Raw genomic sequence first — 56,845 nt, forward strand, 5'->3', positions numbered from 1 at the left:
GCGTATCGAGAACGCTGCCCTGGAAGACAAGAGCCAGGCCTACAACACGGCGCGTATCGAGGCACTGGAACTGCACAACCTGTTCGAAGTGGCCGAGGCAACTGCCATTGCCGCCGAGGAGCGCAAGGAGTCACGCGGCGCCCACGCCCGCGACGACTACCAGGATCGCGACGACGAGAACTGGCTGTGTCACTCCATGTACTTCCCCGGCGAGAAGCGCGTCGGCAAGCGCGCGGTGAACTTCGAGCCGAAGACAGTGGACACCTTCCAGCCCAAGACGCGGACTTACTAAGAGGCCTGAGTAATGTTGAAAGTCAGTATTTACCGCTACAATCCCGAAACCGACGACAAGCCCCGGATGCAGGACTTCGATTTCGACACCCAGGGCAAGGACCTGATGGTGCTGGACGTGCTGGAGCAGCTCAAGGCCGAAGACACCACCATCACCTACCGCCGCTCCTGCCGCGAGGGTGTATGTGGCTCCGACGGCCTGAACATGAACGGCAAGAATGGCCTCGCCTGCATCACGCCCCTGTCGGAAACCGTCAAGGGCAACAAGCTGGTGATTCGCCCGCTGCCCGGCCTGCCGGTGGTGCGTGACCTGGTTGTGGACATGAGCATGTTCTACGCCCAGTATGAAAAGGTGCAGCCCTACCTGCAGAACAACACGCCGGCGCCGGCTATCGAGCGTCTGCAGTCTCCGGAAGATCGCGCCAAGCTGGACGGCCTGTACGAGTGCATCCTGTGCGCCTGCTGTTCCACCAGCTGCCCGTCGTTCTGGTGGAACCCCGACCGCTTCATCGGTCCCGCCGGCCTGCTGCAGTCCTACCGCTTCCTGGCGGACAGCCGCGACACCGCAACCGACGAGCGCCTGGCCAAGCTGGACGATCCCTTCAGCGTGTTCCGTTGTCACGGTATTCAGAACTGTGTCAATGTGTGCCCCAAGGGCCTGAACCCAACGAAGGCGATTGGCCACATCCGCAACATGCTCCTGTCGCGCGCGACTTGACATTAAACAGGCCCCGCAAGGGCCTGTTTTTAAAGAAGTTTTACTGCGCCTTCGCCCTCCCGATGCTAAGGCGCAGCATTGAAAATCTGGGACCGGGGCCACGGCGGCCCCCCTGCGGCGTGTACCTCATGCGCCGCAGGTCGCCGGGCGCCGGCCGTTTTATCCTGCCGGAAAGGTCACGATGCAAGAAAGCTCAATGGAACTCCTTTGGCGGAGTTCGCATATCGCAGGTGGTAACGCCACCTACGTGGAAGACCTGTACGAATCCTACCTGACTGATCCCAATTCAGTACCGGAGCAGTGGCGCAGCTATTTCGATACGCTGCCGCGGGTGGAGTCGAAGTCTGCCATCATCCAGGACATCCCGCACTCCACGATTCGCGACCAGTTTGCGCGGATCTCAAAGATGCGCGTGCGCACCGAGGCCACCGTAGCCCACGATTCCCAGGCCACGGACCACGAGCGCAAACAGGTCAAGGTGGTACAGCTGATCTCCGCCTACCGCCAGCGCGGGCACCAGAAGGCCTCGCTGGATCCCCTGAACCTGCACGTGCGCGAACCCGTGCCGGACCTGGACCTGGGGTTCCACCAGTTGTCCGCGGCCGACCTGGATACGGTGTTCCAGACCGGCAGCCTGTACATCGGCAAGGAAGATGCCAGCCTCGGCGAGATCGTCGACGCCCTGGAAAAGACCTACTGCCACACCATCGGCGCCGAGTTCATGCACATCGTCAATACCGACGAGCGCCACTGGGTGATGCACCGGATGGAGTCCGTGCGCTCGGCACCCGACTGGGGCAACGAAGTCCGTACCGTCCTGCTGCGCCGCCTGATCAAGGCCGAGGGCCTGGAAAAGTCCCTCGGCTCCAAGTATCCCGGCACCAAGCGTTTCGGCCTGGAGGGTGGCGAGAGCCTGATCCCCATGCTCAGCGAGATGATCCAGCGCACCGGCGCCTATGGTGCCCAGGAAATGGTCATCGGCATGGCCCACCGCGGCCGGCTCAACGTGCTGGTGAATATTTTCGGCAAGAAGCCGGACGAGCTGTTCGCCGAATTTGAAGGGCGCGCTACCTACCAGAGCTCCGGTGACGTGAAGTACCACCAGGGCTTTTCCTCCAACATCATGACGCCCGGTGGCGAGATGCACATGGCGCTGGCCTTCAACCCTTCTCACCTGGAGATCGTGTCTCCGGTGGTCGAGGGCTCGGTGCGCGCACGCCAGGATCGCCGCGAAGACACCATCGGCGACAAGGTGGTGCCGATTGTGATCCACGGCGACGCCGCCTTCGCCGGGCAGGGTGTGGTCATGGAAACCTTCCAGATGTCCCAGACCCGCGCCTACAAGACCGGTGGGACCCTGCACATCGTGCTCAACAACCAGGTGGGCTTCACCACCTCCGCCCGGGAGGACTCGCGCTCTACCGAGTACTGCACCGATGTGGCCAAGATGGTCCAGGCGCCGATTTTCCACGTCAATGCAGACGACCCGGAAGCGGTGCTGTTCGTCACCCAGATGGCGGTGGACTTCCGTAACGAGTTCAAGAAAGACGTGGTGATCGACCTGGTCTGTTACCGCCGTCGCGGCCACAACGAGGCCGACGAACCCTCGGTCACCCAGCCGCTGATGTACCACCAGATTCGTAAGCAGAAGACCACCCGGGACCTGTATGCCGAGCGCCTGATCGCCCAGGGCGTCATTACCGCCGAGGAAGACCAGCGCCTGATGGACGGCTACCGGGCTTCCCTCGACCGCGGCGAGCCGCTGGTGAGCAGCCTGGTCTCCGAACCCGACAAGAACAGCTTTGTCGACTGGAGCCCCTACCTGGGTCACGAGTGGACCCTGCCCGCCGACACCGGCATGGACCTGCATGAACTGCAGGCCCTGGCCCACGACACCAACGTGGTGCCCGACGGCTTCCCGGTGCAGCGCCAGGTCAACAAGATTCTCGAGGACCGCCGCAAGATGGGCGCCGGCGCCATGCCCCTCAACTGGGGTGCGGCGGAAACCCTGGCCTACGCCTCGCTGCTGAAGGCGGGCTACCCGGTGCGCCTCACCGGCCAGGACGTGGGCCGCGGTACCTTCTCCCACCGCCACGTGGTACTGCACAACCAGAAGGACGAGGGGCTGTATATCCCGCTGCAGCACGTCAGCGAGGGCCAGGCCGACTTCACCATCCACGACTCCCTGCTGTCGGAAGAGGCTGTGCTGGCTTTCGAGTACGGCTATGCCACCACCTCGCCCAAGGGCCTGGTAATCTGGGAGGCCCAGTTCGGCGACTTCGCCAACGGCGCCCAGGTGGTGATCGACCAGTTCATCACCTCTGGTGAGCACAAGTGGTCGCGCCTGTGTGGCCTGACCATGCTGCTGCCCCACGGCTACGAAGGGCAGGGCCCGGAGCATTCCTCGGCCCGTCTCGAGCGCTTCATGCAGCTGTGTGCGGAGCACAATATCCAGGTCTGCGTGCCCACCACGCCGGCCCAGGTGTTCCACATGCTGCGCCGCCAGGCGATCCGCCCCCTGCGCAAGCCGCTGGTGGTGATGTCGCCGAAGAGCCTGCTGCGCCACAAGGAGGCCATCTCCAGCCTGGAAGATCTCGCCAACGGCCGCTTCTTCAATGTGATGGATGAGACGGACGACCTGGACAAGTCCAAAGTCACCCGGTTCATCATGTGCTCCGGCAAGGTGTTCTACGACCTGCGCGCGGCGCGCCGCGAGCGGGGGATCGAGGACATCGCCATCATCCGCCTCGAGCAGCTCTATCCCTTCCCGGAAGCGGAACTGCTGGAGGTACTGGGTGCTTACCCCAACGTGAAAGAGGCGATCTGGTGTCAGGAAGAACCCATGAACCAGGGCGCCTGGTACGCCAGCCAGCACCACATGCGGCGCGTCATTCACGCCCATAACCCCGACGTCTACCTGCGCTACGTGGGCCGTGATGCCTCTGCTGCACCCGCAGCGGGCTACATGGCGCTCCACCTGGAGCAACAGGAACGGTTTATCAATGAAGCGCTGGGGCCCGAGCCCCAGGCCTAGCGATCGCATTTAAAGGAAGCGAAATGGCACACAAAATCAAGGCACCCACGTTCCCGGAATCTGTAGCCGATGGCGAAATCGCCGTGTGGCACAAGCAGGAAGGGGAGGCCGTTGCTCGCGACGAGCTGCTGGTGGAAATCGAGACCGACAAGGTGGTGATGGAAGTGGTCGCCCCCGAAGATGGCGTCATTACCAAGATCTACGCCGCCGAGGGTGACACCATCGAAAGCGAACAGTTGCTGGCGGACCTCGAAGTCGGCGCCAGCGCCAGCGCCGGAGCAGCGCCCGCCGCCGCCGCGGAAGCGGCACCGGCTGCAGCGGACGAGTCCGCGGCCGAGCCGCTGCTGGGCCCCGCTGCCCGCCAGCTGGTGGAAGAGCACAAGCTCGATCCCGCCCAGATCACCGGCACCGGCAAGGGCGGTCGCGTCACCAAGGAAGATGTCCTGAATCACCTGAAAGCGGCGCCCAAGGCCGAGGCCAAGCCAGCGCCGGCTCCTGCTCCGGCGCCTACACCCGCCGCTGCGGCGCCTGCCGCCCAGCCCTCAGGCGAGCGCGTCGAGAAGCGTGTGCCGATGACCCGGATGCGCGCCCGTATCGCCCAGCGTCTGCTGCAGGCGTCCCAGGAAACGGCCATGCTCACCACCTTCAACGAGGTGAACATGGCGCCGGTGATGGAACTGCGCCGCAAGTACAAGGACCAGTTCGAGAAAACCCACAACGGCACCCGTCTTGGCTTTATGGGCCTGTTCGTCAAAGCCTGCTGCGAGGCGCTCAAGCGTTTCCCGGAAGTGAATGCCTCCATCGACGGCAACGACGTGGTATACCACGGCTACCAGGACATCGGTGTTGCCGTGTCCACCGAAGGCGGCCTGGTGGTACCCGTGATTCGCGACGCCGACTTCATGAGCGTTGCCGATGTAGAAGCGGCGATTCGCGACCTCGGCCTGAAAGCCCGCGACAACAAGCTGTCCATCGACGAGATGACCGGTGGCACGTTTACCGTGACCAACGGCGGTGTGTTCGGCTCGCTGATGTCCACCCCTATCCTCAACCCGCCGCAGACCGGTATTCTGGGTATGCACAAGATCCAGGAACGCCCGATGGCGGTGAATGGCGAGGTGGTCATCCTGCCGATGATGTACCTGGCCCTGTCTTACGATCACCGCCTGATCGATGGCAAGACCGCCGTGCAGTTCCTGGTAGCCGTCAAGGACCTGATCGAAGACCCGGCGCGGATTCTGCTGCAGCTCTGAGGGCTGCAGGACGAATCCCCGGCTAACCCGTTTACCTTCTGGAATGAATGATGTCTGACAAGTTTGATGTTGTAGTAATTGGCTCCGGCCCCGCCGGCTACGTGGCCGCTATCAAGGCAGCCCAACTCGGCCTGAACACCGCCTGCGTGGAGCAGTGGATGGATGACAAGGGCGTAGTGAAGCTCGGCGGCACCTGCCTCAATGTGGGTTGTATCCCCTCCAAGGCGCTGCTGGACTCCAGCCACAAGTACGTGGAGGCCCGCGATTACTTCAAGGGCCACGGCATCACGGTCAGCAAGCCCGAGATCGATGTTCCGGCCATGATCAAGCGCAAGGACAAGATCGTCGGCCAGCTCACCGGCGGCATTGCCGGCCTGTTCAAGCACAACGGCGTGACCCCGATCCAGGGCCGCGGCAAGGTACTGGCGGGCGCCAAGGTCGAAGTCACCAATGCCAAGGGCGAGGTCAGCGTGCTGGAGGCGGGCAACGTCATTATCGCCGCCGGCTCCGTGCCGGTCGCTATTCCGCCGGCTCCGGTCGACGGCGAGTTCATCGTCGACTCAACCGGTGCCCTGGAGTTCACCGAAGTGCCCAAGCGCCTCGGTGTGATCGGCGCCGGTGTGATCGGCCTGGAACTGGGTAGCGTCTGGGGCCGCCTGGGTGCGGAAGTCGTGGTGCTGGAAGCACTGGAAGACTTCCTGCCCATGATGGACGTACAGATCGCCAAGGAAACCGCCAAGATCCTCAAGAAGCAGGGCCTGGATATCCGTCTCGGCACCCGCGTCACCAAGGCGGAAGTGAAGAAGAAGGAAGTCGAGGTTTCCTACAGCACCGCCGAAGGTGAGTTCACCGAAACCTTCGACAAACTGATCGTGGCCGTTGGCCGCCGCCCGCGTTCCGAGGAACTGCTGGCCTCCGACAGCGGCGTGTCCCTGGATGAGCGCGGTTTCATCTACGTCGACGACTACTGCGCCACCGAGGCCCCCCACGTCTACGCAGTTGGCGACGTCGTACGCGGCCCGATGCTGGCCCACAAGGGCTCCGAAGAGGGCGTGATGGTCGCCGAGCGCATTGCCGGCAAGCCGGTGCAGATGAACTACGACTGCATCCCCTCGGTGATCTACACCCACCCGGAAGTGGCTGCTGTGGGCAAGACCGAGCAGGAATTGAAGGCCGATGGCATCGCCTACAAGACCGGCGTATTCCCCTTTGTGGCCAGCGGGCGCGCCCTGGCGGCGGACGATGCCGACGGCATGGTGAAAATGCTGGCGGACGCCGAGACCGACCGCATCCTGGGTTGCCACATCGTGGGCCCCTCTGCGGCGGACCTGGTACAGCAGGTGGTGATTGCGATGGAATTTGGCTCCAGCGCCGAAGACCTGGCCCTGACCGTGTTCGGTCACCCGACCCTGTCCGAGGCGGTGCACGAGGCCGCCCTGGCGGTGGATGGGCACGCGATCCACATTGCCAACCGCAAGAAGCGCAAATAGGGCTCTGCGGGCAAAAAAGCAAACTGTGAAGACAGGCAGTTTGCGCCACAAAAGAGTAAAATCCGTCCCCGGCGCGCAACCATAACAGCCTAATATTGGTGCCGGAGGACAAAGCAGGTGACGGGAGCTGATGGAGGCCTCCGCGCCGGGTAACCCTTAACCCAAGACGAGAACGGGATAGAGCATGAACCTTCATGAGTACCAGGGCAAACAGCTGTTTGCCGAATACGGTCTGCCGGTGTCCGTGGGACACGCGGTCGACACCCCAGAAGATGCCGTCAAGGCTGCACAGGAAATCGGTGGCGATATGTGGGTGGTCAAGGCCCAGGTGCACGCTGGCGGCCGCGGCAAGGCCGGCGGTGTGAAGCTGGTGAAAACCACCGAAGAGGTGCGCGAGTTCGCCCACAACTGGCTCGGCAAGAACCTGGTGACCTACCAGACTGACGAGAACGGCCAGCCGGTCAGCAAGATCCTTGTGGAGACCTGCACCGACATCGCAGAGGAGCTCTACCTGGGTGCGGTAGTAGACCGCGCTACCCGTCGTATCGTGTTCATGGCGTCCACCGAGGGCGGCGTGGAAATCGAGAAAGTGGCCGAGGAAACTCCCGAGAAAATCCTTCGCGCCACCATCGATCCGCTGGTGGGCGCGCAGCCCTACCAGGGCCGTGAGCTGGCCTTCAAACTGGGCCTGCAAGGCGACCAGATCAAGCAGTTCGTGAAAATCTTCCTGGGCCTGGCGCAACTGTTCCAGGACAAGGACCTGGCGCTGATCGAGATCAACCCGCTGGTGATCACCGAGGAAGGCAACCTGCACTGCCTCGACGCCAAGCTGGGCGTGGACGGCAATGCCATCTACCGCCAGAAGCAGCTGTCCGCCATGCACGACCCCTCCCAGGAAGACGAGCGTGAAGCACACGCCGCCCAGTGGGAGCTGAACTACGTGGCCCTGGACGGCAATATCGGCTGCATGGTCAACGGCGCCGGCCTGGCTATGGGCACCATGGACATCGTCGCCCTGCACGGCGGCTTCCCCGCCAACTTCCTCGATGTGGGCGGCGGTGCCACCAAGGAGCGCGTCTCCGAGGCCTTCAAGATCATCCTGTCCGACGACAAGGTGAAAGCCGTCCTGATCAACATCTTCGGTGGCATCGTGCGTTGCGACCTGATCGCCGAGGGCGTGATCGGCGCCGTGGAAGAGATCGGCGTGGAAGTGCCGGTGGTTGTGCGCCTCGAAGGCAACAACGCGGAACTGGGCCAGAAAGTACTGGCCGAAAGTGGATTGAACATCATTGCTGCCACCAGCCTTACAGACGCTGCTCAGCAGGCAGTTAAAGCAGCTGGAGGTGCAGCGTAATGAGCATTCTGATCGACAAGAACACCAAGGTAATCTGCCAGGGCTTCACCGGCTCCCAGGGTACCTTCCACTCCGAACAGGCCATCGAGTACGGCACCCAGATGGTGGGCGGCGTAACTCCGGGCAAAGGCGGCCAGGAGCACCTGGGCCTGCCGGTGTTCAACACTGTCGCGGAAGCTGTGGAAGCCACCGGTGCCGACGCCTCCGTGATCTACGTACCGGCTCCCTTCTGCAAGGACTCCATCCTGGAAGCAGCCAACGCCGGCATCAAGCTGATCGTGTGCATCACCGAAGGCATCCCCACCCTCGACATGCTCGACTGCAAGGTCAAGTGTGACGAACTGGGCGTGCGCCTGATCGGCCCCAACTGCCCCGGCGTGATCACCCCCGGCGAGTGCAAGATCGGCATCATGCCCGGTCATATCCACCTGCCCGGCAAGGTCGGCATCGTGTCCCGTTCCGGCACCCTGACCTACGAGGCGGTCAAGCAGACCACCGACGCGGGCTTCGGCCAGTCCACCTGTGTGGGCATCGGCGGCGACCCGATCCCCGGCTCCAACTTCATCGACATCCTGGAGATGTTCGAAAAGGATCCGGCCACTGAAGCGATCGTGATGATCGGTGAAATCGGCGGCACCGCCGAGGAAGAAGCGGCGGCCTACATCAAGGCCAACGTGACCAAGCCCGTGGTGTCCTACATTGCCGGTGTGACTGCACCGAAAGGCAAGCGTATGGGCCACGCCGGCGCCATCATCTCCGGCGGCAAGGGCACTGCGGACGAGAAGTTCGCCGCCCTGGAAGACGCCGGTGTGAAAACCGTGCGCAGCCTGGCCGAGATCGGCAACGCCCTGGCCGAGGTGACCGGCTGGTAAGCCGTGTAGCCACAAGCCAACAGAAGGCCCCGGCAGTTTGCGCTGCCGGGGCCTTTTCGTATCCGCCTGCAACAAAAGAAAAGGGCCCACCCGCTGCTGCACGGGTGGGCCCTTCTGTCTCTGCCTGGCGGTGCTCGCGAACCAGGGGTTTGTTCGCGGGCGATACCCGTCCCGGTACCTGCCAGGCAGGGCAGACTGGTAGCGCCGTCCCTAGCGCTCTGCGACCTGCTCGTCGCTACCAACCAGGCGGCCGGTCTGGGCCAGGTGATACTGGCTGAGGCCGTAGTGGTTGATATCGGCTACAGCCCCGTCCATGGCGTCAGAAAGGCAGCCCTGCCATTCCCGGTGGCGGTTCAGGTCGCGGCCGTTCTTGGTCGCGCTGGGGCCACACACCGCCTGGGCGGCACCCTCGATGCGGGTGTAAAGGGTGTTGACGCCGGCCTGAGACTCCAACCGCAAGTCGGCGTAGGAGACGGTCACGGCCCGGGTGGCCTTGCCTTTGGCCTGCTCGATCACGGGTGCCCGGATGGCGGTGGCGTGTTCGGTGACGCGGGTTTCTTCCATGGGGCCAGCGGCCAGGGTGGAGGCACTACCCAGGGCCATCGCTGCGCCCAGTGCCAGTGCCGAACAAATGCTCTTGCTGTTTGAGTGTTTCATTTCACAATCCCTCGTGTGGTTTGGTTTACCGGCTTGGGGCCTGTTCAGGTCATCCCGCTCACCGTGGTAACAAGGAAACCACAAGATCAGAAAAAACACCGGACGAAGAGAGGATGGTTTGATGATTTCCTTGTGATGGAAATGTGATGGCTTAAAAATCAAAGATTTATATGCCTTATTTGAGGTCATGCATTCAAATAATTCAGAATAGTTTCACTGGCAGCATCACACTTTCCGAACCATAGTTACCACTGAGCTATGTGATCAGGGCATGGGGTGGCCGCGTAACATGGCAAAACGGTGGCTGTTATCGAAGGGCCAATTTTGTGAGGAGACCAAAGTCCTCTCGGGACCGTCGGGCGAGGTATCGCTCGAGCCCCGGGTGGCGGCGTTGCTAGTTGAGTTTCTGCGCCACCCCGGCGAGGTGCTCAGTCATGAGGACCTGTTAACCCGGGTCTGGAAGGGCCGTTTGGTCAGCGACGAGGCCGTCCGCCGGGCCGTGTCCAACCTGCGTCACGGACTGCAGGAGGCCGGCTTTGGCAAGCCACTGAAAACCCTCCATAAGAAAGGCTACCTTTGTGAGCTGTCGGCGGAATTGCAGGAATCTCGCAAGGAAAAGCCACGGCAGGTGGTCCACCACATACCGCGCAGGCCCTCCCTCAGCTGGCAGTTGCTTTACCACAGCCTGGTCATTCTGTTGTTGATATCCCTGGGTGTCGGCAGCAGCGTTCTGCTGTGGCGGCACTTTACCCCGCCGGCCGGTGAAGCCGCCCACGCCGGCCCGGTGGTGGAACTGCCGATTACCATCGCCGTGCTGCCATTCGCCAATTTTGTCGAGGACGAGGAGGCCCGCCTGTTCGCCGACGGCATGGCGGAGGAACTGATTACCCTGCTGGCCCGGGTTCACCTGTTCCGGGTTACTTCTCGCAGCTCGTCCCAGGTCTACGAGGGGGAGCAGATCGATGTGCGCGAGGTGGGCCGTGAGCTGGGGGTTACCTACCTGATCGAGGGCAGCGTGCGGCGGGAAAATGACCGCCTGAGAGTGAATGCTGCCCTTATCAATACCCGCACGGGATTCCAGGTTTGGGCTGGTACCTTCCGTCAGGACCGGCCCGCCGACTTGCTGGCCGTGCAGGCCGACATCGCCAGGGAAGTGTCCCGTGCCCTCCGGGTCGTGCTGGTGGATGATGAACGCCGCCACGATCAGCTCACTCCCGAGTATCTCGCGGCGCGCGCCGAGTACCGCAAGGGCGTCAAACTGATGGAGAGCTGGCACAGCGAGGATGTGGTGGCCGCCATCGGCCACCTGCAGCGGGCCATCAGTATCGACCCTGACTTTGCCGAGGCCTATGTCGCCCTGGCCGACGTGCTGGCCACACGGGCCAGCGACCAGAACAACTTCCCGGAAGTGGCCGATACCATTCGTACGCTCAGCGAACGGGCCCTGGAACTGGCCCCGGATATGGGGGCGGCCTATGTGGCACGCTCCTCGGTCGCCAGCGGTCACCGCGATATCGCTGCGGCCGAAGCAGACCTGCGCCGCGGGCTGCGCCTGAGCCCCAGCTATTCGCCGGGTTACGAGCGACTGGCGGAACTTCTGTTCTTCTCTCGTGGCGACGTAGAGGGCGCGACGGCCATGATCGATCAGGCCATCGCCCTCGATCCGTTACGGCCCCGCAATTACCACATCAAGGGTTACTTCGAGACTTTCCAGTGCCACTACGATGAAGCCCTGAAACTGGAGAAGGAGGCCCTGCGGCTGGAGCCGCGTTTTCGCTCGGCCCTGGCCAGCCTGGGCAGTATTTCCGGCTTCCAGGGGAATCTGGCCCTGGCGGTGGATTACCTGCAGCAGGCACTGGCCATGGACCCGGCCAGTGGCTGGCTGAAACTGCGGTTGTTAAGGGCGCAGCTGGACCTGGGCAACCTGGAGGCAGCTGCCGCGCTCAACAGCCCACCCACCGCTGCAGGGTCGGTTCTACTGGCGGCGTTTGCCGAAGATGACGCCGCACTGGTCGACGCACTCTACAGCGGTGACCCGCGGGAACTGGCGATGCTGTCCCCCTGGCATCTCAGCCACTTCCTGCTGCACGCCGCCCTGGTCACCGGCGACTACGACCACGCCCAGGGCCTGTTGGAGAAGGTGTACCCGGACTGGGACGAGCTGCGCGAGTTTCACAGCGAGGATCACCTGCTCCTGCTGGAGCGGCTCCCTGCCTACCTCAATATGCTGGTACTGCAGCGCTACGCCAACCCCGCTGGGGGAAGTGTCGCCGAGCTGTCCAGTGTGTCCCGGTCTCTCGAACAACTGGTTGAGGGCTCAACCAACTGCGTGCCCCGGGCGGTGGCGATTTCCCTGGCGTTGGCGGAGCTGACGGCTGGCGACAGTGGCTCGGCTTCCATGCAGCTGTTGCAGTCCGTGCGCGGTGGTCAGTTACTGCCCTCGGCCTGGTGGATGCTGAGAGGGCATCCCGCCTTTGCCGGCCTCGAGGATGTGCCGGGCTACACTGCACTGCTCGCGGAGGGGGAAGCCCTGGCCAGCCTGCAGCGGGAGCTGCACGAGAACCTCGCCGCGGAGGAGACCGAAACCGCCGGGCGGTCGGAGCCTGAAGCGGAGGACGGAGAGCTGTACTAGCGCCCTTGAAATTCAAGCTGTAGTCCCCATCTCCTTGCCCAACCCAGTCGTTCAATCCGGAGATAAACAAGAGGGACCCATGACTGCCGACGTTCAAAAAGAAACCCTGGGCTTCCAGACCGAAGCGAAGCAACTCCTGCACCTGATGATCCACTCCCTGTACAGCAACCGGGAGATATTCCTGCGCGAGCTGATTTCCAACGCCTCGGACGCCATCGACAAGCTGCGCTTCGCCGCGCTGTCGGACGAATCACTGCTGGAAGGGCAGGGCGACTACCAGGTCCAGGTCGACGTGGACAAGGACGCAGGTACCATCACCATCAGTGACAACGGCATCGGCATGACCCGCGATGAGGTGATCGAGAACCTTGGCACCATCGCCAAGTCCGGCACCGCCGCCTTCCTCGACAACCTCACCGGCGACCAGAAAAAGGATTCCCAGCTGATCGGCCAGTTCGGCGTGGGCTTCTACTCTGCCTTCATCGTTGCCGACCGTGTGGAAGTCCACACCCGCAAGGCCGGTGGCGCCACCGATGCCGGCGTTGTCTGGGAATCTGCGGGCGAGTCCGAGTTCTCCATCGAGGCCCGCGACAAAAGCACCCGGGGCACCTCCATCACCCTGTTCCTGAAAGACGACTGCAAGGAATTCGCGGACGATTTCCGCGTGCGCAGCGTGATCAAGAAATACTCCGATCACATCTCCGTGCCGGTACTGATGCAGAAACCGGCGGCACCCGTGGCCGAAGAGGGCGAGGAGCCGGCCGAGCCCAGCGCCCCCGAGTACGAGGCGGTGAACGAAGCCACCGCCCTGTGGACCCTGCCACGCAACGAGATCAGCGACGAGGAGTACAAGGCGTTCTACGGCAACGTGTCCCACGATTTCGAGGAGCCCCTGAGCTGGAGCCACAACAAGGTGGAGGGCAAACTGGAGTACACCAGCCTGCTGTACCTGCCCAAGCGCGCGCCCTTCGATATGTGGAACCGCGACATGGCGCGGGGCCTCAAGCTCTACGTCCAGCGCACCTTTATCATGGATGAGGCGGACCAGTTCCTGCCGCTGTACCTGCGTTTCGTCAAAGGGGTGGTGGACTCCAATGACCTGCCTCTGAACGTGTCCCGTGAAATCCTGCAGCAGGACGGTGCGGTGGAATCCATGCGCAGCGCCCTCACCAAGCGGGTGCTGGATATGCTGGGCAAACTGGCGAAGAAAGAAGGCGACGACTACGCCAACTTCTGGAAAGAGTTTGGCCAGGTGCTGAAGGAAGGCCCCGCCGAGGACTTTGCCAACAAGGAAAAGATTGCCAAGCTGCTGCGCTTTGCCACGACCCACACCGACCAGGCCGACCAGGACCAGTCGCTGGAAGATTATGTGGCGCGGATGCAAGACGGGCAGGACAAGATCTACTACGTGGTCGCGGAGAACTTCAATACCGCCAAGAGCAGCCCGCACCTCGAGGTCTTCCGCAAGAAGGGCATCGAAGTGCTGCTGTTGTCCGATCGCGTTGACGACTGGCTGATGAATCACCTGCAGGAATTCGACGGCAAGCCCCTGCAGGATGTCGCTCGCGGTTCCCTCGACCTGGCTTCTGACTCGGAAGAGGAAAAGGCCGAACAGGAAAAACTGGAGAAGGAGAGCGAAGGCCTGGTAGAGCGCCTGGGCAAAGTGCTGGAAGACAAGGTGGCGGAAGTGCGTGCCACCAGCCGCCTGACCGAATCAGCCGCCTGCCTGGTGGTGGGCGACCACGACATGGGTGCCCAGATGCGTCGCATCCTGGAGGCCGCCGGGCAGCCGGTGCCGGACTCCAAACCGATCCTGGAAGTCAATCCGGGCCACCCGCTGGTGAAAATGCTCGACGCCGAGGCCGACGAAGACCGTTACGCCGACCTGGCCAATATCGTGTTCGACCAGGCGACCCTGGCAGAGGGCGGCCAACTGGAGGATCCCGCCAGTTACGTGTCCAGGCTCAACAAGCTCCTGCTGGCCACCATGGCAGGCTAGGGCTTCGCCCTCACTGGCGGGGCGCTGTCGGCGCCCCCCGCATTGCTGGTAGACTCGACCCCGCCCGGTAGCCCCGGGCGGGGTTTATCATAATAACGTCGGGAAAACCCTATGTTGCACACCCATCGTGTCGCCGTCCTCGGCGGCGGCAGCTTTGGCACCGTGATTGCCAACCTCATCGCGACCAACGGTCACCCGGTCTGCCTCTGGCTGCGCAATGAGCAGCGGGTCGAGGCGATCAACCGCGACCATGAGAACGCCGAATACCTGCCCGGTTACTCCCTCGATCCGCACCTGTGCGCCACGACCTCGCTGGAGCAGGCCGCCGCGGGGATCGATATCCTGTTCATGGCGGTGCCCAGCGCGTCCTTTCGCGAGGTGGCACGGGCGGTGGCGAGCCTGGTGTCCCCGGGTACTCTGCTGGTCAGCCTGACCAAGGGGGTGGAAGCCCCGGGCTTTTATCTCATGAGCGAAATCCTCGAACAGGAGTTGCCGGACAACCCCAGGGCTGTCCTCAGCGGCCCCAACCTGGCGGGCGAGATCGCTGCGGGCAATATCGCCGGTGCGGTGGTGGCCTCGCGCAGCGAGGAGATCAACGGCACCCTCCACGACCTGCTGCATGGCGAGCGCTTCCTGGTGTACGGTTCCCCGGACATGTACGGCGTGGAATTGGGGGGCGCGCTCAAGAATGTCTACGCGATTCTCGCCGGCCTCGGTGCCGCCCTCGACTTCGGTGAAAATACCACTGGCCTGCTCCTGACCCGGGCCCTCAGCGAAATGTCCCGCTTTGCCGTGCAGTGCGGGGCCAACCCGATGACTTTCCTCGGCCTGGCAGGAGTAGGGGACCTGTTCGTGACCTGTTCCTCGCCCCTGTCACGCAACTACCGGATCGGCCAGGCCATCGGCCGCGGGCAGCCCCTTGCCGAGGTGCTGGCGGGCATGGACCAGGTGGCGGAGGGCATCAATACCCTGGAATTGCTCAAGGCACAGGCCGAGGTGCGCGGGGTGCACATGCCACTGGTAAACGGCCTCTACGACATTCTCCACCACAGCCGTCCGGTGTCCGACCTGTTCAATGATATGATGAGCCGGGAACAGGCACAGGACGTGGAGTTCGTGGCGGCATAACAATGATCCTGACGATTTGGCGACACGGCGAAGCTGCCCCGGCAGTCAACGACCGGCTGCGGCAGCTGACGCCCCGGGGCGAACGGGACGTAGCTCGTGGGGCACCGGCGCTGGCTGATCTCTGCCAGCGGCGCGGGGTTCCCGCGCCCGACCAGTTGTGGTTCAGCGAGTGGCAGCGCACCACCCAGACCGCCGGGCTGATTGCCACTGCGCTGGCTTGTGACAAACGCGCCGAACGGGCCCTCATTCCCGGTGCTTCGGTGGCCGGGGTGGAACACGCGCTGGCGCCTCTGTTTGCGGCCGCTGACGGCCCCGCTCACCTCGTGCTGGTGTCTCACCAGCCGCTGGTGTCCTCGCTGGTGGATGTACTGCTGGGCGAGCATCGCGCGGCGCCGCCGCATCCCCCGGGCGGGCTTGTTACCCTTGAACTGAGTGCGCCCGCGGCTGCCTGCGGCCGCCTGTTGTGGTGGGCGTTTCCGCCCGATTTCGAGGCCGGCGCTTGACCAGTTCAGCGGATTTCCGCACGCCGAGCGAATGTCGCTGGGATGTGGACGGCCTCACCCTGCGGGGGCTGAGTTGGGGCGAGCCGGGCGCGATGCCGGTACTGGCGCTACACGGCTGGCTCGATAACGCCGCCAGTTTTACCCGTCTCGCACCGCAACTCGAGGGCTGCCACGTGGTGGCGGTCGATCTCAGCGGCCAGGGTCGCAGCAGCTTTCGCTCCCCCGACGCGACCTATCAGATCTGGGACGATGTACCCCAGTTGGCGGCGCTGCTCGACCAGCTCGGCTGGCAGCGCTGCGCCCTGCTGGGGCACTCCCGGGGCGGCATTATCTCGACCCTGCTGGCCGCCTCCCTGCCGGAGCGTATCAGTCACCTTGTCATGCTCGATGCCGTGGTGCCCCAGGCCGTGGACGAGACCGCCTTCCCCCGGCAGTTGGGTCGTTTTGTGCACGAACGCCAGCGGGCCCTTGCCCGCACAGGCAAGCGCTACGCTACCTGGGACGAGGCAATCGCGGCCCGGGTCCGCAATGGCCTGCCCCGGGAGGCCGCCCAGGCGCTGGCTTCCCGTAGCCTTGAGGGCGACGCCGAAGGCGGCTGGGAGTGGCGAATCGATCCACGCCTGAGGGCGGCATCAGCGGTCAAGATGAGCGATGGTCAGATTCGCGCCGTACTCGGAGCCATCAGGGCGCCCGCCCTGCTGTTGCAGGCGAGGGAGGGAATGATGCAGCATGCCTCGCTGGTGGAACTCGCCCGTGCGCACATGCCGCAGTTGCAGGTTCGCCAGGTCGACGGTAGTCACCATTTCCATATGGAACCCGATATCGACCCGCAGGTGCCGGACCTGCTTGACTTCCTGGCCGGGGATTAGAAGGAGATATCGATTTGCATTGCCGTCCAGCCCGAACCTGTTTTCGCCTGTTCTGTGGCCTGCTGTTGCTGGGACTGGGGTCCGCCGCTTCCGCTGAGGAGCGCCCGGAGGCGCTGCTGGCTGCACTCGATGCGTTTCCTCACGCCGTGCAAATCGCCAATTCGCGAACCGCGGTGGTGGACTATGAAGTGGGCCTTGGCGCCATGCAAAAACACCTGGGCGACTGGCAGTTCAAGCGCAGCCGCCGGGTGGACGGCGAGCGTGTGCGTTACACATGGCAGATAACCGATGGGTTCAGTGCCGAGGAGGTGTTCACCGGGCTGGTAGGCAAGGTGACTGCCCTGCCGGACAGTGAACGCCTGTTCGGCTGCGAGGGGCGCGCCTGTGGCAACGGGGCACAGTGGGCCAACCGGGTGTTTGCACAGCGGGTGCTCTACGGGCGGGCGGATGCCCAGCGCTACGAGGTTTACAGTGTCGGCGGGGAGGGCGGTTACCTGGTGCTGGCCTATGCCGCGGCCCGCACCTCAGACCGGCAGTATCTCCACGCCGAGGTGATCAGGCTAGCGCCGCAGCTGCAGGAGTGACAGGAACTCTTCGCGGGTTTTCTGCGAGCTGCGGAAGCAGCCCAGCATGGCGGAGGTCTTCATCACCGAGTTCTGCTTCTCGACCCCCCGCATCATCATGCACATGTGTTGTGCCTCGATGATCACCCCCACACCCTCGGCGCCGGTCACATCCATGATGGTCTCGGCGATCTGCATGGTGAGGGACTCCTGTATCTGCAGGCGCCGGGCAAAGACATCCACCAGGCGCGCAACCTTGGACAGGCCCAGTACCTTGCCCGTGGGAATATAGGCCACGTGGCACTTGCCGATAAAAGGCAGCAGGTGGTGCTCACACAGGGAGTAGAGTTCCACGTCCTGCACCAGCACCATCTCGCTGGAGTCGGAGGGGAAGAGGGCGTTGTTGACGACGTCTTCGACGGACTGCTGGTAGCCGCGAGTGAGAAACTCGAAGGCCTTGGCGGCGCGCTTGGGCGTGTCGACAAGCCCGGGGCGTTCCAGGTCTTCACCGATTGCTTCGATGATACGTGCCCAGTTGTCTTCCACGGCGAGAGTCCTCGTTGGCGTGTAAAAAAGGACGGCGATAGTAGCAACCCGTCCCGGGCATGGCAAACCGCCAAGTGCGGTACACTAAACCGATCTTCCCGGCTTGATAATGGACATATTATGCAAACGGTTCAGGACGCCCTGGCCTTCTGCGAGGCGCAACTGGAAGCCAGCCAGGTTTGTTTCGGGCACGGTTGCGACAACCCCTGGGACGAGGCCGTGCAACTGGTACTCACCGTGGCCGGGCTGCCCATAGAGTCAGGTAACGATGTGCTGCCGGTCGCGCTTTCCAGCGAGCAGGTCGACCGGATCGGTCAGCTGCTGAAGCGGCGAATCCAGGAGCGCTTGCCGCTGCCCTATCTCACCGGCCGGGCCTGGTTTGCGGGCCTGGAGTTACGCTGTGACGAGCGCGCCATTGTGCCTCGCTCGCCCATTGGCGAGTTGATCTGTAACGACTTCCAGCCCTGGTACGAGGGCCCGTCACCCCTGCGAGTTCTCGACCTCTGCTGCGGTGGCGGGGCCATTGGCCTGGCTGCCGCCCACTATCATCCCCAGTGCCAGGTGGATCTTGTCGACCTGGATCCGCGGGCGCTGGAGCTGGCGCGGGAAAACCAGGCACTGCTGGGGCTGCAGGCGCGTACCGGGTGCCTGCAGTCCGACCTGTTTGCCGCAGTCGCGGGGCGCCGTTACGACATCATCCTCAGCAACCCGCCCTATGTCGATGCCCGGGACCTGGCCGAGATGCCAGCTGAATACCACCACGAACCCGAGCTGTCCCTGGGTTCCGGGGAAGACGGCCTCGACCTGACCCGGCGTATCCTCGCGGAGGCGGCCGATTACCTGGAGCCCCACGGTCTGCTGGTGGTGGAGGTGGGCAACAGCTGGGAGGCCCTCGAGGCGGCTTACCCGCGGGTGCCCTTCACCTGGCTGGAATTCGAGTACGGGGGGCACGGGGTATTTGCCCTGAGTGCCGCAGAGTTGCAGCAGTACCGGGAATGGCTGGTCGGCTAGGCGGCGGGCGGCGTCTTGCCTTTGTCGGCGCCGCTATCGAATTGCGCGGGGCTGGCCCTTATAATGGGCGGCTTTTCGCACGAGATCTCCGTTCATGGCCGGCAATACCTTTGGCAAACTGTTTACCGTTACCAGCTTTGGCGAAAGCCACGGCCCGGCCCTGGGGTGTATTGTCGACGGCTGCCCTCCCGGCCTGGAACTGGATGCCAGTGACCTGCAGCACGACCTGGACCGGCGCAAGCCCGGCACTTCGCGCTTTACCACCCAGCGCCGCGAGGCTGACGAGGTCAGGATTCTGTCGGGCGTGTTCGAGGGTAAAACCACCGGAACGTCCATCGGCCTGCTGATCGAGAATACCGACCAGCGCTCCAAGGATTACTCCAATATCCAGAACACCTTCCGCCCGGCCCACGCGGATTACACCTACAACCAGAAGTACGGCTTTCGCGACTACCGCGGCGGCGGACGCTCCTCTGCCCGGGAAACCGCCATGCGGGTGGCGGCCGGTGGTATCGCCAAGAAATACCTGCGCGAGCGCTACGGGATCGAGATTCGCGGTTACCTCAGCCAGTTGGGGCCGATCAAGGCTGAGCAACTGGACTGGTCGGTGGTGGAAACCAACCCCTTCTTCTGTCCCGACGCCGCTAAAGTGCCGGAAATGGAGCAGTTCATGGCTGCCCTCAACAAGCGGGGCGACTCCATCGGTGCGCGTATCAATGTGGTGGCCAGCGGTGTGATGCCCGGGCTGGGGGAGCCGGTTTTCGACCGCCTCGACGCCGATATCGCCAGCGCGATGATGGGCATTAACGCGGTGAAGGGGGTGGAAATTGGCGCCGGCTTTGCCAGCGTGGAACAGCATGGCAGCGAACACCGCGACCTGCTGACCCCGGAAGGTTTTATCGGCAACAACGCCGGCGGTGTGTTGGGCGGTATTTCCAGCGGCCAGGACATTACCGTGAGTATCGCCCTCAAACCGACGTCCAGCATCCGCCAGCCGGGCGCCACTATCGACACCAGCGGCAATGCCATGGAAATGGTGACCCATGGTCGTCACGACCCCTGTGTCGGCATACGGGCCACGCCGATTGCCGAAGCCATGCTGGCGCTGGTACTGATGGACCACGCCCTGCGCCACCGGGCCCAGAACATGGACGTGCAGTGCGATACACCGGTGTTGCCGCCCCGGGCGCCGGAGGAGCGCTAGGCCATGGCGGCATCGCGCGCCGCAAAGCGCTTTCGCCGGACCATGGTGCTGGGGGTGCTGGCGCTGGCAACCCTGGTGTGGGCGGCGATCGACCAGTTCGGCGTGCCGGTGGATACCGTTGTCGAACTGGCCCTGGGCAGCGCCCTGATGGTGGTGATCGCGATCGTCGGCGCCGGCCTGTTCGTCGCCCTGTGGATCGGTCTGCGCCGGCTGCTGCGGCGTCGGGACTAGCGCCCTTGCTGGCGCCTCTACCCCTTCGGTGAGCTGATAATCTCCTCGAGGTCGATCTCCAGCAACATGTCATTGCCGATGGTCTCCAGCGCGTCGGACAGTTCCTCGAGCCGGGCTTCGGGTGCGATGTCGGCCTCGATCATGGCCTCGAACATCGGCTCCGCGCTCATCGGCGCACTGACCACTTCGCTGTCCATCTCCACCACATTGAAATGCCGCCGGGCGAGCGCCCGCGATATTTCCAGGACGATACCGGGCCGGTCCGGCCCCAGCACGCTGAGTTTGATACGCCGGGCCTCCGCCAGGGCGACGTGAGCACCGGTGGGAGTGACGCGTACACTCAGGCCACTGGCGGCCAGGCCCTTCAGCTCGGCCTCGAGGCTATCGGCCTTTTCCGTGGGCAGGCTGACCAGTACCAGTCCGGCAAACTTGCCGCCCAGCTGGGTCAGCCGGCTCTCCTGCCAGTTACCACCGGCGGCGCCGATCACCGAGGAAAGCTGTTCGACCAGGCCGGGCCGGTCATCTCCGATAAAGGTGACAATAAAGGATGTTTCCATGCCGCTGGACTCCACATTCATAAGCGCAACCCGTATATTAACGCGCAATTTCCCCTCGTTATAAGGAGCACTTCATGAAATATGGCATCGCACTGGTACTGGCCTTGACGACTGGCTTCGCCCAGGCCGCACTGGACTGGGATACTGCCCTCAATGGCGCTCAACGCAGCGAGGCCAACAAAGCCCGCGACGAGTTTCGTCATCCCCGCGAGACCCTCGAATTTTTCGGCCTGTCAGAAGGCATGACGGTGCTGGAAGTCGCGCCCGGTGGTGGCTGGTACACGGAAGTGATTGCCCCGCTGGTGGCGGGTAACGGCACGTTCTACGCGGCCCATGGCAGTCTCAACCCGCCCAGCAGTTACTACCGCAATTCCCTGGGTAAATTCCTGCAGAAACTCGCCGCCGAGCAGGATCTGTATGGCAGCGTGATCGTGACCCAGCTGCAACCCCCCGCCGAGATGACAGCTGCACCGGCAGGTTCGGTCGACCTGGCCGTGGCCTTTCGCAACGTGCACAGCTGGATGCGCGGTGACGTCCTCGAGCCGACCTTCAAAGCGGTGTATACAGCCCTGAAGCCGGGCGGTCGGTTTGGTATCGTGCAGCACCGCGCCAAGCCGGGTACCGATGTCGAAGCCATGAAGGCTTCGGGCTACGTCACCGAGGACTACGTCATCGCGGCCGCCAAAAAAGCAGGTTTTGAACTGGTCGAGCGCAGCGAGGTGAACGCCAATCCGAAGGACACCGCAGACCACCCGGATGGCGTCTGGAACCTGCCGCCTTCTTTCCGCGCCGGCGACACCAACCGAGACAAGTACCAGGCCATCGGCGAGAGCGATCGCATGACCCTGCTGTTTGCCCGCCCGGCGAAGTAATGGCGCAATTGCTCGACATTCCCGTGGGCCAGCTGGCCCCGGAAACCCTGCTGGCGCTGCTGGAGGAGTTTGCCTCCCGCGACGGCACTGACTACGGCCTGCGGGAGGCCAGCCTCGGGGAGAAGGTGAGTCACCTGCGCCGGGGGCTCGATAGCGGGGCGCTTAAGTTGCTGTACGACAGTGAGTCGGAACACTGGGACCTGGTGGACCGGGACAGCGCGCGGCAGTGGCTGGAGGAGGGCGAGGCGTGAGCGCAGAGCCCATCGTCAGCCAGCACCACCTGGATACTACCGGGCTGTACTGCCCTGAGCCCGTGATGTTGCTGCACAACAAGGTGCGCGACATGGCGGTGGGGGAGGTGCTCGAGGTACTGGCCAGCGACCCGGCCACCCAGCGCGATATTCCCCGTTTCTGCCAGTTTCTCGGCCACGAATTGCTGGCCCAGGAAGAATCCGCGGGACAGTTCCGCTACTGGCTGCGTAAATCCGGGAGCGAACAGTGACCGCAGCCCTGAGTCCCGGGTGCACCCGCGTTCATGTCAGCCAGCGCCTGGAGCGGGTGTTCGACGCCTGCTTTGCGCGGTCCGAGAATACCCGCCTGATCGGTGGGGCCCCGGAACCGGAATATATCCCTGCGGGAGAGCCCGGCCCCGGTGGTCCCGTTGGCTATCACCGGCTGTATTACCGGGAAGACTATTTCGCCAGCGCCCTGCACGAGTCGGCACACTGGTGTATTGCCGGCCCCGGGCGGCGCCTGCTGCGGGATTTTGGCTACTGGTATGCGCCCGACGGCCGCAATCCGGAGCAGCAGGCGGCCTTTCAGCAGGTGGAAGTGGCACCCCAGGCACTGGAGTGGTGCTTCGCCAGGGCCTGCGGCTATCCGTTCCGGGTGAGTCTCGATAACCTGGAGGGTGGCGAGGCGGCGCGCTCGCAGCACGCCACCTTTTGCGATCAGGTCACTACCGCTGCCAACACCCGTGTGGGCCGGGGTATGGCGCCGCGGGCCGCGCGCTGGTTTGACGCCCTGAGTGCGGAGTTTGGTACCGGAGTGCGCCTGTCCGATCTCCTGTTTCGCAGGGACGAGCTGGCCTGATGCGTGAGCAGGCCTGGCTGGTCGATGCCTCGATATACATTTTCCGCGCCTGGTTTTCCCTCCCCGATCGCTGGCATACGGCGGCGGGCATGCCCTTGAACGCGGTGGTCGGTTACGCCGGTTTTTTGCTGGGGATGGCCGAACGCTGCGTGCCGGCTGCGACCCTGGCGGCGGCCTTTGACGAAAGCCTCGGCAGTTGTTTCCGCAACCGGATCTATCCCGACTACAAGTGCAGCCGCACCCTGCCCGACGAGGCCCTGGCTTTCCAGCTGCAGGCCTGCCGGGAACTTACCGAGTGTCTCGGCATCAGCTGTTACAGCGGGCCCCTGTATGAGGCGGATGACTACCTGGCGACCCTGGCCCGTCTCTGCCGCGAGCAGGGGCGTGCGGTGACCCTGGTCAGCCGGGACAAGGACCTGGGCCAGTTGCTGGCGGCGGAGGACACCCTGTGGGACGCCGCTGCTGACGAGGCGCTGGATGCCGCGGGCTTCATGGCGCGCTTTGGCGTTCGCCCTGAACAGTTTCCCGACTACCAGGGGCTGGTGGGTGACAGCGTGGATGACATCCCGGGGATACCGGGAGTAGGGCCGCGGAGCGCCGCCGCCCTGCTGGAGCGCTACACTGACCTCGACACACTGGGAGCACAGCTCGACACGGTAGCGCAGTTACCCCTGCGCGGGGCGGCCAGTCTGGAGCGTAAATTGCAGGCACACTGGCCCCAGGCCCTGTTGTCCCGCCAGCTTGCGCGACTCGAGTGTGCAGTTCCCGGGGTGGAACAGGTGCCACAGTGGCACCTGGAGGAATCATCGATTGCCGCGTTTGCAGACTATCTGTCGGAGTTGGGCCTGGGTGGGAGGCTCCTGCAGCGCACTGAACAACTTGCCGGTCGGCTGGCCGGCTAGAGAGATTATATGAGCGGACTGAAAATAGTAGCCGACGCCAACATGCGCGGTGTGGAAGCGGTATTCAGCCAGTACGGCTCGGTGGAACTGGTAGAGGGGCGCAACCTGCGCCGCGGCCAGCTGGAAGGCGCCGATGTACTGCTGGTGCGCTCTGTGACCAGCGTCGACAGTTCACTGCTGCAAGGGACCGGGGTGCAGTTTGTCGGCACCGCCACCAGCGGCCTGGAGCATGTCGACCAGCACTACCTGCAAACCCAGGGGGTCCGGTTTGCCCACGCCCGCGGGTCCAATGCCAATGCCGTGGTGGAATATGTCCTGGCCGGTATAGCGGCCTGTGACGACTACCTGGAGAGGCTGTTGGCGGGCGGTGTGTTGGGCATCGTTGGTCAGGGGCATGTGGGGCGCGCGCTGGCCCGCTGCGCACGCCAGCTGGGCATACAGCTGCGCTGCTACGACCCCTGGCTGGACGCTGTGGAAGACGCCGCAGAACTGGACGAGGTGCTGGGCGTGGATGTGCTGTGCCTGCACCCCGAATTGACCCGACAGAAGCCCTGGCCCAGCTATCACCTGCTCGACGCCGCCCGGCTCGGGCAACTGCCCGCCGACAGCCTGCTGATCAATGCCAGCCGTGGCGCAGTGGTCGACAACGCCGCGCTGCTGGAGCGCCTGGCTGCAGCCCCCGGACAGCGCTGTGTGATGGATGTGTGGGAGCATGAGCCGCACCTGCTGCCGGGATTACTGGAGCAGGTGGATATCGGCACGCCGCATATCGCCGGCCATAGCCTGGATGCCAAGCTGGAGGGTACGCGCATGCTCGGGGCCGCCCTGGCGACGGCCTTTGACCTGGTGCCCCCCGAGAGCCAGCTGGCTGGGCCCCCCGTGGCCAGTCTGCAGGCCCCGGAAAACCTGCAGGGCGCCGACTTGCTGCGCTGGCTGTTGCAGGCGCGTTACGAGATTCGCGCTGATGATCGCGCCCTGCGGGACGCCGTGGCCGGAGCGCCCGGCAGCGAAGTGGCGGCAGCCTTCGACGCCCTGCGCCGCGACTATCCGCAACGGCGGGAGCTGCGGGGGAGCCCCGTGTACGCCCCCGCGGCACCGGCTGCCTGGGCCAGTGCGCTGGGCTATCGGGAACCGGCAAGCGGGGAGGGTTGATGGCAGACCTGTCGATCGGCCTGCTGGTCAATCCGCTGGCGGGGGTTGGCGGCAGCCTGGCCCTGAAAGGCTCCGATGGTGAGGCCTTGCGCCAGCAGGTCGCCGAAGCCGGCGGCTCACGGCGCTCCACCGAACGCGCGGCACGCGCCCTGGTCATGTTGCAGCAGTCCCAGCTGCCAATTGCCTACAGCACCTGGGGTGGCGATATGGGGGAGGGGCTGTTGCGGGAACTGGGCGTGGAGGCAACCGTGCTCGGACAGCCCGGGCACAGCCCCAGCAGCGCCGAGGACACTCGCAGGGCAGCCGCGGTGCTGGCGGCGCACTGCGACCTGCTGGTGTTTGTCGGCGGGGATGGTACCGCCCGCGATGTCTTCGACGCGGTGGGTGACCGGATGCCCGTGCTGGGGATTCCCGCCGGCGTCAAAATGCATTCCAGCGTGTTTGCGGTGTCACCGGAAGCCGCCGGTGAACTGTTGCTGCAACTGGCCCGCGGCGGCCTGGTGGGGTTGCGCCACCAGGAAGTGCGCGACATTGACGAAACGGCCTTCCGCGAGGGGCGTGTTAAGACGCGCTTCTACGGCGAGATGATGGTCCCGGGGGAGGGGCGCTTTCTCCAGCACACCAAGGTCGGCGGGCGCGAGGACCAGGCCCTGGTGGCGGCGGATATCGCCGCCTGGCTGGCGCCCGGGTTGCAACCGGATACCCTGTACCTGCTGGGGCCGGGGTCGACCACGGCGGCAGTGCTGGAAGAACTCGGCCTGCCGGCGACGCTATTGGGGGTGGACGCGCTGCTGGACAACCAGGTAGTGGCAGCCGACGCCAGCGAACAGGCGCTGCTGGCGCTACTGGCGGAGCACCATGGCCCGGCGCATATCATTGTCACCGCGATTGGTGGCCAGGGGCATATTTTCGGCCGCGGCAACCAGCAGCTTTCCCCCGACGTGATTCGCGCGGTGGGGCTTGATCACATCACCGTGATCGCCGCCAAGTCCAAGGTGGCGGCCCTGGACGGGCGCCCGCTCCGGGTGGACACCAACGACCCTGGACTCGACGAGGCCCTGACCGGCTACCGGCCGGTTATCACCGGCTACGAAGACGAGATTCTCTACCGCGTGGCCACATCCGACTGACTGGTTGGGGCGCGGCGGGTGTATTCCGGCCCTGTAAAGCAGCGAATTGTTTCACTGTTCTATGTTATTGTCCGGGGGTCGGGATCGACGGAGCAGCGCGCGATGCTAGATAAAAGCAAAAGTCAGGCGCTCGATCAGGAAGAAGCTTACTGGCGGGCGCGGCTCTCGCCACAGGAGTTTCACGTCTGCCGTGGGCAGGGCACCGAACGTGCCTTTACCGGGGAATACTGGGATTGCGATACCCCAGGCGTGTACCACTGTCGCTGCTGCGACAAACCCCTGTTCCACTCTACCGCCAAATACGATGCCGGCTGCGGCTGGCCCAGTTTCTGCCGCCCCTGCAACCGCGACGATATTCTGGAAATACCCGATCACAGTCACGGCATGCACCGCACCGAGGTTCAGTGCAAGGCCTGTGGCTGCCATCTGGGCCACGTCTTCAGCGATGGTCCCGCGCCCACGGGCCTGCGTTACTGCATCAACAGCGTGTCAGTACGGCTGGTGGCAGAGGTAGAAGGGTAGGTTTTCTATAAGGGAGAAGAAATTGGAGCGGGCAACGGCTGGGGCGCCCAGCCTGGGATCGCATCCGATTTCGAACCATCGAAACCTTCAATGCGTGCACGGAGATATGAGTAAGGAATAAATTGGAGCGGGAAACGGCTGGGATCGCATCCGATTTCGAACCATCGAAACCTTCAATGCTTGCACGGAGATATGAGTAAGGAAGAAATTGGAGCGGGAAACCGGGTTCGAACCGGCGACCTCAACCTTGGCAAGGTTGCGCTCTACCAACTGAGCTATTCCCGCACACATACGCGTTTATACCGTCGTCACGGTCGCCGGAACCGGCGAGACTGGGCGTCCCCCCACAACCTTGGCAAGGTTGCGCTCTACCAACTGAGCTATTCCCGCACCTGAAGTGCTCGATTGAGTGGCGTCCCCTAGGGGGTTCGAACCCCTGTTACCGCCGTGAAAGGGCAGTGTCCTAGGCCACTAGACGAAGGGGACGCATCGGTCTCAATCAAGAGGCGCGCATTGTAGGTAGCACCGCCTCCTTCGTCAAGCCCGAAATCCCAATTTACGCATGATTTTTTACTGGCCTTTCAGTAGCTTGGCCCGGGCCGCGGCGAGGTCGATGATCTCGCCCCGGGAGGCCGCGGCGGCCCGCTCCTCGTCCACCCGCTGGAAGGCTTCCAGTTCCTCGTCGGTGAGGTAGTGGAGGCATTCGCCGCCCAGGAACCACAGCAGTTCGCGCGGTACGGTGGGGGCGAATTCCGGGAAGCTGGTGAACAGGCGGGCCACCAGGCCCGGGCCTTCCGCATACAGTGAATCACTGTCGCCGCCGGCTTCCTGACAGGCGCTCGCCAGCTGCTTCAGCGGGTCGCCTTCTTCCAGGGCGGCGCAGCGTTGGACGAAGGTATCGGCAAAGCTGCCCCAGGTAGCCAGGCAGTGTTGCAGGTACTGTTGATCATTCATGCAGAGGCGTTCCGTAGTTTTCGGCATTCGTTAACAGGGGGATTGCGGGTACAATGTCGCGCTTCGTTTCCCGCAGGCAGTCGCGAGGTTCCATGATACCAGCCCTGACCATCGAAAATCTCAGCAAGTCCTACGACAACGGTTTCCAGGCCCTTAAAGGCATCAGCCTGTCAGTGCAGCAGGGTGATTTTTTTGCCCTGCTCGGGCCCAACGGCGCCGGCAAATCCACCACCATCGGGATCATCTGTTCACTGGTCAGCAAGTCCGGCGGCAAGGTGGTGGTGCACGGCGTGGATATCGACGAGGATTTTCCCGCCGCCAAGAAGTTCATTGGCATCGTGCCCCAGGAATTCAACTTCAACGTGTTCGAGAAGGTGGAGGATATCGTCATCAACCAGGCCGGGTACTATGGCCTGCCGGCGGATATCGCTCGCGAGCGCACGGAAAAGTACCTCAAGGAACTGGGCCTGTGGGACAAGCGGGACGTGGCCTCGCGGATGCTGTCCGGCGGCATGAAGCGACGCCTGATGATTGCCCGGGCCCTGGTGCACGAACCCCGCCTGCTGATTCTCGATGAGCCCACCGCCGGGGTGGATATCGAAATGCGCCGCTCCATGTGGGACTTCCTGCGCAAGATCAACGCCGCCGGCACCACCATTATCCTCACCACGCACTACCTGGAAGAGGCCGAGGCCCTGTGTCGCAACATTGCCATCATCAACCACGGCAACATTGTCGAGAACAGCTCGGTGCGCGACCTGGTGCGCCGACTGCACCGGGAAGTGTTCATACTCGACTGCGTGGATGAGCTACCCGAGTCTTTCTCGGTGGACGGCTTTGTCACCCGGCGCATGGACGAACACTGCCTGGAGGTGGAAGTGGAGAAGGGACAGCACATCAATGACGTGTTTGCGCAACTGGACCGTGCCGGTGTGCAGGTGAGCAGCATGCGCAATCGCGCCAATCGCCTGGAAGAGATGTTTGTGAACCTGGTGGAGGGCGCCGCATGAGCCCCCGCGAGCAGTACGTCGCCTTCATGACCATCCTGCGCAAGGAAATCCGGCGCTACACCCGTATCTGGACCCAGACCCTGCTGCCTTCGGCGATCACCATGTCGCTGTACTTTGTGATTTTCGGCTCCCTGATCGGGTCGCGCATCGGTGACATGGGTGGCTTCACCTACATGCAGTTCGTGGTGCCCGGCCTGATCATGATGGCCATTGTGACCAACTCCTACTCCAACGTGGTGTCCTCCTTCTTTGGCTCCAAGTTCAATCACAGTGTGGAGGAACTGCTGGTCTCACCGACACCCAACTACGTCATTCTCATGGGCTATGTCATAGGCGGTGTCACCCGCGGCCTGCTGGTGGCGGTGATTGTGACCATCGTGTCCCTGTTCTTCACCCACCTGCAGATACACAGCTGGTTCGTGGTGGTGGCCATCGTGCTGATGACGTCCATCCTGTTTGCCCTGGCGGGGTTCATCAACGCGGTGTTCGCCAATAATTTCGACGACATTTCCATCGTACCGACCTTCGTGCTGACACCGCTGATCTACCTGGGTGGCGTGTTCTACTCGATGGACCTGCTGCCGGACTTCTGGGCCGGCGTGTCCAAACTGAATCCGCTGGTGTACGTGGTTAACGCCTTCCGTTATGGCGTGCTCGGCGTGTCGGACGTGAGCCTGCCCTTTGCCTTCGGCATGATCAGCCTGTTCACCCTGGCGGCGTTCTTCTATAGCATGCACCTGCTCAACTCGGGCAAGCGCCTGCGGCAGTAAGCGATGGCAGATATCGACGACAAGGGCCTGTTACTAGGCCGGCAGGTGCCGGTCAGCGAGCAGTATGCCCCGGAATTGCTGTACCCGATTCCTCGCTGCCTGGCACGGGACAACCTGGGTATTGATGGTGGGGCGCTGCCCTTCAGAGGGGTGGATCTCTGGCACGCCTACGAACTGTCCTGGCTGGATGAGACGGGGCGGCCCGTATCGCGGGTGGGGCGCTTTACCATTCCCGCAACCAGCGCCAATCTGGTGGAGTCCAAATCCTTCAAGCTCTACCTCAACTCCCTGAACCAGGAGCGCCTGGGGGATGATGCGACCGCCTGCCAGCGGATATGTGCCGATATCTCTGCCGCGGCCGGCGCCGAGGTCAGCCTGGAGCTGTTCGCCCCGGATGACCCTGCCCTGGCCGGCAAGGCACTCCCTGGTGCTTGCCTTGATGACCAGCCGGCGACCTGGCGCGGTGGGGAGCCCGACTTGCAACAGCTGGTACCCGTGGCGGGGCAGGGCATGGAAGTCCACACCCACCTGCTGCGCTCCCTGTGCCCGGTGACCGGCCAGCCCGACTGGGCCAGTGTCTGGATCTGCACGGAGGGAGGGAGCGTGGAACCGCTCGGCCTGCTGGAGTACCTGTTGGCCTACCGCAATCACCAGGAGTTCCACGAGCAGTGCGTAGAGCGAATATTCCGCGACCTGCAGGCCGCCTGTAAGCCTTCCGGATTGCACATTCAGGCCTTCTATACCCGCCGCGGAGGCCTCGACATCACGCCGTTCCGCACCACAGGAAAGCGGTCCCCGTTGCCGCGGATGAACCGGCAGTAACGCCAAAGCAAATTCATTGCCAGCGGGACTGGAAATCACCTAATCCTGTGGTATGATGCGCGCCCTCTGCTGCGGTGAACGGAGCGGGGCGGCCTGCAAAGGGTCGACAATTTACGGTGAGGTGGCCGAGTGGTCGAAGGCGCACGCCTGGAAAGTGTGTAACGGGAAACCGTTCGAGAGTTCGAATCTCTCCCTCACCGCCATATATGCAAGAGGGGTCCCATCGGGGCCCCTTTTTTGTATTGATCATCACGTCCCCATCAGTCGGTGCTCGTGGGGCCATTCACCCGCAACGCCGGATGCCACTGCCTCGAACAGGCCCTGCTCGCGAAGGGTTCGCTTGAATCGCTTCATCACCGGGCGCGAGATCATTGTTTCCGCCAGCAGACGGGTCTCGTAAACAGCGATGCGGATTGCCTCGCTGACGGCTTCATCCTTGTTGTCCTGTAGATGTTGCGAGGCCTGGTCAATGACGTCATGGATATCGGCGTCCAGCAATAGCGTCGGCTGCAATCTGGTGGCCTCGTACAGTAACACCATGACTACCTTGTCGAGCGCAGTCATCTTGCATTTGCCGTCGAGTATCTTGAGTTTTACCGCGATGATGCAGTCGTAGTGAACGGGCTCGAGCACCGCCGTGGCAAGCCAGCGGGTCACGGTGTCGAGGGGATCACTGCGATACTCCAGCGGGCTGAGCGGTTGTGTAGAGGGCTTTTCTGTCGCCAGTTCGTTGCTCATGGTCACTGCGCTCGCGCTCCCTGAATGTTCCCTTCGCTGGCGATTACACGGCTCCCCAGGCCATGCGTTTCTCTTGGGTGGTATCCATGAGTAACTGGTCCATCGATTTCAGTGGCCCCCTGGCATTGTAGGACTGGAATTCCCTGAAAACGATGGTGAGTTTGTCGGCCGGGGCATACCCTTTGAAATCGCTTTTCTCGAGAGCCAGTGCGTCGATCGCTTCATTCCATGGGACGCCCTGTACCAGCGGGATGATGGTCGCCTCGACGCTGCCGACCTGGATCCTGGCGCTCTCTCGCGCATTGACTGCGAACAGCATGATCACGATGTCGTCGGCGAAATCGGCCTGAAAGCGCGCGAGCAGCTTCGGGAACAGGTCGACTTCGTCGAGGCTGCCGATCAGCATCCGGATTTTGTCGTTCGCGAGAATTACGCTCCCCCGCAGGGTGTCTTCGGGCGGGTTGGGGTGCCCCTTGTCGTCGAGGCCTCCATCCGTAATGACGAGATCACCTCGGTAGGCCTGGTACTGGCCATCTCCGGTGGGGGCAAAAAAATTGGTGTTGAAAAACCGGTGGTCGTCCTGGTAGCTGTCGAGTATCACGATCGGGTCTCCGCCTGGGGAAGTGAGAATGCCGTGACCTGTCCATACTCCAGACAGCCTCCGGCAGAGAGGTATGGGCAAGTAACGTGCCGTTTCTGGAAGTGAGAGTTTCCTGCATTCAATCAAGTACTTGGAAAACCATGCAGTGGTTCTCTCGCTGCCGCTGTCGCAAACCCGACAGCGTTCCTGCTGCGGCAGCCGTTGAATTGTCTGAAACCTGACGAAGCAGGCCGAACGGCAGGTTAAAATACGGGAAAACTGAACCGGGATGGCGCCAGGCCGTCGATTCGCAATTGGTCCGGTTTTTGCTGAACTGGTCTGGTTACCGCTGAATTGGTGTGCTTGTTGCCGATTGTGACCCGTTTCTGTCGAGCGTGGTACAGGTACTCGGCGGCAGATGATCTCAATCAACGGAGTGAGTGTATGCGCCATGCCCCCTACCAGAAGGAAGTCGAGTCAGCTGCAGCGATGTCCGAGGCTGCCAGGCTGGAATATTTTCTTACCCGGGTGTTCGAAGCAGAGGAAGTCTGGGGCCTGGATGACGGCTGTGAGTGGATAGTGGAGGAGCGCGACGGTCAGCAGCTGATGCCGCTCTGGCCCTACGAACAGTTTGCGCAAGCCGCAGCACAATTCGGCTGGAAGGACTGTCTGCCGGCAGCCGAATCGCTGGAAGACTTCCTCTACAATACCCTGCCGGGTTTGATTGCAGAGGATTACATGCTGAATATCATGGCGACCCCGGGCGTCGACGGATGCTTTGTTTCTCCTCAAAGGTTGTACGCAATCCTTGAGGGCATGATCGAGGCGGGAGAATACAAACTCGACGCCTGACCTGAAACTAGCGCCAGGGCGAAATCACATCCAGCCGCGCCGCCTTGGCGCGATACATACTCTCATCCGCCTTGGCCAGTAGTTCTTTCACACTGGTGTCCTGTCCGTGGCACAGGGAATAGCCAATGCTGATGGACGGTGTGATCTCGTCCTCGTGCCATACCAGCGTGTTGCTTTCCACCGAAGTTCGGATTTTTTCGATGACGGCTTCGGCCTGCTGTTTTTCCGATACCCGGTGTAACACGGCGATGAATTCGTCGCCGCCGAGGCGGGCGACGCTGTCACCCGCTCGCACCGCCCGTTGCAGTGCGTTGGCCACGTGTACCAACAGGGCGTCTCCAGCCTCGTGGCCGAGGGTGTCATTGACCTCCTTGAAGCGGTTGAGGTCGATCAGCAGTACCGCGAACCGGGCGGGCCGGGAGCCACCGCTGACCAGCCGGTGCAACTGCCCCATGATGAATCGGCGGTTCGGTACCTGGGTAAGTTCGTCGATCAAGGCGGCCTGGCGGCTGAGGTGGTAGGCACGCAGTAGCAGCAGAATCGAGGCAATGATTAGCGTCAGGACTAACAGGGCAATGGTGCGGATGATCGCTATGGCCCGCTGCAGACTTGGCGTTGTGAGAGAGTCAAAGCGTGCAGACAATTGCCACGCGCCCGAGGGCGTATTCACCGGTAGCTGGATGTCTGCGTTCTGGGCGACGGCCGGGTCACCGTAAATGACCGTGGGTTCACCGGAGGCTATGTGCTCTCCATCGCCGGCGCGACTTAGAGCGATAGAGGCTCCCTGCAAATCATTCAGGCCCGCATTGTCCAGCAGGGCGTCGAAGTTCATTACTGCACTGACCGTGCCCCAGTAGTCCCGGGTATTCGGGTAGTCGCGGAAAATCGGGAAGCGGGCGATCAGGGCGCTACCTCCCTGTACCAGGGCGACGGGCCCGGCGATGTAGACGCTGCCCATTTCGCGGGCCAGCCGCACGCTGCGCATCTGCTCGGGAGCGGTGCGATAGTCGAACCCCAGTGCTTTTTCATTGCCCTCGTAAGGGTATATCTGGGCGATGACGTCGCCGGGGGCGATGCCGATATTGCGCAGGGTATCGGACTTCTGAAACAGCTTTTCGGCCACGGCCTCCCACTCGCTCGCGGTCAGGTCCGGGTCCATGGTGATGAAGGAGGCGAGGGTATCGGAGAGGTAGGTGTTGCGGAACAGTTCCGCCTCCAGCCTGGCCCGGCTAAGGGCGACCGACTGCCGGGTCTGCTCCCGCTCCAGGCTTTCGGCCCGTTCGCGGAATAGCTGGACGAACACCTCTTCGACGTAGATACCAAAGCCCAGCAGGGCAACAATGCCCGCCGCGATCCCGGCCTTGTTACGCCTGCTGAGAGTGGTTGCCATCGGTGTACCGGTGCTGAAAACCGCAGACTAGCGCAAGGGGCAGCGGGATTCAAAGCCCGGAGAGAGGCCATGTGCGCAGAGCTGAACTTACAGCATCAGCTCCGCCATCTCCCGCATCAGGTTGATTTCCCCATGAATCAGCAGGCTGGTCACCGGTGAGTTCTCCCAGTCTTTCAGCTTTTCCCGGATGCGATCCTTCGGTCCGCACAGGGAGATTTCGTCGGCGAAGGCGTCCGGTACGCAGGCGATCGCCTCGTCCCGCTGGCCGGCAAAGAACAGTTCCTGGATTTGATCCGCCTCGGCTTCGAAACCCATGCGTGCCATCAGCTCCTTGTGAAAATTGCGCTTCTTCGAGCCCATGCCGCCAATGTAGAAGCCCAGCATGGCCTTGACCGGGTGCAGGGCGGTCGCCAGGTCGTCGTGGATGTTTACCATCACGGTACTGGCCACCTCGAAGCCGGCCGACGCGCCTGCCAGCTGGTTGGCATACACGGCCTGGCGATAGGGCGAGTAGTAAAGTGGCAGCCAGCCATCGGCGATCTCGGCGGTCTGGGTCACGTTCTTTGGCCCCTCGGCGCCGATGAAAATGGGCAGGTCGGGGCGCAGTGGGTGGGTGATGGGCTTGAGGGGCTTGCCCATGCCCCAGGCGTTGTCACCGTGGTAGGGCAGGGGGTAGAACTCGCCATCGGAGGTGACCGGCGCCTCGCGCTTCAGCACCTGACGGATGATGTCCACGTACTCCCGGGTCCGGGTGAGCGGCTTGGCATAGGGCTGTCCGTACCAGCCTTCGACAACCTGCGGGCCCGATACACCCAGGCCGAGTATCATCCGGCCGCCGGAAAGGTGGTCCATGGCCAGGGCCGACATGGCGCAGGCGGTGGGGGTGCGCGCCGACAACTGCGCCACCGAGGTCCCGAGGCGGATGCGCTCGGTGCGGGCGCCGATCCAGGCCAGCGGGGTAAAGCAGTCGTTGCCCCAGGACTCCGCCGTCCATACGGAGTCGTACCCCAGGTTTTCCGCCTCCACCGCGCGCTCGATAAAATCGGGTGGCGGCTGCGCGCCCCAGTAGCCCAGCTGCAGTCCCAGTTTCAGTTTGGCCATTCGTCTGCTCCGTTGTGGGTGTTATCCCGCTACTTTACGGCCGCTGTGGCGTTCTGCAATCAGTCGCGGCGGCCACACGGGCTTGCAGGAACGCTCATCGCCGGCCCCGGTGTCAATTAGCGGGCCGATTGGATAGACTTTGCCGGCTCGGTACCCGGAGACGCAACACAAGGTAATGGCATGAACAAACTGACCCATCTCGACGAGACCGGCGCCGCGCGCATGGTGGATGTGGGCGAGAAGCCGGTCACTCAGCGCGAGGCCGTGGCCCAGGCCTGCGTAGCCATGCTGCCCGAGACCCTCGAGCTGCTGTTGTCCGGTGGTCACAAGAAGGGTGATGTGTTCGCCGTGGCCCGGGTGGCGGGAATCCAGGCAGCCAAGAAGTGCTCCGACCTGATCCCGCTTTGCCACCCCCTCATGCTCAACAGCGTCAACGTGGACTTCGAAAGTGACAGCCAGGCCAGTGAAGTGCGCATTCTGGCCCGCTGCCGGGTTTCCGGGAAGACCGGGGTCGAGATGGAGGCGCTGACGGCGGCTTCGGTGGCCGCCCTGACGATCTACGACATGTGCAAGGCCGTTGACCGGGGTATGGAAATTCGCAGTGTCACACTGCTGGAAAAGCAGGGTGGCAAAAGTGGCCACTGGCAGCGTACGGATGGTGAAGCATGATCTGCGTGCGCTTTTTTGCCCGGGTGCGCGAAGCCCTCGACACCGAGGAGCTCGCGCTGTCGGAGGCAGACGTTGCTGATCTGGACGCCCTGCAGGACCACCTCCAGCAGCTTGGTGAGCCCTGGCGGTCGGTACTGGCCGAGCCAAACCTGTTGCGAGCGGTCAATCACGAAGTGGTGCACGGCAACCGCGCGCTAGCCGATGGCGACGAAGTGGCCTTCTACCCTCCGGTAACGGGAGGCTAGTGGATGGCGATCTGCGTGCGGGTTCAGGCCGGGGACTTCGACCCCCTGCAGCTGCAGCGTGAGCTGGAGGGGAATGACGCCGGCGCGGTGGTCACGTTTACCGGCTACGTCAAGGGAGGTGGCGGCGTCAGCGGGATTTCGCTGGAGCACTACCCGGGCATGACAGAGCACAGCATCGAAACGATTGCTCGCGAGGCGATGTCGCGCTGGTCCCTGAAGGCGGTGAGCGTGCTGCACCGGGTGGGCCACCTGCCCGCCGGGGCCCAGATTGTGTGGGTTGGCACCAGCGCTACCCACCGGGGCGAGGCCTTTGCCGGCTGCGAGTTTGTCATGGACTACCTCAAGACCCGGGCACCGTTCTGGAAGAAGGAGTACGGCGAGTTCGGCGAGCGCTGGGTCGAGTCACGCAGCAGCGACCAGGCGCGAGCCGAGCGCTGGTGAGATACACCTGAATGGGGGATGCCCGCTGCCTGGCGGGCAACGAGAATACAGGGCACATTTGCCGCAACAGGATAAGGAATAGCAGGTATGGAAGGACGCGAACTCAGGAATGCTCTCGGACGCTTTGCCACGGGAGTCTGTATCATTACCACCACCACCGACGAGCATCAGCCGATCGGCATGACGGCGAATTCCTTCGCCGCCGTCTCGCTCGAGCCACCCCTGGTGCTGTGGAGCCTGCAGAATAATTCTGACGTCTACCGCGACTATGCCGCGGCGCGCTATTTCAATATCAACGTGCTGTCCAGCGAGCAGGAGGCGTTGTCGGGTGAGTACGCTCGCAAGGGTGAGCACGCCCTGAAGGCCGAGCATTTCCGCCCGGGCAAGTATGGCGCACCGGTCATTCGCAATGCATTGGTGACCTTCGAGTGTGAACTCGATGCCACCCACTCTGGCGGGGATCACCTCATCATTGTCGGCCGCGTTCGCAATATGACCCATCGCCCGACGGGCAAACCGCTGCTGTTCTACGGTGGTGCCTACGGCGAGCTCCACTGAGCCTGCGGGGGCTCTACCGGGCGCCCTTGTTGGCACCCTTTTGGCATCCTTTTGGCAGCCCGGCGAAATGACTATACTGGGGCGTTTGGCCCCGCCGTGAATCCTGTCCCATGAATTATTGCTCCAGCTGCGGCAACTCCGTAACTCTGCGAATCCCAGAAGGCGATGACCGGGAGCGCTATGTCTGCGTGTCCTGCGAGGCGATCCACTACACCAATCCCCGGGTGATCGTGGGGTGCCTGCCCGTTCACGAGGGCCGGGTGCTGTTGTGTCGCCGTGCCATCGAGCCGCGTCGCGATTTCTGGACCCTGCCGGCGGGCTTTATGGAGAATGGTGAAACCAGCGCCGCCGGGGCTGCCCGGGAGACCTGGGAGGAGGCTGAAGCGAAGGCGGTGGACCTGCAACTCTATCGCATCTTCGACGTGCCCCACATCAGCCAGATCTACATGTTCTACCGCTGCGGTATCGAGGGCGGGGCATTTGGCGCGGGGCCGGAGAGTGTGGAATCAGCACTGTTCGAAGAGGCGCAGATCCCTTGGGATGAAATTGCCTTCCCGGTGGTTTACAAGGCCCTGAAAGAGTACTTCGACGATCGCCGCAAGGGAGAATACCCGGTGCGGGTATCCTCGATTGAACGCTTACGGCGGCCAGGCTGACTGCTGAGACAGCGCTGGCTGCATCCACCATCGTCTAGATCGTCAGAATACGCCGCAACAGGCTGTCTTCCCGCCGGCGCTGCTCGCGCAGCCGCAGCAGTTCCGCCAGTTGGGCCTCGATTTCCCCTGCGACCTCGTCGCGAATCTTGCGCTGCTGTGGCTTGGTGGGTGTTTTGCCCGCGTAGTCCGCCAGGTCCACAGGATGGCCAAAGCCGATGTAACAGCGCTGGGGGCGGGGCAACAGGGTACCGAGACTACCTCTGGGAATGGGCGGCAGCATGTCGGTACGGGTATTTTCATCCAGCAGGCCAAAGCGCTTCAGTAACCGCCCGAGGGCGGAATTGGGTATCTCGTCGCTCTCCAGCCAGTGATCGTAGAACTCATCCGGCCCGATCATGCCGAAGGGCATAATGGTGTAGCCGTGCTTGGCCGCCAGGCGCACGAAACCATAGCGTTCCTTCCACTGCAATTCATACATTTCACTGGCCGATTTGACTGCTTCGTGGGCGCCGCCGGGAAACACCAGCAGGTCGCTGCCATTTTCCATGAGCGCTTCGCACACCGCCGGGTGACCCATGACCGCCCCCAGGTCGATAAGGGTGTCGCCGAGGGCTTTGTTGCTGAACAGGAATTTGTCGCCCAGGGCGCGCACGGAGCGACCCAGTTCGTGGAATACGGTGGGAGCGAAAACCCAGCCATCGAGCGCAAACAGGGAGTGGTTGCCGATGAACAGGCAGGGCCGGTCCGGGACCCGGTCACCGTGCAGCAGGGTCGGCCTGAACACCTTGTCCACCACCTGGTACATGCGGCCCATGTAGCGGTCGAAGGACACCGGGGAGTTGAGGGCGGCGTCGATGTGCGCCTGTAAAGCCTCCTCACTGGCCAGGGGGTCGTGTTGGCTGGAAAAATCTATGGGCACTGCAGTCGCTCCGTTCGGTTTACTGAAAGTATAACGGCTATTGGTCGCCGAGCAGACGACCCAGGCCGCGTTCGCGCAAATTCGCCTGCAGGGCCTCGCGAATGCTGGCGGCATCCTCCATCGCCAGGACCTGCCCGGCCAGGGTCGCCGCTTCCCCGGCGGCGGTTGATCGCAGCAGCCACTTGATGCGCGGAATCTTGGACGCACTCATGCTCAGCGTACGAATGCCCAGGCCCGCCAGTACCAGCACGGCAGCGGGGTCGGAGGCCATCTCCCCGCACAGGCTCAGCGGCAGTTTACTGTCCTGTGCGAACCGGGCAATGCGGGCCACCTCCCTGAGGACCGCCGGATGCAGGTGGTCGTAGGCCGCGGCGACCCGGGGGTTGTTGCGATCCAGGGCCAGCAGGTACTGGCTCAGGTCGTTGGAGCCAATGGAGATAAAGTCGATGCGCGAGGCCCAGGTCGGCAGCAGCGAGATCGCGGCGGGAACTTCCACCATGATCCCAACCGGCGGCCGCCGGACGGCAATGCCTTCTTCCGCCAATTGTTCCAGGGCGTCGTCCAGCAGGGCGCGCAGTTTATCGATCTCCCCGGTGTTGCTGACCATGGGCAACAGGATGCGCAGGTTGTCGGCGTCACCCGCTGCCCGCAGCATGGCCCGCAGCTGGGTCATCAGGAGCGAGCTGTTGTCCAGGCAGAAGCGGATACCGCGCCAGCCGAGGGCGGGGTTGTCCTCGATGATCGGGAAGTAGGGCAGGGGTTTGTCACCGCCGATGTCCAGGGTGCGCATGTACACGGGTTTACCGGCATAGGCCTCCAGCACCTGGCGGTAGATATACTCCTGCTCGTCTTCGGAGGGAAAGGTTTCAGACACCATGAACGGCATCTCGGTGCGATACAGGCCCACGCCTTCGGCGCCGTTGGCGATTCCCGGCGAGATATCCGCGAGCAGGCCGGTGTTGGCAAACAGTCGTAGCTGCTCGCCGTCGGTGGTCACCGCGGGTTCGTTGACCAGTTCCGCCAGTTCACCCTGCAGGGTCCGGTCGGCCTGCTGCAGCCGCCGGAACTCTTTTTTTACCGAGGCGGAAGGGTGCAGGATCGCCTGGCCGAAATTGCCGTCGACGATGATCGGGTCGCCGTCATTGAGGGATTTCAGGGTGCCGGTGCCCATCACTGCGGGTATACCGAGGGCGTTCGCCAGTACTGCGGTATGGGACAGCGCCGAGCCCTCAAAACAGACGATGCCCTGCAGCCGGTCGGGGTCGCAGGAGGCAATGTCCGACACACTGACCTTGCTGCCCACCAGTACCACGGGACCGCTGCCGTCAGCGGGCACGGTGTTGTCCTCGCCGTGCCACGCGGAGTAGAGCTTGTTGCCGAGATGGTAGAGGTCCTCGTGCCGGGCCCGCAGGTAGGGGTCTTCCATTGCCAGGAAGATATCGGCGAAATGCTGGACAGTCTGGCGCAGGGCGCCCGGCAGCCACTGGCCGGCCCGTATCCGTTCGGCGACGCCCTCGCGCAGGTGGTTGTCTGACAACAGCATCTGGTAGGCGGAAAAAACCGCGGCCACGCTTTCCGACACGTCGGCGCCCAGGGCGCAGCGCTCCTCCTCGACCTCCCTGCTCACTTGCTCGAGCAGGCTGTACCAGCGTTTCAGGGTGGCTTCAGGATCGCTGCAGGGTTTGTCGGAGACGCTGTACAGATCAAACTGGTCACAGGTCTGTACCTTGCCGATGCCGATCCCTGGCGCTCCCTTGACGCCGCGTACCTGGCGCGTGGTCGACAGGGCATTGCTGAACTGCTGTGGCTCGGCCGGCAGCGCCAGCGCCAGTTGGGCAGAGAGGGTGACCAGGAAGGCCAGTTCCTCCTCACTCATCAGACGGGCCTCACGGGCTTGCACAACAAGCACCCCGATCACCTCGCCGCTGCGTACCAGCGGGACACCGCAGAAGCTGTGGAACTCCTCCTCGTGGGTCTCGGCAATGTAGCGAAAGTCGGGATGGGAAGCCGCCTCGGCGATATTCACCGGGTGCCGGCTGCGCGCCGCCAGACCGACGAGGCCAGTGCCTTCCGGAAGCAGGGAGTGGCCGACCGAACGCGGGTCGAGACCGTGGCTCGCCGCCAGCAGCATGCTGTGATCGGGCTGGGAAATATAGAGGCTGCAGACGTCGACACCGATGGCACGGTGGATGGACTCCACGATGAGTTCAACCTGTTCGGCCTGTCCGGATGCCTGGGCAACGGCCTGTACGATGCGAGTGAGTTCGAGTAGGGGATTCATACGGGTCATTAGGCGGCAAAAGCACGGGACGGGCAAGAGGCATTTCGAGACGAGTGTACTATGCTGGTTCGCGCAGCACGGCCGGGGTAAAGTCTGGGCAAGGCGGATGCAACACAATAACAATAGTGAAGGAGTACAGCTATCGTGGAAGGCAAACGGGTGGCCATTACCGGGCCGACGGCGGGGATTGGCAGGGCAACAGCTCTGGAACTGGCGGTGCGCGGCGCCCACCTGCGGTTGCTGTGCCGCAACCGGGAGAAAGGCGAGGCACTGGCCGCGGAGATCGCCGCCCTGGGAGCGCCAGAGGCCGTTGTCATCGAGATGGATATGGCCTCACTGGCGAGCGTGGCGGAAGCCGCCCGGCAACTGGCCGGTATCGATGGTGGCCTGGAGGTACTGATCAACAACGCGGGCCTGATCAATACCAGGCGCCGGGAGAGCCTGGACGGGTTCGAGGAAACCCTGGCGGTGAATCACTTCGCGCCCTTCGTGCTGACCGGCCTGCTGCTGCCGCTGCTGGAGGACAGCCCGGGGGCGCGTATCGTCAACGTGGCCTCCGATGCTCACAAGTTTGTGCGCGGCATGGGGTTCGAGGATATGCAGGCGGAGAAGAACTACCGCATCTTCCGCGAATACGGCCGTTCCAAACTGGCCAACATGTTGTTTACCCTCGGCCTTGTCCGGCGCCTGGGAAGCAAGTCTCCCACAGTGAACTGCTGTCACCCCGGTGCGGTCGCCAGCTCCCTGGGTACCCAGAATGCCGGCTTTGTCAGCGGTATTGTGCCGCGCCTGCTGAAGCCGTTTTTCAAGACGCCGGAGCAGGGGGCTCGCACTTCCCTGTTCCTGGCGTGCGACCCGTCAGTGGCGGGAATCAGCGGCCGTTATTTCGTCAACAGCCGCGAGGCAACGCCCAAACCCTGGGCACTGGATGAGGCGGCGGCGGAGCGCCTGTGGGACTACACCGAGGAGTGTACGGGGTTTCGCTACACGCAGTAGTGCCCGGCGACGGGGAGCGCCTGGCCCGCTGTTACGCGGGGGGCGCACCCGTTAGCCGGGTCAGCTCGCGGCGCGGTAGGGGCGCGGCAGGGCGGCGACCTGCGATTTGCCAAGCAGTTCGCAGTACTGGCTTTCGATGGCGTGGCAGGTCTGCCGTACGCTGCCCATGTCCTGTGGGTAGACCGGGGGCAGGACGGTGATGCGGATGGTCGCCGGCCGGATCAGGAAGCCGCCCTTGGGCAGCGCATCCTTGACGTTGTGCAGCACGATGGGCACCACTGGCACCTTGGCCTTCTTCGCCAGGAAGAAGGCGCCGGCCTTGAACGGCTGGATGTTGCCGAGGGTACTGCGGGTACCTTCCGGTGCTATCAGCAGCGAGCGGCCGCTCTGCAGGACGTCGAGGGCATTCTGCAGGACTGCCGCCTGGTCCTTGTCGTCCCGGTCGACAAATATAGTGCCCGCCTGGCGCAGTAGCGGGCCGACCAGCGGGTTGTTGGCCATCTCCTTTTTCACCAGCGGAACCACGTCCCGGCGCAGCAGGTGCGCCAGCACCAGGGAGTCGAGCAGGCTCTGGTGATTGAAGGTGAAAATGGCCGGGCGAACATTCAGCAGGTGGTCCATCCCCTCCACTTCGAAATCCAGGCCGGCAAAACCCGAGCCGAGATCACCCAGCAGTTGGGTCATGCGATTCACATGGCCGAAGGGCCGCATGCCCAGGCGTCGGCCAATCGCTCCCGCGAAGGTGGTCGCAGCCACGGCTTCTACCGTCAGTACGGTGCGCAGCAGTGACTCCAGGTTGGGCTTGCCACGGGAGGCGAAATCGAGTTGCGGCCACTGCTCGGCGCGGGCGTGTGCACCGAGGCGATCGGAGGCGTTCACCGCCACCGGGTGGCCCACTTCCTTGAGCAGGGGCAAGTCGGCGCTGGAGTCGGTGTAGAACCAGCAGTCGGCCAGCGGCACACCCTGACTGCGGGCGATGCGGCGGGCCGCAAGGGTCTTGCCTTCGCCGTAGCACATGGGGGTGATGACTTTGCCGGTAAAGTTGCCGTCGATCACTTCCAGGCGGGTACAGCAAATTTCCTCGATACCCAGTACCCGGGCAATCGGTTCCACCTGGTATTGGCTGGCCGCGCTCACGATAACCAGGTGGTGACCGGCGGCGCGGTGCGCCTCCACCAGGGCGATGGCTTCCCGGAACAGGCTGCGGGCCAGAGTGCTGTGATAGGCGCGCTCGCCAAGTTCGGACAGGGTCTGCTCGCTGATGCCCGCCAGGCTGCGGGTCACCCGCCTGACCAGGCGGTGATAATTGGTGCCGGAGCCCTTGGTGCGCTGGCGCAGCAGGTCGCGCATCACCCGCAGTGATTTCCGCAGCTCTCCCTGGCGGGCACCGTGGCGGGCGGTCTCCCACGCCAGGGCGACAATCGAGTAGCCGGCGATCAACGTGCCGTCGAGATCAAAAAAGGCGACTCCGGGTTTGTCACCGTGCGTATCTTCGAGCCCTTCGAGATGGGCTTCAATTTCCTCGTAAGCCATGTCCGTCCTCGCGCCTTTGGCGCTGTCGGCGCGCTGTAGCAAGCGCGGCATATAGGTACAGCAAATAACTTGCCAGATGCCCGAAGATGTTAAATTTTGCGAGTTACAGGCTTGTTACGGCCCCGTTTTTCGTGAATTTTCCGTCCTTCTGTTGAATCGGCACAGTTGGGCCCTGTCCTGGTGTGCACCAAAGTGGAGCATTGCCTGGGGCCCCGGCACCAGCCTCTGGCGTGGCTTCGGCCCCGGCGATCACTTACTATGGCGCGATGCCGATACCCGCCACCGCTGATCTCCCTGTTAACGACGTCCTGCCGGCGCTTTGCGCCGCCCTCCGGGAGCGGACCGAGGCCGTATTGCAGGCGCCGCCGGGTGCCGGCAAGACCACAACGGTGCCCCTGGTCCTGCTGCAGGAGGACTGGCTGGCGGGAGGCACGATCCTCATGGTCGAGCCCCGGCGCATGGCGGCCCGGGCCGCGGCGACGCGGATGGCGCAATTGCTGGGGGAGGCGGTGGGCCAGACCGTGGGCTACCGCATCCGCCTCGACACCTGTGTCGGCGACAACACCCGCATCGAGGTGATTACCGAGGGCATTCTCACACGGCGGCTGCAGGCAGACCCGGCCCTCGAAGGCGTGGGACTGGTGATATTCGACGAGTTCCACGAACGCAGCCTGGACTCCGACCTGGGCCTGGCGCTGGTCCTTCAGGCCCGGGCGCTGTTCCGGGAATCCCTGCCCCCCCTGCGTCTGCTGGCCATGTCCGCCACCCTCGACGGCGAGGCGGTGGCCGCCCTGCTGGCAGGAGCTCCCATCATTACGTCACAGGGACGCCAGTACCCGGTGGAGGTGCTTTACAACGCCCCCTACAGGCTGCGGGACCCGATCGTACCCCGGGTGGTGGATACCCTGCTCAGGGCGCTGGCGGAGCAATCGGGAAGCATCCTCGCGTTCCTTCCCGGCCAGGCCGAGATCCGCCGGGTAGCCAGCAGCCTGGCACCGCGTCTGGCTGACTTCGGCCAGAGTGTCCAGATCTGCCCGCTGTACGGCGGCCTGTCCCTGCAGCGCCAGCAGGCCGCGATCGAACCGGCCCCCGTGGGCCGGCGCAAGGTGGTGCTGGCGACCAATATTGCCGAGACCAGCCTGACCATCGACGGCATTGATACCGTCGTGGACAGCGGCCTCGAACGGCAGGCGCTGTTCGACACCGGCACCGGCGTCACCCGCCTGGCCACCCGCCGCATTTCCCGCGCCTCGGCGGAACAGCGCGCCGGCCGGGCCGGGCGCCTGCGCCCCGGTACCTGTTACCGCCTGTGGAGCGAGGAACAGCAACGCCAGTTGGTACCTCAGGCGATGCCGGAGATCCTGCAGTCCGATCTCGCGCCCCTGGCGCTCCAACTGTTGGCCTGGGGAGTCCAGGACCCGCGAGAACTCGACTGGCTCGACCCGCCCCCGGCGGGACCCTATGGCCAGGCCCTGGAGGTACTTCGCGTCTGTGATGCCGTGGTCAGCCCCGTACCGGGTCAGTGGCAGCTGACACCCCACGGCGTTCGCCTGGCGCAGATGCCGCTGCACCCGCGACTGGCGCATATGTTGCTGCTGGGCTGTGATATTCACGCCGCCGAGGTTGCCTGCCTGCTAGCGGCGCTGCTCGCCGAGCGCAATCCGCTGGCGGGGGAGGGCACCGACCTCAATCGCACTGTCTCCGTGCTGCTGGCAGAGAGCCGCTGTCCGCCAGAACTGCAGGGCTGGTATCGCCGAACCTGGGAACAGGCCCGGCGCTACGCCAGGATCTCCAGCGCGATCCACAAACCCCGGGAGGTGGCGTTGCCGGTGCCGGCCGCTGAGGCCACCGGAGTGCTGCTGGCCGCCGCCTACCCCGACCGGATAGCGCGCTTGCGCCCCGGTGGTGATGGCACTCTCTACCAGTTGGCCAACGGACGCAGCGCACGGCTGCCTGCGGACGACTCCCTGTGCGGTGAACCCTGGCTGGCGGTGGCTGAAGCCGGCGGCCGACAGGGCGAACGCGACGACCGGATTTTCAGCGCGGTTCCGCTGGCCGAATCGGTGTTTGCGGGGCTTCTGGCCAGCCTGGTGGTGCAGCGGGACGAGGTAACCTGGGACGAGCGCAGCGAACGCTTCCTGGCGCAACGCGTGTACTGTGTGGGTAACATCGAACTGCGCACCGAGACCCTGACTGACGTACCCGCCGAGGCGCGCGCCCAGACCCTGCTGGGCATGTTGCGCGCACGCGGGCTCGGGGTTCTGCCCTGGACGGCACCGCTGGCCCAGTGGCGGGCGCGGGTACAGCTGCTGCATCGCCAGGCTGCCGAGGCCGGGGGTGACAACCCCTGGCCGGACCTGTCCGACGAGGCCCTGCTGGCTTCCCTCGAAGAGTGGCTTTTGCCCTGGCTGGACGGTGTCCAGCGCCTGTCCGACTTCGGCCGGCTCGATCTCAAAACCATCCTGCAGGCGCGCCTGCCCTGGCCCCTGCCGCTGGAGCTGGAGCGCCTGGCCCCGGAGCGCATTGCGGTGCCTTCCGGTTCCAGTATCGCCGTGGACTACAGCCAGTCACCGCCAGTACTGGCGGTGAAGCTGCAGGAAATGTTCGGCTGCGAAGACGGGCCACGGATCTGCAACAACAGTGTCGCCCTGTGCATTCACCTGCTGTCCCCTGCCGGGCGCCCATTGCAGGTGACCACCGACCTGCGCAGTTTCTGGGCGAACGGTTACGTTGATGTGCGCAAGGAAATGCGCGGCCGTTACCCGAAACACCCCTGGCCGGAAGACCCGGTCAACGCCGCGCCCACCCGCCATACCCGGGCCCGGCAGGCGCGGGAGGAAGCCGGCTAGAAATTGTAGCCCAGGGTGATGCCGTAGGTACGCGGCTCCAGCAGGAACTGGTTGGTGGCCAGACCGACATTCTGGTCGCCCACGTACTGCCCGGTCACGTGGTCGTCGTCGTTGAGATTGCGGCCCCAGGCCTCTGCAAACCAGCTGCGCTCGGCACTGTAGAGTGTGAGGGTGGCGTTCCAGACGTCCCATGCGTCCACGGTGTCATTGGGTGTGTTGAACACCCGGGTGTAGAACTCGTCTTGCCAGTAATAGTTGGTGCCGGCTACGAGTTCCATGCCGTTGTCGAGGGGCCACGTGTACTGCACACCCAGGTTGACCGAGAACTCGGGCGCATTGGGCAACTGGTTGCCATCCAGGTTGGCCTCGATACCGGCGCAGGTGAGTTGCCCCTCGGGGCAGCCGGGTCCGAAGTACAGGTTGGAGTTGACGGCGTTGGCGATGAAGTCGGTGGTTCCCATCTGGTTGATGTCGGCGGGGTCCAGGCTGGTGCCGCCGTCCATCTCGGTATCCAGCCAGGCGATATTGGCGGTGATGCGCCAGTTGGTCGTGGGCAGCCAGGCCAGCTCTCCCTCAAAACCCTGTATGGCGGCGTCAAAGTTCTCGTTGAGGCTGGTCTGCTGGGTGATCTTGGAAATCTGCAGGCCTTCGTAGTCATAGTAAAAGTAGGTCAGGTTGGCCTGCAGGGTGTTCTCCAGCAGCCGCGACTTGATCCCGACTTCAAAGGCGTTGATGTACTCGGGGTCGAAATAGGCCAGTCCCGGGTTCTGTTCCAGTAGCACCGAGTCGGCAGAGATGGGGTTGAAGCCGCCGCTTTTGTAACTGCGCGACAGGGTGGCGTAGGCCATGATGTCGTTGTTGATATCCCAGGTGGCATTGAACTTGCCAGTAGGTTCTTCCCAGGTCCCGGCAAAATCGTTGTAGCCGCCGTCCTCGGCCATGGGGTTGTCGAGGAAGCCGAGGTAGACGGTGCGCTGCCGGGCACGTTTTTCCTCCTCGGTGTAGCGCAGGCCCAGGGTCAGGCGCAGTTTGTCCGTGGCCTGCCAGTACAGTTCGCCGAATGCCGCCCAGGTCTCGAGTTCATAGCTGAGGGTGTCGTTGTCGAACAGGCGCTGCTGTTCGGGAACGCCGAAGGTGGCGCCAAACAGCTCGAGCGCAGCGGAATACACGTAGTAGTGAACTTCGCTCTGGTAGTCGAGCCAGAAGCCGCCAACCAGGAAATTCCAGTCACCCTCGAAGTCAGACGCCAGGCGTATCTCCTGGCTGACCTGTTCCGGTGTGGTGGTGGAGCGGTCACTGGAATAGGCGCGGTCCACAGGAATGGGGCCATCGGGACCGCGATCCACGGTAACCGACACCGGCCAGGGTTCAGAGGCCACGGTAAAGTCGTAGTCGTTGCGGGCATTGAGGTCTGAGTGGTGATAGCCGGTCAGCCAGGTCAGGGTGAAGTTTTCAAAATCGTGTTCCACTTCGAAGGAGGCCATCCAGTCGTCCACTTCGTAGCGGGGCTTGAAGTCCAGGTGCTGTTTGCGCGGATCATCGTTGACCACTGAATTGACGAAATCATCGTCCGGGAAGTCGAGGCCGGTGACGCTGGCCACCAGGTTGTTCACCAGGAAGCCGGTTACCGTCGCGTTGCTGTGGGTACGCTGGTTGGCCAGGCCCGATGGCAGGCAGCCAATGATGCCGTCGGGGTCGCGCAGGCAGCGCTGGTTGCTGCCGCGCATGCGGGTGGAGTCCTCTTCCATGTAATTGACCACCAGGTTCACTTCGGTGCTCTCCCCGGACCACCGGGTGGAGGAACGCAGGGCGACCATGTCGCGGCCGTCGATGTCGCCTCCGCTAAAGGTGTTGTCGACGAAGCCGTCCCGCTGCAGGGAGAATAGTGAAAAGCGCTGGGAGAAGCTGTCCCCGAGGGGCAGGTTGAGAGCGCCCTTGACCTTGACGTGGTCGTAGTTGCCAACTTCCAGGTTGATATTGCCGCCTAACTCATCTTCCGGTTTGCGAGTGATCAGGTTGATAACGCCGGCGGTGGTGTTGCGGCCATAGAGTGTGCCCTGGGGGCCGCGCAGTACCTCGACCCGCTCGGCGTCGAAGAATTCCGTCTCGAAGATCCGGCCATTGTTGAGGTAGACCCCGTTGAAGTGGGTGCCGGCGCCGCTGTCGGCTGCGGCGCCGATGGCCTGGTTGCCGATGCCCCGGATCGATATGGCGGCGGTAGTGAAGTTGTCCTTGCTCATCAGCATGTTCGGTACATTGAACTGCATGTCGAGGGATTTACTGATCAGCGCCCGGTCCAGCTCGGTGCCGCTGAAGGCGGTCACGGCAATGGGCGTGTCCTGTATCGTGGTCGCACGCTTTTCGGCGGTAACGATGATTTCTTCCAGCATGCCGCCACTCTGCGCCAGGGAGAGTGGAGACAGTGCAGCAGTCAGCAGACTGGCGACGAACGGTGCGCCGATTGAACCTCGGGACATAGGCCATACTCCATTTTTTATGATTAGAACTTTGAGTATGTTGCCAAAACTAGCAGACTGGCAGCGGACTGCAAGTACAAACTTGCTAGCTTTTCTTGCTGCCGGTCTTGCTCTTGGTGGTATTGCGAGCGCTGCCCGGTTTACTACGAGGGTTGCGCGGCAGCCCATTGTGCTGGGTAGCGAAGGGGCGCGCGTCGGCAGGTACCCGCTCGTGCCGCTTGGGCGGTTGCCGCGGGGGAATCAGGTGTACCTTGCCATTGCCGATGAGGTCGGCACGGCCCATCTTTTTCAGGGTCTTGCGCAGCAGGGGCCAGTTGTCCGGGTCGTGGTAGCGCAGGAAGGCCTTGTGCAGCCGGCGCTGGGACAGCTTGCGTACCGTCGGCATGGTATCGGAGCCCCGAGTCACGCGCTTCAGCGGGTTCTTGCCGCTGTAGTACATGGCGGTGGCGGTGGCCATGGGGGAGGGGTAGAAAGTCTGGACCTGGTCGGCGCGGAACTTGTTGCGCTTGAGCCACAGGGCCAGGTTCATCATGTCCTCGTCGCGGGTGCCGGGGTGGGCGGCGATGAAGTAGGGAATCAGGTACTGTTCCTTGCCCGCCGCTTTAGAGTACTTCTCGAACATGGCCTTGAAGCGGTCGTAGGTGCCGATGCCGGGCTTCATCATCTTCGACAGCGGCGCATCTTCGGTATGCTCCGGGGCGATTTTCAAATAGCCGCCCACGTGGTGGGTCACCAGTTCTTCCACGTACTCCGGCGTTTCCACCGCCAGGTCGTAGCGCAGGCCGGAGGCAATCAGTACCTTCTTCACACCCGGCACGGCACGGGCACGGCGGTACAGGTTCACCAGCGGAGTCTGGTCGGTATTCAGGTTTTTACAGATACCCGGGAAGACGCAGCTGAGCTTGCGGCAGGCGGCCTCGATTTTCGGGCTCTTGCAGGCCAGGCGCCACATGTTGGCGGTGGGGCCGCCCAGGTCGGAAATCACCCCGGTAAAAGCGGGCGAGGTGTCGCGGATACGCTCGACCTCGCGAATGATCGAGTCTTCCGAGCGGTTCTGGATGATGCGCCCCTCGTGCTCGGTGATCGAGCAGAAGGTGCAGCCGCCAAAACAGCCGCGCATGATATTCACCGAGTGGCGGATCATTTCGTACGCGGGAATGCGGGCCTCGCCATAGGTGGAGTGGGGCAGGCGGGTGTAGGGCAGTTCGAACACCCAGTCCAGTTCGTCCGTCTCCAGTGGAATCGGCGGTGGATTCAGCCACACGTCCCGGTCGCCGTGGGCCTGTACCAGGGGCCTGGCGTTGTGGGGGTTGGTTTCCTTGTGCAGGATGCGCGAGGCATGGGCGTACAGGGCCGGGTCGTCTTTTACCTGCTCGTAGGCGGGTATGCGAATCACCGCCTGGCGCGTGTCCTTCCTGTCCAGCAGGGTGACCGGCTCCGCCTCAATCTCTGCCGCTACCGCAGCGGGTAATTCGCCGGCGGCGGTCACCACCTGTACGTCGCCAGCCGCGGTACCGGTGTCGTTGCTGGCGCAGCTCTCGGTCCGGGTGTCGGCGTAGGGGTCCGGGTGGGCGTCAATGGGTCCCACCACGTCGATGTGGCTGGAGTCGATTTCACGCCAGCCCTCGGGCAGGCGCTTGCGGACGAAGGCGGTACCCCGCAGGTCGCGGATATCGCGGATGGTTTCACCGGCGGCCAGGCGGTGGGCCACGTCAACAATGGCCCGTTCGGCGTTGCCGTACAGCAGCAGGTCCGCCCGGGAATCCAGCAGCACCGAGCGGCGCACCTTGTCGCTCCAGTAATCGTAGTGGGCGATCCGGCGCAAGCTGGCCTCGATGGAACCGATCACCAGGGGCACGTCGCGGTAGGCTTCGCGGACCCGCTGGCTGTACACCACCACCGCGCGGTCGGGGCGTTTGCCGCCGACGTTGCCGGGGGTATAGGCGTCGTCGTTGCGGCGTTTGCGATCGGCCGTATAGCGGTTGATCATGGAGTCCATGTTGCCGGCCGCGACCCCGAAGAACAGGTTGGGGCGCCCCAGCGCCTTGAACGGTTCGGCGCTGGTCCAGTCGGGCTGGGCGATGATGCCCACCCGGAAGCCCTGGGCTTCCAGCACCCGGCCGATCACCGCCATGCCGAAGCTCGGGTGGTCCACGTAGGCGTCGCCGGTCACGATGATGATGTCGCAGCTGTCCCAGCCCAGGGCGTCCATTTCCGCGCGGGACATGGGCAGCTCGGGAGCCGGGCCGAAACATTCGGCCCAGTACTTGCGATAATCGTAAACGGGGGTTGGCTGGGTCATGGGGCAGGGGGCGTGCAGCGCCCGGCTGGAAAATGGGCGGGGATTATAACCGATCGGGGCCGCCTCTGCTTTGGCAATGCTACCACTGAATGCGGGGGGCGGCTCATGGGCGCGCCTTGCCCTTGTGGCTATACTTCAGCGGCATCGCCGTCTTGCCGCAAGGATTTACAACCTATGTCATACCGCCGTTCCCTCCGCTACCTCGCCATCACCCTGACCCTGACGGTCAGCCTTGCCTCGCAGGCCCAGGAAGGTGGTTCATCGGCGGATCTCGCCAAGCAACTGAGTAATCCGGTCGCCTCCCTGATCAGCGTGCCAATGCAGATCAACTATGACAGCAATATCGGCCCTCGCGATGACGGCGAGCGCTGGACGACGAACATCCAGCCGGTGATTCCCGTCAGTATCGGCGAGGACTGGAACCTCATATCGCGCACCATTCTGCCGGTGATTTCACAGGAGGATATCTTTCCCGGTGCCGGCAGCCAGGACGGCATCGGTGACGTGGTGCAGAGCGTCTTTTTCTCACCCAAGGCGCCCAGTGACAGCGGCTGGATCTGGGGGGTGGGCCCGGTGCTGCTGTTGCCAACCGGTTCCGACGACCTGCTGACCGCGGACAAGTGGGGGGCCGGTCCTACCGGGGTGGCCTTGAAACAGGTCGGGCAATGGACCTTCGGGGCGCTCGCCAATCACCTTGTGGACTTCGCCGGAGATGATGACCGGGGCGACGTCAACAGTACCTTCGTTCAGCCTTTCATTGCCTATAACACACCCACGGCCACCACGATCGCGATGAATCTGGAGACCACCTATGACTGGGAGGCCGACGAGGCCAGCGTGCCGGTTAACCTGATGGTGAACCAGGTGCTCAAGTTTGGCGGGCAACTGGTCCAGGTGGGAGCGGGCGTGCGCTACTGGCTGGAAAGCACGGATGCGGGCCCCGAGGGCTGGGGCGGCCGCATCAATCTGGTATTGCTGTTTCCGAAGTAAGGCTCGAGCGGCCTAGAAGTGGAACAGGAAGTCCATGCCCACCATGCGCGGCGGGATACGCCAGCCGGTCAGTGAGCCGATGGCATCACCGTTGTCGCCGAACACGGTGATGACCTCCTCGTCGAACAGGTTGGTGCTCCAGGCGCTGACTTCCCAGCGTCCCCCTTCGGGCAACAGGGTCAGGCGCAGGTTGGCCAGGTCGTAGGCGTCCACTTCGCGGGTTGGGTCGTTCAGGCTTTCTACCCGTTTGTCATTCCAGGTGTAATCGAACCGGGTCTGCAGGTCGCCGAAGTCACCCAGCGCCAGGGTGTACTCCAGGGCCAGGTTGACCTTGTTCTCTGGCGTGCCCACCCGCGGTTCGCCAGTCAGGTCGTCTTCTTCCGTTTCACCGGCGGCTTCGATGATATCGAAGTCGGTGTACTCGGTTTTCAGCCAGCTGTAGTTCCCGCTGAGAGTCAGGTTCTCTGTAAGCAACCAGAACCCCTCCAGCTCCACGCCATAGCCTTCGGCATCGGCGTTGCGCAGGTTGTAGCTGGGAATGGGTTGCCCCAGCAGCTTCAGCTCCTGCAGATTGCTGTACTCGTAGAAGAAGGCCGCGGCATTGAACTGCAGCCGTCCGTCGAGGTAGGCCCCCTTGGTCCCGAGTTCGTAGTTGATGACTTCCTCTTCATCGTAGGAGGTGTCGATGTCCGGACCGAAGTTCAGGCTGTTGAAACCGCCGGACTTGAAGCCGGTGGCTACACTGGCGTAGCCCATCACATCGTCGGTGAAGTGGTAGTCCAGCACCAGGCGGCCGGAGATCGCGTCCCAAGTGTCGCTCTGGCTGGTGTCCAGCACTGGCTGGCCGTTGTTGTAAAACGCCAGGCCGAAATCGGCGCCGGCAATCTGGTTCTGGTACTGGGTGAACAGGTCGAAGGACTTGTCGTCGTAGGTGTAGCGCAGGCCACCGGTGAGGTTCATGCGGTCGGTGAGGCTATAGGTGGCATCGCCGTAGATGGCGTAACTCTCGAAGGTGCCGCTGCTTTCCACCGACTCGATCCAGTCTCCGCCGGCGGCGATGCGCGGGCCCACATCCCCCAATATCTGGAACAGGCCGAGCACCGGGTTGGTCGATAGCCCGAAGTCCTCCAGGGTGCCCTGGTCATTGAGGAAGCTCCAGATGAAGGCGGAGCTGGCGATGCCGTCCAGACCCCGATCCTTCTGGACCTGGCGGTAGCTGGGGATGATTTCACCCACCTCCGAGTTGCTGAGCCCGGATAGCCCGTCGATCTCTTCCTGTGACAGGCCGGCAAGGGCGGAGAGGAAAGCCTGGGAAGTGGCCGAAGTAGAGTTGCGCAGGATTTCCGCCCAGGCGAAGGACTCCAGCGTACTCATCTTGAATTCCGCGGTGGTCAGGTGGTCTACGCTCTCCCGGGAGTAGGCCGCCCCGGCGGTCCACATCAGGCGTTCGGTGGCACCGGAGAAGCGGAATTCCTGGGAAAAGTATTCGTTGTCGTCGGGGTTGGAGGAGGCAAAGTAATAATCCGGATTGTTGGAGCCGTCCAGGTCTTCCAGCAGTTCGGTTTCGAACTGGCGCCAGCCGGTGATGGAGGTCAGGGTGACGTCGCCGAGGTCGTGGTTGATTTCCAGCGAGGTGGAGAACATCTCCCGCTCTTCCTTGCTGACGAAATCGTTGGCAATCTTGCCGAACACGTCGAGCTTGCGGCCGGGGTTGGCACCCTCGAACACGCTGTTGATCTGGGTGAACTGGGCACCGCCGTGCTGGTCCATTTCGCTGTATTCGACACGCCACACCACCTCGGTGTTGGTGCCGGCATCCCACAGCAGGCTGGCACGGACGCCGTCGCTGCTCTGTTCGCTCTGGTCCGGGCCGGAAATGTTCTCCAGGAAGCCGTCGCGATTGCGGCTCACGGCGAGCAGGCGTACGGCGACGGTTTCCGACAGGGGCGTGTTGACCATGAATTCGCCGTCGAGACGGCCGTAATCGCCCACCGTGAGCTTGGCCCGGCCCTCCTGCTCAAACACCGGCGGCTGGCTGATGATGTGGATGGCACCGCCGGTGGCGTTGCGCCCGAACAGGGTGCCCTGGGGGCCCTTGAGGACCTCGACCCGCGAAATATCTGCCAGCGCGGCTTCGGCGCCGGCACCACGGGCGGCGTAGACGCCGTCGACATAGACCGCGACAGCGGGGTCGGAACCCACCGTCCAGTCATTGGTCTGCACACCGCGGATGGTATAGGTCGGCTGCAGGGCGTTGTCGTTGTTCATTTCTACCCCGGGGGTGAAGCGGCCGAGGTCGGTGAGGTTGCGTGCAGAGAGCTTCTCCACCGTATTTTCGGTGAATACGCTGATGGAAATCGGCACGTCCATGACATTTTCCGCCCGTTTCTGGGCGGTCACGATAACTTCTTCCAGCACGGGCTGGGCGTAGGTGGTGGTGGAGGCAGCGGCAATGGCAGCCGCCAGGGTCTGGCGAAATAATGGTTTCATTGCGGGATGCTCTGTAACAGCGTTATTGGAGTTTATGGTCGTTATAGGTCGTCAATGTGACGCTTGCCAACATTCTACTGCCGGGTCTGTGCGATTCCTAGTCTGGGGCTGGACCTCAGTCGCCTTCCTGGTGCAGCGCAGGCAGGTCACTGCCGCAGTATTTGCAATAGCGCGCATCCAGGTCGTGCCCGGCGCGGGAGCACTGGCTGCAGTTGCGGGTGGTGAGGTGATTGCCGCGCAGGCCCGAGGCCAGTTCGGCGGTGATAATACCGGTGGGGACGGCGATGATCGCGTAGCCGATCAGCATGCCGGTGGCTGAAATCGCGCGGCCCAGGGCGGTTACCGGCACCACATCCCCGTAGCCCACCGTGGTGATGGTGACAATGGCCCAGTAGATGCTGATGGGGATGTTGGTGAAACCACTTTCCGGGCCCTCGACCACGTACAGCAGGCAGCCGAAGATCATGGTGATGATGATCATCATCGAGAAGAATACAAAGATCTTGCGTGCGGAGCGCCGCAGGGCCCCGGCCAGCATGTTGGCTTCGTTAAGGAATGCGATCAGGCGCAGCACCCGGAAGATACGCAGGATACGCAGTAGACGTACGATCAGCAGCGAGGCCGCCTGGGGGAAAAACAGGGCGATGTACGTGGGCAGAATGGCGCACAGGTCGACCACGCCGTAGATGCTCAGCACATAGGCCTTGCGATTGGGGGAACACCAGATGCGCACCAGGTACTCCAGGGTAAAGAGTACGGTGAAGCCCCACTCGATCTGCCAGAACAGCCAGCCCCACTCAGCGTGCAGATCCCAGATGGAATCCAGCATGACAATCAGGACGCTGGTGAGGATGATCGCAATGAGGCAGATGTCGAACCACTTCCCGGCGGGTGTCTCGGTGCCGAAGATGATCTCGTAGAAGATCTTCTGCCGCGGTGTGAGGGTGCGAGCGGTCATGTTGGGGTTCGCTGACTCCGGGTAGTTCCCAGCGGTCACTATAAGGCAGCGAACCGGTGTTATGGAACTGTTACAGAAAATCCACCTGGCCGGTCATTGTGGCTTGTGATTCGCAGCAGGAACCCCCTGCATTGAAGCGCCTGCTTGCTGTGCCTGAGCGGGAGGCGCTGGCACACGCCATGAACGATTTCATGGCGCGTGCGGACTGACGCCTCAGGCGGGCATGGTCATCAGCGAGGCGTTACCGCCGGAGGCCGTGGTATCCACGCTGACGGTTTTCTCCAGCTGGGTCTGGCGCAGCAGGGTTTTGGGCGATACGCAGCTGATCAGCGGGATGATCGGGCCCTTGCGTTCGGCGAGCCTGCGCGCCACGGCGTGCAGGTGAGCACTCCGGGCGTGTACCAGTACACCGTCGCACAAGGGTGATTCCAGGGCCTGCTCGGTGCTGGCGAGAGGAGCCATCGTCAGCAGGCCCTCGGGCACGCCGGCGCCCTTCAGCGCATGGGCGATATCTTCCCACTCGGCCAGCAGTCCCTCGGAGACAAAGACAGACAGGGCGTTGCCACCCACCAGCACTGACAGTATCGCCATCAGGTATTCGCCATTGTGGGCGGCGTCGTCCAGCAGGATGCTGAGACAGCCGCGGGCCTCGCGCTGCAGGGTGTTCAGTTCCCCGGTGGGGCCCGGCAGCACAGTGGGTTCGCCCAGGCACTCGGCGGCGTAGCGCAGCTGGCTGCGGGCGGCGCCCAGGGTGTCCTCGAGCATCAGTGGGTCCCGGGCGGCAGGGCGTTCGGCGTAGGTGGCGATAAATTGCCGCAGTACCGAGATGCGGTCGTTGAGTGAGCGCTCGGCCCAGGCTTTCTGCAGCGGTTTGCTGGCCCGTAATTCGCCGAGTACCGGGCGGCCTCCCGCAACCGGCAGGGGGCGCTGGTGTTCGGCGTTCTCGGCCTCTTCACCGGTGGTGACCAGGCGGCCCAGGTAGTCGGGGCCACCGGCCTTGGGGCCGGTGCCCGACAGGCCGCGACCGCCGAAGGGCTGCACCCCGACAATGGCGCCGATCATATTGCGGTTGACGTAAATATTGCCGGCACTGATGCGCTTTGCCGCATCTTCGCAGGCGTCCTCGATGCGGCTGTGGATGCCGAAGGTGAGACCGTAGCCGGTCTGGTTGATCTGTTCGAGGACGTTGCGGAAGTCCTCGGCGCGATACCGAACCACGTGTACGACCGGCCCGAATACCTCCCGCTGCAGCAGCGAGAGGTTGCTGATCTCGTACAGGCGCGGGGCAAAGAAGGTGTGACCTTCGCCTTCCGGTGCATCACAGGCGTACAGCAGGCGGCCTGTGCCGTCGAGATAGTCGACGTGTTCCTGCAGCCGGGCCTTGGCTTTGCTGTCGATCACCGGGCCGATATCCGTCGACAGCCAGGCGGGGTCGCCGATACGCAACTCGCGCATGGCGCCAATGATCATGTCGATCACTTTGTCGGCGATTTCGTCCTGCAGGAACAGGACCCGCAGGGCGGAGCAGCGCTGGCCTGCGCTCTGGAACCCCGAGGTGACCACGTCGTCCACCACCTGTTCCGGCAGGGCGGTGGAATCCACCACCATGCAGTTCTGGCCGCCGGTTTCCGCGATCAGGGGCACCGGGGCATCGGGACGCTGGGCCAGCGCCTTTGCCAGCC

Annotated in this window: 52 protein-coding genes and 3 tRNA genes (2 of these 55 cut by a window edge); 37 read left to right on the forward strand and 18 right to left on the reverse strand. The window is 63.4% G+C overall.

The window, feature by feature from the left end; all coding sequences use genetic code 11:
• The 7 genes from sdhA to sucD all read left to right on the forward strand — a co-directional run.
• Window positions 1-292: the 3' end of a succinate dehydrogenase flavoprotein subunit gene (sdhA, locus tag FV139_RS06960; protein WP_148067523.1), read on the forward strand. The gene continues 1,481 nt to the left of window position 1, outside the view; the window shows 292 of its 1,773 coding nt (coding positions 1,482-1,773); its start codon lies beyond the left edge, outside the window; it ends in the stop codon at window positions 290-292.
• Between the two features lie 12 nt (window positions 293-304).
• Window positions 305-1,009 (forward strand): succinate dehydrogenase iron-sulfur subunit, encoded by a 705-nt coding sequence (locus FV139_RS06965; RefSeq protein ID WP_148067524.1) that lies wholly within the window; start codon window positions 305-307, stop codon window positions 1,007-1,009.
• Between the two features lie 181 nt (window positions 1,010-1,190).
• Window positions 1,191-4,043: a 2-oxoglutarate dehydrogenase E1 component gene (locus tag FV139_RS06970; protein ID WP_213004042.1), complete on the forward strand. Its 2,853-nt coding sequence runs from the start codon at window positions 1,191-1,193 to the stop codon at window positions 4,041-4,043.
• A 23-nt stretch (window positions 4,044-4,066) separates the two neighbouring features.
• On the forward strand, window positions 4,067-5,296 hold the full coding sequence (gene odhB, locus FV139_RS06975) for a 2-oxoglutarate dehydrogenase complex dihydrolipoyllysine-residue succinyltransferase (protein WP_148067526.1): 1,230 nt from the start codon (window positions 4,067-4,069) through the stop codon (window positions 5,294-5,296).
• Between the two features lie 50 nt (window positions 5,297-5,346).
• The gene (lpdA, locus tag FV139_RS06980) at window positions 5,347-6,786 is read left to right on the forward strand and encodes a dihydrolipoyl dehydrogenase (protein ID WP_148067527.1); all 1,440 of its coding nucleotides are present in this window, start codon (window positions 5,347-5,349) and stop codon (window positions 6,784-6,786) included.
• 184 nt (window positions 6,787-6,970) lie between these two features.
• Window positions 6,971-8,140, forward strand: a complete 1,170-nt coding sequence (gene sucC, locus FV139_RS06985; protein WP_148067528.1) for an ADP-forming succinate--CoA ligase subunit beta — start codon at window positions 6,971-6,973, stop codon at window positions 8,138-8,140.
• The gene (gene sucD / locus FV139_RS06990; RefSeq protein WP_148067529.1) at window positions 8,140-9,012 is read left to right on the forward strand and encodes a succinate--CoA ligase subunit alpha; all 873 of its coding nucleotides are present in this window, start codon (window positions 8,140-8,142) and stop codon (window positions 9,010-9,012) included. The genes sucC and sucD overlap by 1 nt, the downstream gene beginning before the upstream one ends.
• A 210-nt stretch (window positions 9,013-9,222) precedes the next feature.
• Here the strand turns inward: sucD and FV139_RS06995 are convergent, their stop codons facing one another.
• The gene (locus FV139_RS06995; protein ID WP_187276435.1) at window positions 9,223-9,669 is read right to left on the reverse strand and encodes a UrcA family protein; all 447 of its coding nucleotides are present in this window, start codon (window positions 9,667-9,669) and stop codon (window positions 9,223-9,225) included.
• A gap of 289 nt (window positions 9,670-9,958) precedes the next feature.
• Here FV139_RS06995 and FV139_RS07000 point away from each other — a divergent pair, with 289 nt between their 5' ends.
• The 6 genes from FV139_RS07000 to FV139_RS07025 all read left to right on the forward strand — a co-directional run bounded on the left by FV139_RS07000 (window position 9,959) and on the right by FV139_RS07025 (window position 17,384).
• Window positions 9,959-12,301: a tetratricopeptide repeat protein gene (locus tag FV139_RS07000; RefSeq protein ID WP_268939934.1), complete on the forward strand. Its 2,343-nt coding sequence runs from the start codon at window positions 9,959-9,961 to the stop codon at window positions 12,299-12,301.
• A gap of 79 nt (window positions 12,302-12,380) precedes the next feature.
• Entirely contained in the window at window positions 12,381-14,300 is a 1,920-nt protein-coding gene (gene htpG, locus FV139_RS07005) for a molecular chaperone HtpG (RefSeq protein ID WP_148067532.1), read from the forward strand.
• 111 nt (window positions 14,301-14,411) lie between these two features.
• The gene (locus FV139_RS07010) at window positions 14,412-15,428 is read left to right on the forward strand and encodes an NAD(P)H-dependent glycerol-3-phosphate dehydrogenase (protein ID WP_148067533.1); all 1,017 of its coding nucleotides are present in this window, start codon (window positions 14,412-14,414) and stop codon (window positions 15,426-15,428) included.
• Window positions 15,429-15,430: 2 nt separating this feature from the next.
• Entirely contained in the window at window positions 15,431-15,931 is a 501-nt protein-coding gene (locus FV139_RS07015) for a SixA phosphatase family protein (RefSeq protein WP_148067534.1), read from the forward strand.
• Window positions 15,928-16,800, forward strand: coding sequence for an alpha/beta fold hydrolase (locus FV139_RS07020; protein ID WP_148067535.1), 873 nt, complete (start codon window positions 15,928-15,930; stop codon window positions 16,798-16,800). Before FV139_RS07015 ends, FV139_RS07020 begins: the two co-directional genes overlap by 4 nt.
• Window positions 16,801-16,814: 14 nt before the next feature.
• A complete protein-coding gene (locus tag FV139_RS07025) occupies window positions 16,815-17,384 on the forward strand; it encodes a DUF4892 domain-containing protein (RefSeq protein WP_187276437.1) in 570 nt (189 codons plus the stop codon).
• On the opposite strand, the gene folE is transcribed toward FV139_RS07025, so the two are convergent.
• Complete coding sequence (gene folE / locus FV139_RS07030; protein WP_148067537.1) at window positions 17,361-17,909, reverse strand: GTP cyclohydrolase I FolE; 549 nt, start codon at window positions 17,907-17,909, stop codon at window positions 17,361-17,363. The genes FV139_RS07025 and folE overlap by 24 nt on opposite strands.
• Before the next feature lie 120 nt (window positions 17,910-18,029).
• Here folE and prmB point away from each other — a divergent pair, with 120 nt between their 5' ends.
• The 3 genes from prmB to FV139_RS07045 all read left to right on the forward strand — a co-directional run bounded on the left by prmB (window position 18,030) and on the right by FV139_RS07045 (window position 20,355).
• Window positions 18,030-18,920 carry a 50S ribosomal protein L3 N(5)-glutamine methyltransferase gene (gene prmB / locus FV139_RS07035; protein WP_148067538.1) on the forward strand — a complete coding sequence of 297 codons (891 nt, stop codon included), beginning with the start codon at window positions 18,030-18,032 and terminating at the stop codon, window positions 18,918-18,920.
• A gap of 94 nt (window positions 18,921-19,014) precedes the next feature.
• Complete coding sequence (gene aroC, locus FV139_RS07040; RefSeq protein WP_148067539.1) at window positions 19,015-20,124, forward strand: chorismate synthase; 1,110 nt, start codon at window positions 19,015-19,017, stop codon at window positions 20,122-20,124.
• Window positions 20,125-20,127: 3 nt separating this feature from the next.
• The gene (locus FV139_RS07045) at window positions 20,128-20,355 is read left to right on the forward strand and encodes a hypothetical protein (protein ID WP_148067540.1); all 228 of its coding nucleotides are present in this window, start codon (window positions 20,128-20,130) and stop codon (window positions 20,353-20,355) included.
• 17 nt (window positions 20,356-20,372) lie between these two features.
• On the opposite strand, the gene FV139_RS07050 is transcribed toward FV139_RS07045, so the two are convergent.
• Window positions 20,373-20,912: a glycine cleavage system protein R gene (locus tag FV139_RS07050; protein ID WP_187276438.1), complete on the reverse strand. Its 540-nt coding sequence runs from the start codon at window positions 20,910-20,912 to the stop codon at window positions 20,373-20,375.
• A 74-nt stretch (window positions 20,913-20,986) separates the two neighbouring features.
• On the opposite strand from FV139_RS07050, the gene FV139_RS07055 reads away from it, so the two are divergent.
• The 8 genes from FV139_RS07055 (at window position 20,987) to msrB (ending at window position 26,582) form a co-directional block, all read left to right on the forward strand.
• Window positions 20,987-21,784, forward strand: coding sequence for a class I SAM-dependent methyltransferase (locus FV139_RS07055; protein ID WP_148067542.1), 798 nt, complete (start codon window positions 20,987-20,989; stop codon window positions 21,782-21,784).
• Window positions 21,784-22,035, forward strand: coding sequence for a YheU family protein (locus FV139_RS07060; protein ID WP_148067543.1), 252 nt, complete (start codon window positions 21,784-21,786; stop codon window positions 22,033-22,035). The genes FV139_RS07055 and FV139_RS07060 overlap by 1 nt, the downstream gene beginning before the upstream one ends.
• Window positions 22,032-22,286, forward strand: coding sequence for a sulfurtransferase TusA (gene tusA / locus FV139_RS07065; RefSeq protein ID WP_213004043.1), 255 nt, complete (start codon window positions 22,032-22,034; stop codon window positions 22,284-22,286). The genes FV139_RS07060 and tusA overlap by 4 nt, the downstream gene beginning before the upstream one ends.
• On the forward strand, window positions 22,283-22,876 hold the full coding sequence (locus FV139_RS07070) for an elongation factor P hydroxylase (protein WP_235898572.1): 594 nt from the start codon (window positions 22,283-22,285) through the stop codon (window positions 22,874-22,876). Before tusA ends, FV139_RS07070 begins: the two co-directional genes overlap by 4 nt.
• A complete protein-coding gene (locus FV139_RS07075; RefSeq protein ID WP_148067544.1) occupies window positions 22,876-23,778 on the forward strand; it encodes a 5'-3' exonuclease in 903 nt (300 codons plus the stop codon). The genes FV139_RS07070 and FV139_RS07075 overlap by 1 nt, the downstream gene beginning before the upstream one ends.
• A gap of 9 nt (window positions 23,779-23,787) precedes the next feature.
• Window positions 23,788-24,930 carry a 4-phosphoerythronate dehydrogenase gene (locus FV139_RS07080; RefSeq protein WP_148067545.1) on the forward strand — a complete coding sequence of 381 codons (1,143 nt, stop codon included), beginning with the start codon at window positions 23,788-23,790 and terminating at the stop codon, window positions 24,928-24,930.
• Window positions 24,930-26,060 (forward strand): ATP-NAD kinase family protein, encoded by a 1,131-nt coding sequence (locus FV139_RS07085; RefSeq protein WP_148067546.1) that lies wholly within the window; start codon window positions 24,930-24,932, stop codon window positions 26,058-26,060. Before FV139_RS07080 ends, FV139_RS07085 begins: the two co-directional genes overlap by 1 nt.
• Window positions 26,061-26,162: 102 nt before the next feature.
• Window positions 26,163-26,582 (forward strand): peptide-methionine (R)-S-oxide reductase MsrB, encoded by a 420-nt coding sequence (msrB, locus tag FV139_RS07090; RefSeq protein WP_148067547.1) that lies wholly within the window; start codon window positions 26,163-26,165, stop codon window positions 26,580-26,582.
• A 209-nt stretch (window positions 26,583-26,791) separates the two neighbouring features.
• On the opposite strand, the gene FV139_RS07095 is transcribed toward msrB, so the two are convergent.
• The 3 genes from FV139_RS07095 to FV139_RS07105 form a co-directional block, all read right to left on the reverse strand.
• Window positions 26,792-26,867: transfer RNA gene (locus FV139_RS07095), tRNA-Gly, on the reverse strand.
• A gap of 125 nt (window positions 26,868-26,992) precedes the next feature.
• Window positions 26,993-27,068: transfer RNA gene (locus tag FV139_RS07100), tRNA-Glu, on the reverse strand.
• A gap of 84 nt (window positions 27,069-27,152) precedes the next feature.
• Complete coding sequence (locus FV139_RS07105) at window positions 27,153-27,536, reverse strand: PA2817 family protein (protein ID WP_148067548.1); 384 nt, start codon at window positions 27,534-27,536, stop codon at window positions 27,153-27,155.
• Between the two features lie 92 nt (window positions 27,537-27,628).
• Between FV139_RS07105 and FV139_RS07110 the strand changes: the two genes are divergently transcribed.
• The 4 genes from FV139_RS07110 to FV139_RS07125 all read left to right on the forward strand — a co-directional run bounded on the left by FV139_RS07110 (window position 27,629) and on the right by FV139_RS07125 (window position 30,341).
• Entirely contained in the window at window positions 27,629-28,546 is a 918-nt protein-coding gene (locus FV139_RS07110; protein ID WP_148067549.1) for an ABC transporter ATP-binding protein, read from the forward strand.
• A complete protein-coding gene (locus FV139_RS07115; RefSeq protein WP_148067550.1) occupies window positions 28,543-29,316 on the forward strand; it encodes an ABC transporter permease in 774 nt (257 codons plus the stop codon). Before FV139_RS07110 ends, FV139_RS07115 begins: the two co-directional genes overlap by 4 nt.
• Before the next feature lie 3 nt (window positions 29,317-29,319).
• Window positions 29,320-30,138: an NADPH-dependent 7-cyano-7-deazaguanine reductase QueF gene (queF, locus tag FV139_RS07120; RefSeq protein WP_148067551.1), complete on the forward strand. Its 819-nt coding sequence runs from the start codon at window positions 29,320-29,322 to the stop codon at window positions 30,136-30,138.
• 115 nt (window positions 30,139-30,253) lie between these two features.
• Window positions 30,254-30,341, forward strand: a tRNA-Ser gene (locus FV139_RS07125).
• Window positions 30,342-30,387: 46 nt separating this feature from the next.
• On the opposite strand, the gene FV139_RS07130 is transcribed toward FV139_RS07125, so the two are convergent.
• Both FV139_RS07130 and FV139_RS07135 read right to left on the reverse strand, forming a co-directional pair.
• On the reverse strand, window positions 30,388-30,882 hold the full coding sequence (locus tag FV139_RS07130) for a hypothetical protein (protein ID WP_213004044.1): 495 nt from the start codon (window positions 30,880-30,882) through the stop codon (window positions 30,388-30,390).
• Between the two features lie 37 nt (window positions 30,883-30,919).
• A complete protein-coding gene (locus FV139_RS07135; RefSeq protein ID WP_148067552.1) occupies window positions 30,920-31,477 on the reverse strand; it encodes a hypothetical protein in 558 nt (185 codons plus the stop codon).
• A gap of 423 nt (window positions 31,478-31,900) precedes the next feature.
• Here FV139_RS07135 and FV139_RS07140 point away from each other — a divergent pair, with 423 nt between their 5' ends.
• Window positions 31,901-32,308 (forward strand): DUF2750 domain-containing protein, encoded by a 408-nt coding sequence (locus tag FV139_RS07140; RefSeq protein WP_148067553.1) that lies wholly within the window; start codon window positions 31,901-31,903, stop codon window positions 32,306-32,308.
• Window positions 32,309-32,315: 7 nt separating this feature from the next.
• Here the strand turns inward: FV139_RS07140 and FV139_RS07145 are convergent, their stop codons facing one another.
• Window positions 32,316-33,698: a diguanylate cyclase domain-containing protein gene (locus FV139_RS07145; RefSeq protein ID WP_148067554.1), complete on the reverse strand. Its 1,383-nt coding sequence runs from the start codon at window positions 33,696-33,698 to the stop codon at window positions 32,316-32,318.
• An 87-nt stretch (window positions 33,699-33,785) separates the two neighbouring features.
• Window positions 33,786-34,799, reverse strand: coding sequence for an LLM class F420-dependent oxidoreductase (locus FV139_RS07150; protein WP_213004045.1), 1,014 nt, complete (start codon window positions 34,797-34,799; stop codon window positions 33,786-33,788).
• A gap of 180 nt (window positions 34,800-34,979) precedes the next feature.
• Between FV139_RS07150 and moaC the strand changes: the two genes are divergently transcribed.
• The 5 genes from moaC (at window position 34,980) to FV139_RS07175 (ending at window position 37,368) form a co-directional block, all read left to right on the forward strand.
• Window positions 34,980-35,468, forward strand: coding sequence for a cyclic pyranopterin monophosphate synthase MoaC (gene moaC / locus FV139_RS07155; RefSeq protein WP_148067555.1), 489 nt, complete (start codon window positions 34,980-34,982; stop codon window positions 35,466-35,468).
• Entirely contained in the window at window positions 35,465-35,713 is a 249-nt protein-coding gene (locus tag FV139_RS07160; RefSeq protein ID WP_148067556.1) for a MoaD/ThiS family protein, read from the forward strand. The genes moaC and FV139_RS07160 overlap by 4 nt, the downstream gene beginning before the upstream one ends.
• Before the next feature lie 3 nt (window positions 35,714-35,716).
• Complete coding sequence (locus FV139_RS07165; protein ID WP_148067557.1) at window positions 35,717-36,154, forward strand: molybdenum cofactor biosynthesis protein MoaE; 438 nt, start codon at window positions 35,717-35,719, stop codon at window positions 36,152-36,154.
• 87 nt (window positions 36,155-36,241) lie between these two features.
• Complete coding sequence (locus FV139_RS07170) at window positions 36,242-36,712, forward strand: flavin reductase family protein (RefSeq protein WP_148067558.1); 471 nt, start codon at window positions 36,242-36,244, stop codon at window positions 36,710-36,712.
• Window positions 36,713-36,822: 110 nt separating this feature from the next.
• Window positions 36,823-37,368: an NUDIX hydrolase gene (locus FV139_RS07175; RefSeq protein ID WP_148067559.1), complete on the forward strand. Its 546-nt coding sequence runs from the start codon at window positions 36,823-36,825 to the stop codon at window positions 37,366-37,368.
• Between the two features lie 34 nt (window positions 37,369-37,402).
• On the opposite strand, the gene FV139_RS07180 is transcribed toward FV139_RS07175, so the two are convergent.
• Together FV139_RS07180 and ptsP are read right to left on the reverse strand one after the other, a co-directional pair.
• Window positions 37,403-38,287 carry a lysophospholipid acyltransferase family protein gene (locus FV139_RS07180; protein WP_235898573.1) on the reverse strand — a complete coding sequence of 295 codons (885 nt, stop codon included), beginning with the start codon at window positions 38,285-38,287 and terminating at the stop codon, window positions 37,403-37,405.
• 37 nt (window positions 38,288-38,324) lie between these two features.
• Entirely contained in the window at window positions 38,325-40,568 is a 2,244-nt protein-coding gene (gene ptsP, locus FV139_RS07185; RefSeq protein ID WP_187276439.1) for a phosphoenolpyruvate--protein phosphotransferase, read from the reverse strand.
• Window positions 40,569-40,712: 144 nt separating this feature from the next.
• Between ptsP and FV139_RS07190 the strand changes: the two genes are divergently transcribed.
• Window positions 40,713-41,564, forward strand: coding sequence for an SDR family oxidoreductase (locus FV139_RS07190; RefSeq protein WP_148067561.1), 852 nt, complete (start codon window positions 40,713-40,715; stop codon window positions 41,562-41,564).
• Window positions 41,565-41,624: 60 nt separating this feature from the next.
• Here the strand turns inward: FV139_RS07190 and FV139_RS07195 are convergent, their stop codons facing one another.
• Window positions 41,625-43,097, reverse strand: a complete 1,473-nt coding sequence (locus FV139_RS07195; RefSeq protein WP_187276440.1) for an HAD-IB family hydrolase — start codon at window positions 43,095-43,097, stop codon at window positions 41,625-41,627.
• A gap of 230 nt (window positions 43,098-43,327) precedes the next feature.
• Here FV139_RS07195 and hrpB point away from each other — a divergent pair, with 230 nt between their 5' ends.
• Entirely contained in the window at window positions 43,328-45,946 is a 2,619-nt protein-coding gene (gene hrpB / locus FV139_RS07200) for an ATP-dependent helicase HrpB (RefSeq protein ID WP_235898574.1), read from the forward strand.
• Here the strand turns inward: hrpB and FV139_RS07205 are convergent.
• Both FV139_RS07205 and FV139_RS07210 read right to left on the reverse strand, forming a co-directional pair.
• Window positions 45,943-48,423: a TonB-dependent receptor gene (locus FV139_RS07205; RefSeq protein ID WP_187276441.1), complete on the reverse strand. Its 2,481-nt coding sequence runs from the start codon at window positions 48,421-48,423 to the stop codon at window positions 45,943-45,945. The two genes, hrpB and FV139_RS07205, sit on opposite strands and share 4 nt — an antisense overlap.
• A gap of 85 nt (window positions 48,424-48,508) precedes the next feature.
• Complete coding sequence (locus FV139_RS07210) at window positions 48,509-50,725, reverse strand: YgiQ family radical SAM protein (RefSeq protein ID WP_148067564.1); 2,217 nt, start codon at window positions 50,723-50,725, stop codon at window positions 48,509-48,511.
• Between the two features lie 174 nt (window positions 50,726-50,899).
• Here FV139_RS07210 and FV139_RS07215 point away from each other — a divergent pair, with 174 nt between their 5' ends.
• A complete protein-coding gene (locus FV139_RS07215; RefSeq protein WP_187276442.1) occupies window positions 50,900-51,715 on the forward strand; it encodes a transporter in 816 nt (271 codons plus the stop codon).
• Window positions 51,716-51,727: 12 nt separating this feature from the next.
• On the opposite strand, the gene FV139_RS07220 is transcribed toward FV139_RS07215, so the two are convergent.
• The 3 genes from FV139_RS07220 to putA all read right to left on the reverse strand — a co-directional run.
• Window positions 51,728-54,205, reverse strand: coding sequence for a TonB-dependent receptor (locus FV139_RS07220; RefSeq protein ID WP_148067565.1), 2,478 nt, complete (start codon window positions 54,203-54,205; stop codon window positions 51,728-51,730).
• Window positions 54,206-54,320: 115 nt separating this feature from the next.
• A complete protein-coding gene (locus FV139_RS07225; protein ID WP_148067566.1) occupies window positions 54,321-55,163 on the reverse strand; it encodes an ion transporter in 843 nt (280 codons plus the stop codon).
• Window positions 55,164-55,376: 213 nt separating this feature from the next.
• Window positions 55,377-56,845: the 3' end of a bifunctional proline dehydrogenase/L-glutamate gamma-semialdehyde dehydrogenase PutA gene (gene putA, locus FV139_RS07230; RefSeq protein WP_148067567.1), read on the reverse strand. Its footprint extends 2,299 nt past the window's final position; only the last 1,469 of its 3,768 coding nucleotides appear in the window; its start codon lies beyond the right edge, outside the window; its stop codon occupies window positions 55,377-55,379.

This window comes from Parahaliea maris, assembly GCF_008064665.1.
Taxonomy (GTDB): Bacteria; Pseudomonadota; Gammaproteobacteria; order Pseudomonadales; family Halieaceae; genus Parahaliea; species Parahaliea maris.

Coding starts and splice junctions, on each gene's coding strand:
- odhB (WP_148067526.1), top strand. CDS start 4,067: ATGGCACACAAAATCAAGGCACCCACGTTCCCGGAATCTGTAGCCGAT.
- FV139_RS07105 (WP_148067548.1), bottom strand. CDS start 27,536: ATGAATGATCAACAGTACCTGCAACACTGCCTGGCTACCTGGGGCAGC.
- FV139_RS07060 (WP_148067543.1), top strand. CDS start 21,784: ATGGCGCAATTGCTCGACATTCCCGTGGGCCAGCTGGCCCCGGAAACC.
- FV139_RS07080 (WP_148067545.1), top strand. CDS start 23,788: ATGAGCGGACTGAAAATAGTAGCCGACGCCAACATGCGCGGTGTGGAA.
- FV139_RS07165 (WP_148067557.1), top strand. CDS start 35,717: ATGGCGATCTGCGTGCGGGTTCAGGCCGGGGACTTCGACCCCCTGCAG.
- FV139_RS07160 (WP_148067556.1), top strand. CDS start 35,465: ATGATCTGCGTGCGCTTTTTTGCCCGGGTGCGCGAAGCCCTCGACACC.
- aroC (WP_148067539.1), top strand. CDS start 19,015: ATGGCCGGCAATACCTTTGGCAAACTGTTTACCGTTACCAGCTTTGGC.
- FV139_RS07225 (WP_148067566.1), bottom strand. CDS start 55,163: ATGACCGCTCGCACCCTCACACCGCGGCAGAAGATCTTCTACGAGATC.
- FV139_RS07205 (WP_187276441.1), bottom strand. CDS start 48,423: ATGTCCCGAGGTTCAATCGGCGCACCGTTCGTCGCCAGTCTGCTGACT.
- FV139_RS07010 (WP_148067533.1), top strand. CDS start 14,412: ATGTTGCACACCCATCGTGTCGCCGTCCTCGGCGGCGGCAGCTTTGGC.
- ptsP (WP_187276439.1), bottom strand. CDS start 40,568: ATGAATCCCCTACTCGAACTCACTCGCATCGTACAGGCCGTTGCCCAG.
- FV139_RS07140 (WP_148067553.1), top strand. CDS start 31,901: ATGCGCCATGCCCCCTACCAGAAGGAAGTCGAGTCAGCTGCAGCGATG.
- FV139_RS07050 (WP_187276438.1), bottom strand. CDS start 20,912: ATGGAAACATCCTTTATTGTCACCTTTATCGGAGATGACCGGCCCGGC.
- FV139_RS07110 (WP_148067549.1), top strand. CDS start 27,629: ATGATACCAGCCCTGACCATCGAAAATCTCAGCAAGTCCTACGACAAC.
- FV139_RS07045 (WP_148067540.1), top strand. CDS start 20,128: ATGGCGGCATCGCGCGCCGCAAAGCGCTTTCGCCGGACCATGGTGCTG.
- htpG (WP_148067532.1), top strand. CDS start 12,381: ATGACTGCCGACGTTCAAAAAGAAACCCTGGGCTTCCAGACCGAAGCG.
- FV139_RS07150 (WP_213004045.1), bottom strand. CDS start 34,799: ATGGCCAAACTGAAACTGGGACTGCAGCTGGGCTACTGGGGCGCGCAG.
- msrB (WP_148067547.1), top strand. CDS start 26,163: ATGCTAGATAAAAGCAAAAGTCAGGCGCTCGATCAGGAAGAAGCTTAC.
- sucC (WP_148067528.1), top strand. CDS start 6,971: ATGAACCTTCATGAGTACCAGGGCAAACAGCTGTTTGCCGAATACGGT.
- FV139_RS07115 (WP_148067550.1), top strand. CDS start 28,543: ATGAGCCCCCGCGAGCAGTACGTCGCCTTCATGACCATCCTGCGCAAG.
- queF (WP_148067551.1), top strand. CDS start 29,320: ATGGCAGATATCGACGACAAGGGCCTGTTACTAGGCCGGCAGGTGCCG.
- FV139_RS06965 (WP_148067524.1), top strand. CDS start 305: ATGTTGAAAGTCAGTATTTACCGCTACAATCCCGAAACCGACGACAAG.
- FV139_RS07055 (WP_148067542.1), top strand. CDS start 20,987: ATGAAATATGGCATCGCACTGGTACTGGCCTTGACGACTGGCTTCGCC.
- FV139_RS07195 (WP_187276440.1), bottom strand. CDS start 43,097: ATGGCTTACGAGGAAATTGAAGCCCATCTCGAAGGGCTCGAAGATACG.
- lpdA (WP_148067527.1), top strand. CDS start 5,347: ATGTCTGACAAGTTTGATGTTGTAGTAATTGGCTCCGGCCCCGCCGGC.
- FV139_RS07075 (WP_148067544.1), top strand. CDS start 22,876: ATGCGTGAGCAGGCCTGGCTGGTCGATGCCTCGATATACATTTTCCGC.
- FV139_RS07000 (WP_268939934.1), top strand. CDS start 9,959: ATGGCAAAACGGTGGCTGTTATCGAAGGGCCAATTTTGTGAGGAGACC.
- sucD (WP_148067529.1), top strand. CDS start 8,140: ATGAGCATTCTGATCGACAAGAACACCAAGGTAATCTGCCAGGGCTTC.
- FV139_RS07085 (WP_148067546.1), top strand. CDS start 24,930: ATGGCAGACCTGTCGATCGGCCTGCTGGTCAATCCGCTGGCGGGGGTT.
- FV139_RS07220 (WP_148067565.1), bottom strand. CDS start 54,205: ATGAAACCATTATTTCGCCAGACCCTGGCGGCTGCCATTGCCGCTGCC.
- FV139_RS06970 (WP_213004042.1), top strand. CDS start 1,191: ATGCAAGAAAGCTCAATGGAACTCCTTTGGCGGAGTTCGCATATCGCA.
- FV139_RS07210 (WP_148067564.1), bottom strand. CDS start 50,725: ATGACCCAGCCAACCCCCGTTTACGATTATCGCAAGTACTGGGCCGAA.
- moaC (WP_148067555.1), top strand. CDS start 34,980: ATGAACAAACTGACCCATCTCGACGAGACCGGCGCCGCGCGCATGGTG.
- FV139_RS07175 (WP_148067559.1), top strand. CDS start 36,823: ATGAATTATTGCTCCAGCTGCGGCAACTCCGTAACTCTGCGAATCCCA.
- FV139_RS07215 (WP_187276442.1), top strand. CDS start 50,900: ATGTCATACCGCCGTTCCCTCCGCTACCTCGCCATCACCCTGACCCTG.
- FV139_RS07170 (WP_148067558.1), top strand. CDS start 36,242: ATGGAAGGACGCGAACTCAGGAATGCTCTCGGACGCTTTGCCACGGGA.
- prmB (WP_148067538.1), top strand. CDS start 18,030: ATGCAAACGGTTCAGGACGCCCTGGCCTTCTGCGAGGCGCAACTGGAA.
- FV139_RS07145 (WP_148067554.1), bottom strand. CDS start 33,698: ATGGCAACCACTCTCAGCAGGCGTAACAAGGCCGGGATCGCGGCGGGC.
- FV139_RS06995 (WP_187276435.1), bottom strand. CDS start 9,669: ATGAAACACTCAAACAGCAAGAGCATTTGTTCGGCACTGGCACTGGGC.
- FV139_RS07015 (WP_148067534.1), top strand. CDS start 15,431: ATGATCCTGACGATTTGGCGACACGGCGAAGCTGCCCCGGCAGTCAAC.